Below are 57,671 nucleotides of genomic sequence, written 5' to 3' on the forward strand. Positions count from 1 at the left end.
TGAGTTTAATCATGGCCGTTTTCTGGTTAATGTTGTATATCGCGGTTAATTTGACTTCGATTTTATATTTAGGAGCCCTGGCGATCACAACCATATCAGGTGTTGACTTCACGGTTTGTATGATTGGAATGTCTGTTTTTGCAGTGATTATCACTTTAGGTGGAATGAAAGTAATCGGTTATACTGACGTTATTCAAGTATTCTTTTTGATATTAGGAGGTTTAGCAACGACTTATTTGGCTTTAAACAAAGTTTCAGATCATTTTGGAGGAGAGGGCATGATGAGTGGTTTAAATCATTTATTGACCAAAGCTCCGGAACATTTCCATATGATATTGGATACAAATAATAAGAATTATCCCTCTCTTCCAGGCCTTACCGTATTAATCGGTGGGATGTGGATTATCAACTTGAATTATTGGGGATGTAACCAATACATCACGCAACGTGCCTTGGGAGCAGATCTTCCAACCGCCCGTAATGGTATCTTGTTCGCTGCTTTCTTAAAGATGTTGATGCCTATCATCGTGGTATTACCAGGTATCGCTGCTTATCTATTGCACAAAGACCACATGTTCCAGCAAGAAATGATGAAGAATGGAGTTGAAAATCCAGATAATGCTTATCCGGTTTTAATGAATCTATTGGCTCCTGGTTTAAAAGGCCTTTCATTTGCTGCCTTGACAGCGGCAGTTGTAGCGTCTATGGCAGGTAAAGCGAATTCAATTTCTACGATTTTTACCTTAGATATTTACAAAAAATACATCAATACGAATGCTTCTGAGAAACAATTGGTTTCGATTGGTCGTATCGCGGTAGTAGTTTCCATGATATTAGCTATTGTTATTGCGCCATTCATGGGTATTGATAAAAAAGGTGGTTTTGAATTTATTCAAGAATATACGGGATATGTGTCTCCAGGTATTTTTGCCTTGTTTATCTTAGGTTTCTTCTGGAAAAGAACGACTTCGAATGCAGCCTTGTTTGCGTTAATCGGAGGTGTAACGTTTTCAATTATCTCTAAATACATTCCTGCTTGGACTGGTGTAAATGAGTGCATGTTCTACACAGCATTCAAAGATGGTGATGTGTTTATGATTCCATTTATGGACCGTATGGGTTGGGTGTTCCTCTTCTGTGTGGTTTCAATGGTGATTATCTCTTTAGCTGATCCAGCAAGCAAGAACAATCCGAAAGGCTTAGAGATCGACGCCAAAATGTTCAAGCTTGAGCCGTCGTTTATCCTTGGCGCCGTAATTGTGGTGATGGGGATTATAGCGCTGTATACGTATTTTTGGTAATTTTCGATGGTAAGCGTTTTAAAATTTTGTTGCACAAATAATTTTGTAAACGCTTACCCTTGAAAATTCTGTTGACTTTTTGACTAAGCTGCGCGGCAGCGACTTTAACAAAAAAAGGGATCGAATTTCGATCCCTTTTTTTATTGACCTTACTAGTCAGTCAAACCACTGCTGAATTCATCGCTGAAAGCGATTCTAACTTTATGCTTTGTGCTCTATTCTTTATGCTTTAAATCTATACTCTCTACTCTATAATCTATACTCTACATTGGAGCATTATAAAGGAGCTGAGCTCCTTTATAATGCTCCAATGTTTTATAAGGCTCCGCTGATAATCGAATCCACCACACCCGGATCTAACAACGTAGACGTATCTCCTAAGTTAGATGTATCGCCTTCCGCCACTTTGCGTAGAATACGGCGCATGATTTTGCCGGAACGCGTTTTAGGTAAGCCAGTCACGAATTGAATCTTGTCAGGTTTGGCAATAGGCCCAATCACACGAGTCACCGTCGCTAAGATATCTTTGCGGGTTAAATCATCATTGATGGTCGGGTGTTCACAGATGACATAGGCATAGATTCCTTGTCCTTTGATATCGTGCGGATAGCCTACGACAGCGGATTCAATCACACCCGTGTGCATATTGATGGCATTTTCTACTTCTGCCGTTCCGATTCGGTGTCCAGAGATGTTCATTACATCATCCACACGGCCGGTGATACGGTAGTATCCATCTTCATCACGCATACATCCATCTCCAGTGAAGTATAAACCTGGGTAGGTAGAGAAGTATGTCGATTTGCAACGCTCGTGATCACCATACGTGGTACGAATAATCGATGGCCATGGGTATTTGATACATAAATTACCATTTACGCCATTTCCGGTAATTTCTTTTCCATTCTCATCTACTAAGATGGGTTGAACCCCTGGTAGAGGTAATGTCGCGAAAGCCGGTTTTAATGGGGTGATTCCAGCGATTGGCGAGATCATCAATCCGCCCGTTTCGGTTTGCCACCAGGTATCGACGATAGGGCAATTTCCATGTCCTACTTGATCATTATACCAATGCCATGCTTCTTCATTCAATGGTTCACCTACGGATCCTAAAACTCGTAACGAGCTAAGGTCTTTCCCTTCAATGTGTTCATCTCCAAAACCCATTAATGAACGAATCGCTGTAGGGGCTGTGTAGAAGATATTAACGGAATGTCTTTTGATAATATCCCAGAAGCGTCCAGCATCTGGGTAGGTAGGAATTCCTTCGAAAAGAACGGATTTCGCTCCATTTAATAAGGGACCATAAACTAAATAAGAGTGACCGGTAATCCAGCCAATGTCTGCCGTACAGAAGAAGACTTCTCCAGGATTGTATTGGAATACATTAGCGAAGGTATAGGCGGTGTAGACCATATAGCCACCACAGGTATGAACAACGCCTTTAGGTTTTCCGGTTGATCCTGAAGTGTATAAAATAAACAAAGGATCTTCTGCATTCATCGCTTCAGCCGGGCAATCTGCAGCCGCCTCGTTTTCTTCTTGTTCCCACCAAAGGTCACGTCCACCTATCATGGAAACGGGCGTTTTAGTGCGTGTTTTAACAATAACCTTTTCTACGGATGGACAAGTTACTAAAGCATCGTCCACCGTTTCTTTCATTGGAATGGTTTTGTTACCCCGAACAGCTCCGTCCGTAGTGACTACCACTTTACATTCCGAATCATTGATGCGATCTGCAATGGATTGGGCTGAAAATCCGCCAAAAACCACCGAGTGGATAGCTCCGATTCGGGCACAAGCTAAAACAGCGATAGCTAGTTCAGGAATCATCGGCATATAAATGCAAACACGATCTCCTTTCCCCACGCCTAGGTTTTTTAGCACATTACTGAACTTGCACACTCTCGCGTGTAATTCGCGGTAAGTTAAGGTAATGGCCTCATCTCCAGGTTCGTTAGGTTCGTAGATGATGGCTGCTTGATCTGGAATCGTTTTTAAGTGGCGATCTAGTGCATTGGCTGTGATGTTCATTTGGCCATCCTCAAACCATTTGACCGAATAATCATCAAAATTCCAGTCTAACACTTTCGTGAATGGTTTGATCCAATCAAATTGATTTGCGATGCCTGCCCAGAACTTCTCTGGTTGCTGTACGCTTAATTCATACGTTTTTTGGTAATCTTCTAGGCTTGTGATTCTCATAATTAAATTTCATTAAATTCTCCCTGAAGGGAATAGTAGCCAAAAAGACTCATTCCAATCGATATAAGGGGAGCTAAAACAAAGGTGTAAATAATGGCAGGTACGAGGTCATTCCCGCCTTTGGTCCATAATGGAACCGCTTGAAAATAAATCAAATAGATGCCTGCACCGATTCCTAGACCGATCCAAACAATTCCCAAAATGCGTTTAATCAGGTTCATTAGGCTGCTTTTTTATCTGATTTAATATAAATAATTCCTATAACTACACACACACTGATTAAGGCGATGGGGTAGTTTAATCCTTCCAAATAGGGTTTTTGAACGACTCCTGCGGTTTGTGCATTCGAAACCAGGAATGTCGCGATCGCTGGCATTAATCCACCAAAAACGCCATTCCCAATGTGGTAGGGCAAAGACATTGAGGTATATCGAATCTTAGTGGGAAACATTTCTACTAAGAAGGCGGCGATAGGACCATAGGCCATAGTTACAAACGAGATGAGAAAAAAGACATAGCCCACTAAGGTCCATTGATCTTTCTCGTTTATTTTAATGCTAATCTTAGATTCCGTTTTATCTGGAGAAACTTCCGTAATGACATTTTTATACGAACTCCCATCCGTAAATTCTTTCGTAATCGTGGTTGTTTTACCCTTTAAAGTCCTCTTTTCTGAACCAGGAACCACTGTTTTATTCGTCACATCCACTGTTTTGTACATTTGGTCAAAAATGGGACGATAGGAGAAAATGGCTATAATCATACCTGCCATCATTATCCCTTTACGTCCTATTTTATCTGATAAGGCACCAAAAATTACAAATAAAGGGGTCCCCAATAAAAGTCCTATGACTAAAATCATATTTGTTTGAATATCATCTAGATTACAAATTTTTAAGAGGAAAGTTTGGGCATAAAACTGGCCAGTATACCACACCAAACCTTGTCCCATGGTAGCCCCGAAAAGCGCTAAAAGCACATATTTTAGGTTTAGTTTATTGCCAAAAGATTCTTTCAAGGGGTTCTTGCTAATATTTCCTTCTGCTTTGGCCTTAGCAAACATGGGTGATTCCTCCATGTTTTTACGGATTAAAAGAGAGACGAGCACCATCAAAATAGAAACCAGAAAGGGAATTCTCCAGCCATATTCATCGAATGCTTCTTTGCTCATAGATGACCTGGTTGCCATAATTACGGCCAAGGAGATGACAAGACCTAAAGTAGCAGTTGTTTGAATCCAAGAGGTGAAAAATCCACGTCTTTCTGTGGGCGCGTGTTCCGCCACATAAGTTGCGGCTCCACCATATTCTCCTCCTAAAGCAAGTCCTTGTAAAAGACGTAATGTTAACACTAAAATAGGGGCCCAAGCTCCGATAGTGGCATATGAGGGGATTAAACCAATGGCAAAAGTGGCGCCTCCCATTAACATCAGGGTGACCATAAAGGTATATTTACGACCTATCAAATCGCCCAATCGTCCGAATACTAAGGCTCCAAATGGTCTCACCACGAAACCAGCGGCAAAAGTCGCTAAGGTATTTAGAAAGGCGGCGGTGGGATTATCAGTTGGAAAGAATTTGGTCGATAAAACCGTAGCTAGGCTGCCAAAAATATAGAAATCATACCACTCAATTAAGGTACCCACAGACGACGCACTAATGATATAGGCGAGGCTTTGTTTTTTGGTTGTCATTATTATTAAATAGGTTGTAGCAAATCTATCATTTTCTGCCTAATTCTGCTAAATTTGAGTTAAAATTCTTGCTTATGTATACCGAAACACAACGCTTCACCCAATGGTGGTTATGGCTGATATTAATAGGCTCTTGGATTACTATGATGTACTCCATTGCCACTGTATCACCTCCTACAACCATCTCATTTTTGATTTCATTTGTTATAGGGATGTTATTGCCTGTTTTGTGTTGGCAAATGAAATTAACGACTCGCATTTCTGCAGAGGGTATCTTCGTTCGCTTTTTTCCATTCCACTTTAAAGAGAAATTCTTTGCTTGGGATACTCTTTCCGCTTCTTATGTAAGAACGTATAGCCCTTTGATGGAATACGGTGGCTGGGGAATCAAATACAGCTTTAAGGGAAATGGTTTAGTCTATAACACGTCAGGAAACGTGGGTTTACAGCTCTATTTTAAAGAGGGTGACCCCATCTTAATTGGTACCCAAAAAGGGGAGGAGATCAAGCAGGTTTTAGTGGCATTAGGTCATTTAAACGAATCTGTGAAATAAAAGGCGTACCTTTGCGCCACATTATGAGGATGTTTGTTATTATTTCATTGCTCATAACACATCTTTATACCGTTATATGTCATTCGAATCATTGCACCTCATTGAGCCTATTTTAAAGGCGCTCAAAGAAGAGGGTTATACCAATCCTACACCTATTCAAGCCCAATCAATCCCTATTGTCCTTCGTGGCACGGATTTATTAGGTTGCGCCCAAACGGGTACGGGTAAAACAGCAGCGTTTACGTTGCCCATCATTCAACTTTTAGAAGAGAACAAATCGTTCCAAAAAAATAAGAAAATCCGCGCCTTGATCGTGACTCCTACACGGGAGTTAGCGATTCAAATCGGTGAAAGTTTCAGAGCCTATGCGCGTCATACGGACTTGAAATATGCGGTTATTTTTGGTGGAGTAGGCCAAAGTCCCCAAGTCTCAGCCATCCGCAGCGGAGCTGATGTGGTGATTGCGACGCCTGGACGTCTTTTGGACCTTATGAACCAACGCCTTTTATCTATCGCAGACGTAGAATATTTCGTCTTAGATGAGGCGGATCGCATGCTCGACATGGGTTTCATTCACGACGTGAAGAAATTATTAGCCGCCTTGCCACACAAACGCCAGTCGCTTTTCTTTTCGGCTACGATGCCACCAGAAATTGTGAAACTAGCGGGAAGTATTTTGAAAAACCCAGCTTCTGTTTCCGTAACACCGGTTTCCTCTACCGTTGAGATCATTAATCAGTCAGTCTATTTCGTAGACAAAGGCAATAAGAACGATCTTTTGCTTGATATCTTACAAGATACGTCGATCAAAACAGCCCTAGTCTTCACCCGTACTAAACACGGCGCGGACAAAGTGGTTAAAATGCTTTTAAAGGCTAGCATCAAGGCTGAAGCGATTCACGGGAATAAGTCCCAAAACGCCCGCCAAACAGCACTTAAAAACTTCAAAGCACAAACAACACGCGTATTGGTCGCTACCGACATCGCCGCTCGTGGTATAGATATCGACGAATTAGAATACGTAGTCAACTTTGAATTATCGAACATCGCTGAAACCTACGTTCACCGTATCGGTCGTACCGGTCGTGCAGGAGCAAAAGGGGCTGCGATTTCGTTCTGCGATATCGAGGAGAAAGCGTATTTGAAAGACATTGAGAAATTAATTGGGAAGAAGATTCCAGTAGTGGAAGCGCACAAATACCCAATGAAAGTGTTGCACGTGGAGAAAGCAGCTAAAAAACCGCAAGGCCAATCACGTAATGGTGGTGGCGGATCACGTCCGGGTGCTCCAGCGGCTGCTGCTAAAGATGCTAAACCAGCTCGATCTTTCGATAAGGCGAGTTCTGGACGTAAATGGTACGGAAAGAAAAACACCTATTAATCATTGAAAAAATCATCTAAAATACTGCTCGTCATCGTAGGTCCCACGGCAGTGGGTAAAACTGCACTTTGTGTGGATTTAGCGAAGCACTTACAGACGGACATTATTTCGGCGGATTCCCGTCAATTTTACCGTGAACTTTCCATCGGAACGGCAAAGCCATCGGCTGAAGAGCAGGGTGGGGTAACCCACCATTTTGTTGATTCTCATTCGGTGGAGGATTATTTCTCTCCAGGCGATTTCGAGCGGGAGTCGATGAAGTTATTGACAAAACTCTTCAAAAAGCACGATGTTGTAGTTGCTACTGGCGGCTCTGGATTGTATTTGAAAGCTTTGATGGAGGGTTTGGATGTGATGCCAGAAGCTGATTTAGCCTTGCGCGAAACACTGAATGGCCGTTTGGAAAAAGAGGGTCTTTGGGCCTTGTTTACGGAATTGAAGCAATTAGATCCCATTTATGCAGCTCAGGTGGATGCCAAAAATCCACAGCGTGTCGTTCGTGCCCTCGAAGTCTGCCTTTCCACTGGGAAACCCTATTCTGAATTTCGATTAGCTCAAAAACCTGCTCGCCCTTTTCAAGTGATTAAGATCTGTTTAGAGCGTCCAAGGGAAGAATTATATACGCGAATCGATCAACGGATGGACCAAATGCTCACGGCTGGTTTAGTGGAAGAAGCACGTGCCTTTGAGGATAAACAGCATTTATACGCCTTGAAAACTCTAGGCTACAAAGAAGTATATGCTTTTCTTCGGGGTGAATACGATGAAGAGGAGATGGTTCGCTTATTAAAGCGTAATAACCGTCATTATGCGAAAAAACAGATGACTTGGTTCAGAAATCAGGATGAGTTTTCCTATTTGCATCCTTCAAAGGCTTTTGTAGAAATATTGAAACGATTAGAGGCTTAAGTAGGCTTCGATACCTCCTTCAAGGTGATCGATATTCGTGAAGCCTTTGGCATTCAACAAACGCAAAGCAATCAAACTCTGCGTCCCATTATAGCAGATAATTACCCAGTTTTTCTCTTTAGAAATTTCATCGATGCGCCCTAAAAGTGTATCCAATGAAACGTGAAAACCTCCTAGATTGAAGTCATCCCATTCTCTGGGTGTCCGTATATCTAGGAGGTTTACGTGGGTTAATTCTGCTTTGAAATCTGAAGCAGTCATGTTAATATCCAGCTGCTTGCCAGGCCATCATTCCGCCTAACACGTTGCGTACATTCGCGTAGCCTTCCGCTGTTAAATAAGCTGCAGCACGTCCAGAACGAGCTCCAGAACGGCAATGGATTAAAATTTCTTCGTTTTTAAGATGAGCAATTTCCTCTAAGCGATCCGGTAATTCACCCAAAGGGATCAAAGTCGCCCCAATGTTGAACTCATCAAATTCATATTCTTCGCGCACATCGAACAAGTTCAATTTTTCTCCTTTATCTAGGCGTTCTTTTAATTCTTCAATTGTAATATCCATCTTATTCGTTATTTCCGTCACCTACTACCCAAACATCAATCGTATCTCCTGGATGAATACTAGTACCATCGCAAGTGGAGCATGTTTGTTTGAATACGGTTCCTGCTTCTAAATCACTATTTGCCTCGTAGGTTACGTGGCCTAATTTTAAATTCATACCTGCCAAAATAATTGTCACCTCATCCAACGGTTTTCCAATCAAATCCGGCAATTCAATTTCGGAATCTGATGTTCCGTTTCCAATATACAAATCGACTTCTGTTCCTTTCGGAATGCTGCTTCCTGCTGTAATCTTACGTCCCAAAGCTTGCATATCGATCACCTCTTTTAATCGAGGATCATTCACCTGATGTACAACGCCTTTCTTCAATCCAGCTATAATTAATTGTTGCTCCGCACTTCTAACCGACAGCCCAATTAAATTAGGCATACTGATGGTCGGTGGCGTTTCTGAATTAATCGTAATGTAGATTTTGCGCCCAGATTTGACCAACGAATTTGGTAATGGATATTGAGATAATATGGTCAAAGGTGGCTTGTCAGCCACAAAAGTGCAGTCCGCAATTTCGAACTCTAGGTTATTCTCGTCAACGGATTCTTCCATCTTATCCATTGACATCCCTTTTAAATTAGGCACCTTAATTGTTTCCCCGTGGTGGGTGCTCCAAGGCAAATAGACAAAAAAGAAACCAAAAAACAACACTAAAAATAACGTCACTAAGATCGCGACGTGCAAATAGAGGTCTTTTTTTGATTTAGTTGAAATGATAGCCATAGAGGGGGAAATCTATTATAGTGCAATTTACAAAATCTTATTAAAGCATAAAGCATAAAGCACAAAGAATAAAGTCAGTAATACAATAGTATGATCTAATAGTAACTATAATCATCAAAAAGGAGCTTTTGCTTCCTTTTTGATTCCATCTTTATTCTTTGTGCTTTATGCTCTATTCTTTTCAGATCATTCTCTACTCTGAATAACAAAAAAGGGGCTTTTGCCCCCATTTTGAAAAATCTCTACTCTTTACTCTATAATCTCTACTCTAAATATCCTCCGGACTCATTCCCTTCGGACTTGCGACTAGTACTTAAACACCTTATCGCCCGCCATAACCTCTTGCGTTTTCTCGTCAAAAGTAACACGTTGTCCCGTGCGGTAAGCGGCATTGGACATGATAGTTGCGATCGAGTGTTGGTAACCTGCTTCGATAGGAGCATTAGGCGTTTTGCGAGAACGAACACATTCCATCCAGTTTTTCACGTGGTTGAATGTTAAAATGTCTCCACCAGTATCTGCATCCGTAGCTACTTTTGCCCCTTCGATTTTCATCGTTGGTAGTAAGTTAGCCTGCAAGCCCATCGCTTTGGCTTCGCGCTCCCGAAGTCCCCCGTTAGGAGAGATGGTATTCGTGTCTAGGTTTAATTCACCACCGTTAGAGTAGTAAATTTCTTTCGTTCCACCGGCTGCATTAGAGAAGCGAGAGGTGAATTGAACTTGGAACCCTTTACTTCCTTGACCATAATCAAATACTACGGTCATGGTATCCGCATTGACACGGCCATCGTTCCATTGGTAAATTCCACCATTGGCTACAACCGAATTCGGGTGAGATAAGCCGGAGAACCAGTGTACGGTGTCGATTTGGTGTGACATCCACTGTCCTGGGATTCCTGATGAATAAGGCCAGAATAGGCGGTATTCTAAGTATTTACGTGGATCGAATTTGTCTGCTGGACGGTTCATTAAGAAGCGTTTCCAATCGATATCTGATTCTTTTAAAATGCTCGTTAATTCTGGGCGTCTCCAGCGACCTGGTTGATTGACGTTCCACATCAATTCTACCATTTTAATATCGCCAAATTTACCTGACTTAATGAATTCATCTGCTGCCCAGTAGTTCTCGCCTGAACGACGTTGTGAACCGATTTGGACGATTTTATTAGAATCTTTAACAGCCTTTAAAACCGCACGGTTATCCTCCATTGTTTCAGCTAATGGCTTCTCCGTGTAGGCATCACAACCCGCTTTTACCGCTTCGATAGTGTGTAATGCGTGTTGGAAGTCCGCTGTGGAGATGAAAACGGCATCGATTCCTTTGGCAGAATACAATTCCTCATTATTTCTATAGGTCTGAATAGATCCGCCTAATTCTTTTTCTAAAAAGGCTTTTCCTTCATCTCTACGGCGATTCCATAAATCTGACAATGCGACCATTTCGAAGTTCATTCCTTTAGCTAAAGCCTTAAAAGGAGGCACATGCGATGCACGGTGACGATCAGAGAAACCTACGCAAGCCACTCGAACGCGGTCGTTTGCGCCAAGAATCTTGCTGTATGATTTTGGGCTAAATGCTAAAGTACCTAGAGAAGCTAGGGCACCTTTGTGTAAAAATTCTCTTCTTTCCATTAGATAGGTTATTTAATTTCTCTGATTTTGATGTTTTTGTAGAATACGGAATCTCCGTGCTCTTGGAAAAGGATTGGACCTGAATCTTGTGCTCCAAAACCATCCCACACTTTATGCTTGCTATGCGCAACTAACACTTTGAAGATATTGCTCTTGCGCTCATATTCGATCACTTTGAAGCCATTCAACCAATGTTGAACGATGTTATTTGGATATACAATGATGCGTCCTTGATTCCATTCGCCTATTTTCTTTTGGAAGCGGCCATCAATTTTGTTCGATGGAATGATGTCATATAAACTCGCTAATGTGCGGTTTCCAACGGTTCCTAGTTTAGCATCTGGGTGTTTTGCATCGTCTAAAACTTGGTATTCCAAGCCGATCGCTGACATGCCTGAATTGTATGACTCGTTCACGAAATATTTCACTCCAGAATTCGCTCCCTCTGTCAGTTTGAAATCGAACGTTAATTCGAATGCGGAGAACTTGTCATTCGTTAAGATATCACCGCCATTGCCTGATTCCTTACCACCAGAGCTATTCACGTGAAGTGTACCGTCTTCTACTGTCCAAACCGATGGAGGAGCCGTCGTCTTAAACGCTGAACGGAAGCCTGTTAAGTCTTTTCCATTGAATAATAAGCGGAAACCTTGGGCTTGCTCTAATGGTGATACATTGTTTAAGGTATAATTCTCAACGACTACTCTGTTGTCCAAAGGACGAGGTTGCATCTCTTTTCCCGTTTGGATACGGATGTTTTTCCACATCACTTGCATACCCGGCGTCATATCTGCATAGATCGCGTGCACTTGGAAAGCGATAAAACCTTTCGCCGTCATGTCATCCACTAAATAGGTCACAGGATAATCGTTAATCCAGGTACGGATTGTGCTTCCGATGGCTTCGATGCGGTAATGGTTCCAAACATCCCCTAATTTAAAGGCCTTCTTCGCCTCTGGTTTCAGTTCGTTTTGGGCTAACCAACCACGGCGTGATTCGTCATAAATACCACCTGACCAGCCTCTAGTAGAGGGATCGATTTCAGCTTGGTAACCGTGAACGCGGCCATTTTGGTATTCTGGGATGGATAAACTTCTGAATTGAACTCCAGAATTCATTTTGTTGTCTACTTTGACATCGAACTCCAAAATAAAATCCCCGTATTCTTGTTCGGTAGCCATGAAGGAGTTAGGTGTGTTGGCTACTGTGGTGCCCACCATCACGCCATCCTTTACTTCATATTTAGCTTGTCCATTGAGTTGCTTGAAACCTTTAAAGGTTTTTCCGTCGAATAGGTTGGTCCATTTTTGAGCTTTTATTTGAAACGATCCAATCGCTAAAAACAAGCTTAAAAAGGGTATAATCAATTTTTTCATAAGTTAAATTAGTTTTCTTTACAAGGCTTTAATCTTCGAAATTTACTCATTTATCTCAAAATAATTTAGTTTCCTTAGGGGGTAAAATCAGGGCAGGAAAATAGTCCGAAACGGAAGCCGTATTTATTAAGTATTCTATTATTTTTGTAGATTAATAATTGATGACTATGCAAAAACAGACCAAAGCCATTCGTATTCAAGCCGAAAGATCTCAAAACAGAGAGCATTCGGTACCATTATACTTGACTTCTAGCTTCACTTTTGAAGATGCAGAGCAGGGGAGAGCAATATTTGCGGACGAAATGGCGGGCAATATCTATTCACGTTACATGAATCCCAATGTGGATGAATTCGTGGAAAAGATGAATATGTTGGAGAATGCGGAAGATGGGATTGCCTTTTCTACAGGAATGGCAGCGATTTTTGCTTCGATGGCTGGTCTTTTAAAAGCGGGCGATCACGTGGTCGCGTCTAATGCTTTGTTTGGCTCTTGTATTCAGATTTTGACGAAGATTACCTCGAAATGGGGTATCGAATGCACCTTTGTTCCGGGGGCAGATATTAATGCGTGGAAAGCGGCTATTAAGCCTAATACGAAATTTTTATTCTGCGAATCTCCGTCTAATCCGGGTTTAGAGCTAATTGATTTGAAAGAATTGGCGGCTTTGAAAGAGGGGAAAGACTTGATTTTAGCGGTAGATAACTGTTTTGCGACGCCTATCTTACAAACTCCGTTGGATTTAGGAGCAGATTTAGTGATTCACTCAGCCACGAAATACATTGACGGCCAAGGCCGCGTTTTAGGTGGTGTCATCTGTGGAAAGAAAGTATATATCGATGAGATTCGCTTCTTTGCGCGCCACACAGGCCCATCCATGTCTCCATTCAATGCTTGGGTGTTGTCTAAGAGTTTGGAATTGTTGGATCTAAGATTGCAGAAGCATTCGGAGAATGCGATGGCCTTGGCAGAAGCTTTGGAAGGCCATAAAGCCTTAAATAACGTCAAATATCCTTATTTAAAATCACATCCGCAATATGAATTAGCGAAACGCCAAATGAAGTATGGCGGAGGAATTCTAACGATTGATGTAAAAGGGGGATTTGAAAAGGTAGTGGCTTTAAGTAAGCTATTAAAAATCGCTTCCATCTCCCCTAATTTAGGAGATACACGTACGATTATCACACACCCGGCTTCTACGACTCATTCGAAATTACCTGCGGAAGAAAAAGCAGCCTTAGGCATTACGGATGGTTTAGTTCGCGTGGCTGTCGGTTTAGAGTCTATAGAGGACCTAAAATCAGATTTCTTACAAGCCTTAAATCAGATTAGCTAATGTGGATCGCTCTGATCGTTTGTTTGCTTTTGTTGACCGTAAATGTCGTAATAGGCGTTTATGTGGAGCGGAAGCTGTCTGCTTTTATGCAGGATCGATTAGGGCCCATGGAGGTGGGGAAATGGGGTTTGTTGCAGGTTTTTGCGGATCTATTGAAGTTATTCCAAAAGGAAGACATCGTTCCTGAAAATGCCCAAAAACGCTTGTTTCTTTTTGCCCCTTGGATTATATTTCTATCCGTATTCGGTGCATTTGCTGTTATCCCCTTAAGTTCTGGCACTTTCTTGCAAGGAAGCCAAACGGAGATGGGAATAATGCTTTTGATGGGGATTGTTTCACTAGATAGTTTGGGGATTTTATTGGCGGGCTGGACTTCGAATAATAAGTATTCCTTGTTAGGTGCGATTCGCTCTGCGGCTCAATTGGTTTCCTATGAGATTCCTTTAGGATTGACGCTTTTGTGTGTGGTTCTCATTTCGGGATCCTTGAATTTGCAGGAGATTTCAGTGCAGCAAGGAATATTCTCTGCTGAACCTCAATACCTGTTCGGATTAAAAGGATTGGGTATTGATGTGACACAAGCTGGCGGTTTCTTAAGCTGGAATGTGGTGCGGATGCCTTTGTTTTTCTTCTTATTCATCATTTATTTTATCGCATCCTTAGCAGAAGCGAATCGGGCGCCATTTGATATTCCAGAGGCTGAGTCTGAATTAGTAGGTGGTTTTCACACGGAATATGCCGGAATGCGCTGGGCCTTGTTATTCTTGTCAGAGTATGGAATGATGCTTTTGGTAAGCGTATTGGGCGTTATTTTATTCTGGGGATCATGGTATTCTCCTTTGCCTAATATCGGATCTGTTCGCTTAGCAGATTGGACGAATGGTGAGCCTGGAACAATTTATGCAACCCTGATTGGTTTTGTTTGGCTGATGTTGAAAGCCTATATCTTAATTGCCCTTCAAATGTGGATTCGTTGGACGCTACCGCGTCTTCGGGTAGATCAGTTAATGTATTTGTGCTGGAAAGTCCTGACCCCCTTTGCCCTGATTTTCGTCGCTATTTCTGCGCTTTGGTCGCTACTCATGTAAGGAATCTCCTTTATTTTTTGTTTATTTACAGAATTGCGTCTGTTAACCTATATTCTATGATCAAACTCTTACCCAGAGTCTTTTGCCTTGGACTTCTATTTGTCCTTTCGCATCAAAGCATTGCACAAACAACCTCTCTTCCGGCCATTTTTGGTAAAGTGATCGATGCCTCTACAGGCGAGCCCTTAAAAGGAGCTGATATCTCTGTCGATTTCAAAAAATCAGGCGTTACCACGGATACGTCTGGTAACTATAAAGTGCACGTACCCTACGGTGAGTGGGTGATCAAAGTGAGTTATGTGGGTTATAATCCCTACCGTACGAAAATCTATATTAAGGCGAATACTGAATTAAACGTTGAGTTAAATAATGTAACGAAGCAATTAGAAGAGGTAATTGTCTCTTCTGCAGCCACAAAGCGTGATATTCAAACACCCTCTTTAGGTGTAACCGTACTTAGTTTAAAAGGGATCAAGAAATTGCCTACGATGATGGGAGAAGTCGACGTGATTCGCAGTTTACAATCTCTTCCTGGCGTTTCTTCCGTAGGTGAGGGCGCGAATGGCCTGAATATTCGGGGTTCGAATGTGGACCAAAACTTAATCTATATTGATGATACTCCCATCTTTAACCCAACGCACATGTTTGGTTTGTTCTCGGTTTTCGCTTCTGATGCGATTCGGGATTTAGAATTATATAAAGGGGGTGTTCCATCGCGTTTTGGTGGACGTGCTGCCTCCGTTTTAGATATCAAAATGATCGAACCTAACACGGACAAATTTAAAATGCAAGGAGGCATTGGTTTGATTTCTAACCGCGTGATGGCAGAGATACCGATTATAAAAGAGAAATTATCTGTTTTAGTTGCAGGTCGTTTATCTGTCAATGACTTTATGTTCAAATGGTTTGCACCGGATTATTTAAAGAACTTACGGGCAAATTTTTCTGATGTGGCGACGAAGATTTATTACCGTCCTAATACGAAGAATACCATCTCTTTATCCTCTTATTTGAGCCACGATTATTACCGGGTCGATTCTTTATTTAGTATCGAAAATGTCGTGGCGAAGCAGACGTCCTTTAATTATGGACACACGAATTTAGCGGCACATTGGAATCACTATTTTTCCCCTAAGTTAAATATGATGGTCAGCGGGTCTTTAACGGATTATTCCACTAAGACCTTTGCACCTGATTCCGTTAATACGATTGACTTGAAAAGTTCCATCTTATACAGAAACTTAACGACTAGTTTTGATTACCAGCCGAAAGAAAACCATAAAATGAACTTTGGAATTACGGCGACCCGATATGATATTAATCCGGGTACTTTAAATGAAGGCGTCATTTCACGCGTTTCCAATGTCAAGATACCGGACGAGCAATCTTATGAATTAGCTTTATTTGCAGATGATGAATGGACGCTAAGTCCTAAATTCACCTTGCAGGCCGGTTTACGTTATTCACATTACTACCGAATGGGGGCAGGATCTGAAAATGTCTATGCGCCAGGGCAGATGCCATCCTTAAATACCGTGTTGCGTAAAAATACCTATGCGGACGGAGAAGTAATGGCCTCTTACGGTGGTTTTGAGCCTAGAATTACTATGAAATATTCTTTGGCAGAAAATACTACTATGAAATTTGGATATAACCGTCAGCAACAGTTTTTCCAATTATTATCTAATAACACGACGCCATTACCTACTTCAAGATGGAAAACGGCAGATAATTTCATTAAGCCTCAACAGAGCGATTTTCTATCATTAGGCTTATTTAAGACCTTTAATGAAAACGTATTTGAAGCTTCTTTGGAAACCTACTATCGTGATGTAGCGAATACATTAGATTTCGTATCTGGGGCTAATTTACAATTAAATCCGAACATTGAAACGCAGTTGATTTCTGGTAAAAGTAAAGCCTACGGAATGGAATTGATGGTTCAAAAGAAGAAAGGTGAAGTGTCAGGTTGGGTATCTTACACTTATGCGCGCGCATTTAACCAAATGATAGGAGAGTTTCCTGAGGTTCAAGCCATAAATGGGGGAGATTGGTTTGCAACGAATTATGATAAGCCTCATACGCTTAACATGATGTTAAATATTCAACCTACGACTCACCATAGTTTCTCTTTCACTTTTGCCTATAATACAGGGCGACCATTTTCATCACCATCAGGATCTTATGAGATTGGGGGGAAGAAGTTTCCAGTGTTTGCTGAGCGCAATAATGACCGAGTACGTGATTACCACCGCTTAGATTTTTCTTGGACGATCAATAATCCATCTATGAAAAAGCAACGTTGGGAAGGTAGCTGGGTATTTACCATTTATAATTTATATGGACGTCAAAATCCGTATTCAGTCTTTTTTAAATCAACAAAAGCGGGTTTGAGAGCGTATGAGCTAAGTGTATTTGCCTCTCCATTTATCTCGTTAACTTATAATTTTAAATTCTTATAGTCATGCCTAAATTATATAAAAATACTTTTTTTTATACCTTGTTAATGGGCTTAGTTGCTTGGGCATGTATTAATCCAATTAAGGATTTTGTTCAGGTCGATGCTACTTCATTTACTACCATAGAAGCAGATATTTCAGACGACGCAGCCTTAAGTAAAGTGCGTTTAACGAGTTCATCTAATCGACTTACTTCGCAATTCTCTCTGCCTATTTCAAAAGCGACGGTTTATGTGACGGACCAAAATGGAGTTAAAACTACGTTTACCGAAGGAACTCCCACAGGGACCTATTATCCTAGCGCAGGTTTTAAGGGTGTAGTGGGTTCATCCTATAAATTGAATGTTCAATTATTAACGGGTAAGTCATATGAGAGTGCTGTTGAAACAATGAAGGCGGTACCTGAAATTGAAAACTTAATTACTCGATTTGAGACGTTAGAGCAATATTCGAAAGTTGATATCAGAAGAGCAGGTTTCTCTGTTTATCTTGATTTTAAAGATTTTCAAAATGAGGGTGATTTTTACTTGTGGAATTGGAAACACTTTGAAAAAATTCGTCTATGTGCCACCTGTACGGATGGGGGACGTTATGATTTCAAGAAATTAGACTGTGTGCAACCTCGTTTTCCGAATGATGCGATATTAAATTATATGTGTGATGGAAATTGTTGGGATATTTCGACAAACAATGATTTGAACGTATTCTCTGATGTACTAACCAATGGCCAAAGAGTCGTGGGTCGTCAAGTAGCTAGAATTCCTTTCGATAATTGGACGCCCTATTATTTCCGTTTAGAACAACGTTCCATTACTAGGAGTGCGTATGCTTTCTATCAATCACTTATTTCTCAGATTCAATCATCAGGTTCTTTGTTTGATGTACCGGCAGAAACAAGATTTAGTTTAAATATTAAATCAACAACGAATCCAGCAGAAAAAGTAATTGGTATCTTCAATGTATTCTCTGTTAAAAAGAAAATTTTCATCATTGATCGCTCTAAGGATATTCCAGTAGGGGAATTGCCCATTATCCCTACCGTACTAGGAGAGACCTATACTTGTCCTCCTGGATCAGTGGGTTGTCAAGAAAAAGTGCCTTGTATGGAATCAAATACCCGAACAAAAATTACACCCGAAGGTTGGGTATTCTAGTTTTTTAGAGACAAATTTGTGCTTTAATTAGAACTATGATCGGTGTTTTATTAGTGAATCTGGGAACTCCAGATGATCCGGGTACCCCTAGCGTACGTAAGTACTTACGGGAGTTTTTGATGGATGGTCGCGTGATCGACATTCCCTATCCATTCCGCTACTTGTTAGTGAATGGGATCATTGCTCCTTTTAGAGCTCCTCAATCTGCTAAAATCTATAAAGAATTATGGGAAGAGCGCGGTTCTCCCTTGAAGTTTTATGGGGAAGACGTTTGTGCGTCTTTAACTGAGAGGTTAGGCGATGGTTACATGGTTCGGTTAGCCATGCGTTACCAAAGTCCGGATTTAAAGTCGGTCATGTCAGAAATGCATCAGGCAAATCTGAAGAAATTAATCGTTATCCCTTTCTTTCCACAATACGCTTCAGCTACCACGGGATCTGTGTATGAGCGCGTGATGGAAATTATGTCCGATTGGCAAATTATGCCATCACTTTCAATAGTGAGCTATTTTTACCAGCATCCAATTTTTGCCAAATACTTTGCTGATAAAGCCGCGAACTACCAAAAAGACGTCGACTTCGACTACTATTTATTCTCCTACCACGGTGTGCCTGAACGTCATATTCGCAAAGGTGATATTACGAAGAATACCTGTGTTTTCGGGACTTGTTGCGAAACCATCACGGAGAAGAACCATACTTGCTACCGGGCGCAATGCCATGAGACCACTCGCTTAATTGCGGCAGAAATGGGTTTGAAGCCTGGAACTTATGGTACAGCATTCCAAAGCCGCTTAGGCCGAGACCCATGGTTACAACCCTACACCGATGAAACCATCAAAAAGTTAGTAAGTGAGGGTAAGAAGAAAATTTTAGCCTTTTCGCCAGCTTTCGTAGCGGATTGTCTAGAAACCACGATTGAAGTAGGTGAGGAGTATAAGGAATTATTTGAAGAAGCAGGTGGTGAGCACTGGCAATTAGTCGAAAGTTTAAATAATTCGCCTGAGTATGTGGCTCTTTTAGAAGACTTAGTAAAGAACTCGTAAAATGGTAGCCTTAATTCTGACCATTGTTTTTTCTGTATTGCTATTAGTGAATTTTCGGGCTCATGCGAAATTTAATATAGATACACGCATTGCTATTTTATTAAACTATCCCGTTTGTTTTCTAACTGGGTATTTTCATCAAATGGATGCTATTCCATTTCATTGGCCATCTACGGGTTTTTCTTTGGGTATCCTAGGCATTGGAGTCGGCTTCGTGATTACATTCTTATTATCAGGTTATTCGACAATTAAGAATGGTATGGCTCCTACCTCTTTGGCCAATAATATCTCTTTAGTCATTCCAGTTCTGGTTAATCTCTTTATTTGGAAGACTGGAGATTTGAATGTTTTTGTCATCTCAGGTTTGGCTTTATCTTTTGCTGCTATTTATTTCTGTAGTCCAACAGGTGCTGGAACGGTTCAAAAGCCCGTTGTTTGGGCACTGGTAGCTGTTTTTGTGGCGTATGGCGTAACTAATACAGCCTTAAACTATTTGAATGCTGCGCAAGTTCAGCAAGATGGTAAGATATTTGGGTTAGTTCAGTTACTTGGTGGGAAAATTCCCTTTACGCTAATGCTTTTAGTGGGATCGATGACTATATCCGCTGTAGTTTTGGTTTATTGGACGATAACGGGTGGAGTTAAATGGTCATTAAGATCCGTTTTGGCCGCAATCCCTTTGGGAATACCGAATTTCTTCTCCTTCTATTTCTTACTAAAAGCCCTAGATGCTTACCAGCAAAACGGTGCGGTGGTGTTAACCATTTATAACTTGGGAGTAATTCTCTTAAGTGCAGTGACTGCCTTGATTTTCTTCAAAGAAAGATTGACGATGAAGCAGTGGATCGGGATTGGGTTGGGGTGTCTAGGTATTGCTTTAATCATTCTAAGAATAAAGCACAAAGCATAAAGAATAAAGTTGGTATTAAAAAAGGGAGCGAAGCTCCCTTTTTTAATGTGCTTATGAAAAGTTTTTTGCATCGTTGCGAAGCAACATCCACTTTTATTCTTTGTGCTTTATGCTCTATGCTTTGTTTTTATAATTGCTCCACAATTATAAAACGTTAGCCGTTTGCTCCTTAATCTTCTCCAGCTCATCTTTCATATTCACGACTAATCGCTGAATAGTGGAATCATTTGCTTTTGAGCCAATGGTATTGATTTCTCGGCCGATTTCCTGCGCCATAAAGTTGAGTTTTTTTCCGTTTCCTTCTTCTAGAATTTCAATGAAGTAATCAAGGTGAGTCGCTAGGCGTACTTTTTCTTCAGAGATGTCGAATTTTTCTATGTAATAAACGACCTCTTGTTCGAAGCGGTTTTTATCGAAATCTTCTTTTAAACCTAATTCTAACAGAGCATTGCGCATCCGCTCGCGGATTCCTGGCATACGGATTTTATCTTGCTCAAGTACTTGGGCTAATCCAGATTTGATAGCAGCGATGTATTCGCGGAATTTCTCTTCTACGACTTTTCCTTCCCGAGCACGGAACTCCTTACATTCTTTTACCGCCTCTTGTACTGCTTCGAATACGACTTTCCAAAGTGCTTCAATTTCTTCTTCGTTGTCTTGCGAATGATCTGATGCATTTAAACTAGGCATCGACATAGCTTGCAAATACAAAGCATTTTCGTCAATAGTAGAAATACCTAACTCAGAGGCAAAACGTTTTAATTCTGTGAAATAAGTAGCTATTTGGCCTTGTGGTAGGATACTTTGCTCTACGTTCTCATTGTTTTTTTGAAGGTGTAGATTCAACTCCATTTTACCTCGCTCTAATTGCTGGGTTAAGTAATTTCGGATATCAATTTCTTTTGCAGATAAAGACTTTGGAACACGGCAGAAAATATCGGTAAACTTCGAGTTTAAGCTTTTAACTTCGACACGAATTTGTAGGTCTTGGATTTCTTTTTGGGATTTTCCAAAACCCGTCATGGAGTAGATCATATGGTTTCTTTTTTGGCCTTAGTTGCTTGGAAGAATGCAAATGCAATAAATAAAAGCATCGCAATGGAAGCCCCTAAGTCAATTTTATTTCCCGTAATCACTGAAACGGGAGCAAACTTAAATTCAATCGTATGTTTTCCCGCCGGAATCGCTAAACCACGTAGGATATAATCTGCCTGCACGTGATTGGTTTCTTTTCCATCTATATAGGCTTTCCAGTCCTTGTTACCGCGGTAGTAGATTTCGGAGAACACGGCAAAGGCCGCTTGCTTAGAGTCAGATGAATAGGTCAAATGATTCGGCTTGTATTCCGTTAATTGAATGCTGCCATCTGTCTTGAAGTCCTTTGCTGGGACAAAGGAAGCGTCTTTTTGTTCGACCAAAGCTACAGAGCGTGGATCGATTTTTCCAATTCCATTTAATGCGTCATCAGCGTTAGGAACAACGTTTACCGTCGAAACAAACCAAGCGTTGCCTAGAGCGCTAGGATTTGGTTGTGGCGCTAATTGGCCGGTAGAGTCAGGACTTAAAATATATTTGGTATTCAGCATATTCAGGATATTCATTTGTCCTGGATTACCTGTGAATTGTTTCTCCATCAATTCTTGGTAACGACGCAATTTAGCGGCATGATAACCACCTACTGATTGATGGTAATAAGAGACCGTTGCATCGCTCATGAAGTTGGTTGTCACATTAATTACCCTGTAATGAGTTGAATCTTGTAAGATCTTTTGATCAGCTGGACTAGGTAGGATTTGCTCATCCAAGGTAGCTTTGGAAACAAAGAAATCTTTACCAAAATAACGTTTTGCTACTGGAGTCAAATCAAATATTCCGAGTAATACTAGTGCTATTAACCAAATTGATTTTTTAATTTTCCCAGTACTGGCTAGCGCAATTATGCCAGCACCCAGTAGTACGATAAAAAAGCTACGGAATGCATCTGATTGAAATAACTCGATGCGGTCAAGCTGGATACTACGCCAGATTTGGTTATTTAAGGCTGTGTCTTGAATCAATGCTCCACCAAAATTAGGACCTTTGAAGTCAAGAAATAAATCAGGAGCTAGTCCAAAAAATAAGGCTAGACCTCCACTACATCCGGCGGCATACAATAAAGGTTTTTTGATTTCAGCCCAGGTTGATTTTTGTTGAATAAAACGAATCAAACCTAAAATGCCTAAGCTAACGAAGCCAAGCTGTACAAAGGACAGCACCATGGTGATCGCTCTAAACTTATTAAACAAGGGGAAATACTGAAATAAAATACCATTGAAGAAGAAATATTTACCCCAAGCGAATGTGATGAAAAGGGTAGTAAATCCGATGATCCACCATTTTTCGGCTGATTTGATAAAGAAAGCTCCAAACAAAAACAAGAAGATCACCAAGGCTCCCGCATAGGCTGGGCCCGCCGTATAGCTTTGATCACCCCAATAAGCGGGGCCTTTCTCCACAAATCCTAAGGCTTGTTCGTCTGGAATACCTGCGTTAGACATTGTTTGGTAGGTATTAGAGGATGTGCCTCCTAAATCCCCAGCGGAAGCTCCTCCCATGAAATTAGGGATCAATAAAGTACCTGTTTCGGCAATACCATAGGACCAATCAAAGGCATAGGTTTGGTCTAAACCATCTCCACGCGATTTGTTGGCGCTTAGTTCGGAGGCGCCACGCGTCGTTTCTTTGGCATATTCGTAATTATTCCAAAGACGCATCGAGTGTGTTCCTAGTGCCAATATAAGCCCCAAGCCTAGTAATAATCCGCGCTTCAGCCATTCTCCTACAGTTTTGTGAATGATGGCTTGTGATAAGGTGTAGATTTTGTAGAATCCAATGATGAAGAAGAGGTAATACGTAATTTGAACGTGGTTAGCATATAGCTCCAATGCCATGCCTAGCGTAAATAGCGCAGCACCAAGCCATTTTCGATTGCCCCATCCTAGTTTAACTCCCGCTAAAACGAGGGGAGCATAAGCTAATGCAAGGACTTTTGAGGTATGCCCTGCGGGAATGATGACCATATTATAGGTCGCAAAGGCGTAGAAAACGGCCCCAGCAAAGCCTAGAATAGGGGAGGCTCCCATCGCCCAAAGCAATATATACATACCCACCATCATGAGGACAAGCATGTTTACCGGGCTAGGAAGTAGATTGGTAATGAATGAGCCTATTTTGGCCGAAATAGAATACGGATAAGAACCAGAGATCTGGTAGGTAGGCATTCCGCCAAACATCGAATTTGTCCACCAGGCATCTTCGCCTGTTTTCTCCTTAAAATGTATGCTCTCCTGTGCCGCCGCTTGGGCTTGTTGAATATCGTGTTGAATCAGTACTTTTCCTTGTAGAACGGGTCCGCAATAGATAAAAGCGATCAATAAGAAACCCAAAAGGACAATCCCATGGGGGGCAAAGGAGCGCAACAAGTTTTTCATAGTTTATGAAATCGAAACTAATTCTAATTCAAATGTTAAATCACGACCGGCTAATGGGTGATTGGCGTCTAAAGTGACGTGCGTTTCTGTTAAATCAGTGATTACCACTTCTACCACTTGACCACCATCTTGGTGCATAGATAAGGAAGCTCCTAGTTCTAATTCGATGTGTGGTGGGATTTGAGCACGTTCTAGGGTCACCGTATTTTCAGGTGAATGCTCTCCATAAGCCTCAGCAGCCGGAATAACAATGGTTTTTTTCTCGCCAATGGTCATGCCCGTTACGCCATCATCAAAACCTTTGATGACCATACCTGAACCTAATTGAAATTCAAGAGGTGTTCTTCCTACAGAAGAGTCAAAAATAGAACCGTCTGTGTGTTTACCAGTGTAGTGTACGGCAACCTTGTCGCCGGTTTTTGCAATAGACATAATGAATCGTTAAAATTTAAAAATAAGCTACAAATAACACGAATTTTCGGAGGCTTTCAAAGCAAATAGAGCTACCATTTACCATTTACCATTCACCATTTTATTTACATAATGATCTTTGGTATTTGAGGGACAGTGTATCTCCTAACTCAATCGCTGTCTTAAAGTCAAGGCAAGCATCATCGATCAAACCCAAATGCATCAGATTAATACCCCGATTATAATACGTTTCTCCATAATAAGGGTAGCGAATGATTGATTTAGAGAAGTCTTTGATGGCTCCTTTATCGTTCCCTAGTTTGGATTTGAAATATCCCCGGTAGAAATAATAATCTGCATTGGTGGAATCGAGGCGAATGGCCTTAGTTAAATCGGAGATAGCACCTGAATATTCTTCCATCGAACCACGTGAAAAGGCTCTTGCGAAGTATATTTCGGGGTTTTTAGGGTCTTTTGTTAAAGCCACTGAAAAGTTATACGTCGCTTCTTTGTATTTCTCTTGTTGGATTTGCGTGAGGCCAGCGGCATATTGTAACATGCAGCTGCTCAAGAAAAAGAGGGCAAAAAGGGAGGCAAATAAACGGATCATTTAAAGGTAACGATGGTGATTCCCGCACCGCCACGGTCTGCGTGTTCGTCAGTAATGTTTTTAATTTCTCGGTATCGCTTTAATTGTTCGCGAATTAAAGTTCGTAAAATTCCGTCTCCTTTTCCATGTAATATTTGAACTTCTGGAACGCCTAATAGGAGGCAATCGTTGATGTATTGGTCTAAAAAGACATAAACCTCCTCTCCGCGCTTCCCACGGATATCCAGTTTAAGCTGGAATTGCGCCATTCGATCATTAATATCGATGCCGCGAAGAGGGGCTGTACTTTTCTTTTGTTGTTTAGGAGCGACGATTTTTTGCAGGCGATTCAGTTTGATTGTACTGCGAATGGCTCCTAGAGAAATGACCGCGTCTTTCCCTTTGAGTTCCATGATTTGTCCCAAAGTAGGTTCGTCGCCACTCCCTTTAATCACTACCCAATCACCCACCGCGATAGGGGAGTTGGCATAAACGATACCGGGCGTTTCGGAAACGACTTTGGCTGGCGCTGGAGCCACCGTTTTTAATTCCTTTTGTACAAAATCCGCTAAATCCGCGCGTAATTCCTTCGTCTTTTCTTTATCGGCCTCTTTCTCACGGATCTGCCTGATGGTCTGCTCAATACGTTGATTTGCTTCTTGGATGATCTTTTTCGCTTCGGCTTTCGCCGCATTCAACATCGCCTTTTGTTCTTCCTGCACGTGATTTTTCAGACGTTCGTAGTTTTCCTTGATGGATAGAGCTTGCTCATTCGCTAAGGCTAAACTGGCATTCTTACTCTCCCAAATCTGCTTCTCCGTCTCAGTTTCCAACAATAATTTGTCAAAATCCACCTGTTTTTTGCCCAATTTCTTGCGTGCATTTTCGATGATAGCCTTAGGTAAACCAATCTTTTGCGCAATTTCGAAGGCAAACGAACTACCCGGTTTTCCCATATCCAAGATGAATTGAGGTTCTAAGTGCTCGGTGTCGTAGCGCATTGCGGCGTTGAAGAGTCCTTTTTGGCGATCTGCTAGGCTTTTTAAGTTACCAAAGTGCGTATTTATCGCACCGTAACATCCTTTGTCCGCGAGTTTCTCTAAGATGGATTCTGCAATGGCTCCACCTAAAGAGGGCTCCGTACCGGTACCAAATTCATCGACTAAAATCAATGTTTTCTCGTTTACGTGCTGCAAGAAGTGCCGCATATTACTTAAGTGAGACGAATAGGTACTTAATTCGTTTTCTAGATTTTGCTCATCCCCCATATCTAAAAAGAGTTGGGAGAAGAAGCCCATCGTGCTACCTTCGGCTAATGGCACTAAACAGCCTGATTGGAATAAGAATTGCAATAAGCCTACCGTACTTAGTGTCACTGATTTTCCTCCTGCGTTAGGGCCTGAAACGACCATAATGCGGCGATCGTCTTCTAATCGAATGGTCAACGGCTTAATCTTTTTGCCAATTTTTTCAAGCGATTTCTCTAGGAGTGGATGGCGCGCATCCGTCCAGTTAACCATCGGTTTATCTTGAATAAACGTGGGCTTGATGGCTTTGTGAGCACTTCCCCAGAGGGCTTTGGCCCGAATAAAATCAATTAACCCTAGCCACGAAAAGGCGTGAGCTAAAAAGGGTGTTAATGGACGAATGCGATCTGATAGTTTCGATAAAATTTGGATGATTTCTCTACGCTCAGCCGATTCCAAGGATTTGATCTCATTGTTCATCGCCAGCGCATCTGCGGGCTCTAAAAAGACCGTTTTTCCGGTATCTGATTCATCTTGAACAAAACCTTTTATCTTTCGCTTGTGTTCCGCGGCTAATGGAATCACCATCCGGCCGTTACGTAAGGTCAAAGAAAAATCCTTGCTCACCCAGCCTTCTTTGTAGGCCTGGCTTAAATAGGAGTCGAGTTTCTTACGAAGTCCTTGCTCTTCAGCAATTCGCTTACGTCGTAAATCGCCTAAAGCAGGGGAGGCTGTTTCCTTGATTTGGCCGTTTACATCAAATACACGGTCTAAATCTTGAATAATCGGAATGATTTGTCTGAAATCTCCCTCGCTCTCCGCACCTTTGGCGAGAAAATGCTGGGTAATTTTGTGTATTTCGGGGTATTCTGCTGAATCGATAGCTGCAAAGAAACGGATGGTTTCATACAAAACTGTTAACGCCCGTTGCCAATCTCTCCATTCATCTGCTGACAAATAATGGCCCTCCAGCTGCAGAGGACTTAGATAAGAACGTAAATCGTAGTAATCAGTCTGCGGAAATTCGCCACCATGCTCACCTAAAATGCGGCTCATCTCATCGACTTGTTCTACCCATTGTTTGACCAAAGGGAAACGGTCCGAAAAGCGCATTTTATCTGCATATTCCAGCCCCATCGGACTTAGGCAAAGCTGCTTAATTTCCTCTTTTACCTGGTTGAAACCCAGTTTTTCGGCAAGATTTACAGGGTAATTCATAGAGAAAAATGCAACTTTATTTTTTCGAGTAATACCTCGTTGATTTTATAATAACTTTCCGTCGTCCAACCCGCTACGTGTGGACTAAATATGGTCGCAGGATAAGCGGCGATTTCGGCGAAAAGCTCTTTTTCTACCGGGGACCAAGTGGACAATTTTTCATTTGGTAGCACATCAAGTGCTAATCCTTTGATTTGGCCTGAGCGTAATCCGTGTAACAATGGTTCCAGTGGTGCAATGGGCCCACGGGAACTGTTGATCAGTATAATGGGCTTCTTGAAAGAGTCTAAAAACTCTATGGAAACCAATCCGACCGTCTCAGAAGTCAAGGGAATGTGTAAACTTAAGATGTCAGCCTGTTTAAAAAGCTGCTCCATAGTGGCCGGATAATCAGCCGATGGGGCGTATTTGTCATATGCCAAAATGGTCATTCCAAAGCTAGAAAGGCGCGAAGCGACGGCTTTCCCCATATTTCCATATCCGAAGAGACCGATGGTCTTCCCTTTTAATTCAAAACCCCTATTTCCTTCTCTTTCCCACAATCCGTGACGAACTTCGGTGTCCGAAGTATGTAGTTTGTGCGCAAGGGATAATAACTGTCCGATGACGTGTTCCGCTACTGCGTCAGAATTACCCTCGTTTGCAGAGAAAACTGCGATTCCTCTAGATAGGCAGGCTTCGACATCCAGTAAATCAAGTCCAGCGCCCGCTCGAGCGATAAAAGTTAAGGTGGTATCGGTCAGAATTTCTGCCGTTATTTTGAATTTACTTCGAACGACTAATCCGTCAAAAGCCGGTAAAATCGATACAAACTCTGATAGGGTTAAATCTGTACGTGTCTCTACCTCGAATCCCAAATTCGTTAGCCCTTCTGCCATCGAAGGATGAACCTCGTCGACAATCAACACTTTACGCATTCATTCGGTTTTTTACGAGATCCAACGCTAAAAATAAGGCCTGCAAAAATGAACCTGGATCGGCTACGTTTTGTCCAGCAATATCATAAGCTGTGCCATGATCAGGAGAGGTGCGAATGACTGGCAGACCGGCTGTGAAATTCACACCAGAGTCGAATGCAATGTATTTGAAAGGAATCAATCCTTGATCGTGGTACATACCTAGAACGCCGTCAAACTCTTTGAATTGCGCTTTTCCGAAGAAACCATCCGCCGGATAAGGCCCAAAAACTAGGTTCCCTTTCGTTCTAAATTCATCCACCACGGGTTGAATAATTTCTAATTCTTCTTGGCCTAATAGCCCAGATTCTCCTGCGTGTGGATTTAAACCCAATACGGCTAAACGAGGTTTGTCGATCGAGAAATCCTCTTGCAAACTCTTTAAGAATAAAGTGATTTTTGTTCGCAATAAATCAGTACTTAAAGCCTTAGAAACCTCTAATAGAGGAATATGCCCAGTAGCAACGCCCATTCTAAAACCATCCGAAACCAGCATCATAAGAGATGATTTTGCTTCGAAACGATCCGTTAAATATTCGGTATGTCCTGGGAATTTAAATTCCTCGGATTGGATGTTGTGTTTATTAATCGGAGCTGTTACCAATGCGGAAATTAGTCCACGATCTAGGTCGTTTGCAGCTCTTTCTAAACAATCAAAAGCCGCTTTTCCAGCTTCCTTAGTCTCTTTTCCGGGTTCTACTACGGTTGAGGAGTCGTCCCAGCAGTTGATGACAAAGCTTTCACCCGATTTGGCCTCGGAAGCTTCCTGGATCACGGCGATGGACCACTCTTTTAATTCGAATTTTTGGCGGTAAAAATCCAATACTTTCGCTGAACCATAAATCACAGGAGTACACCACTTTAGCAAGCGCGGGCTGGCTAAGGATTTCAAGATTACTTCGGGTCCGATTCCGTTGTAATCTCCTAACGTGATGCCGATGATAGGTTTCATAAAAACTAATTTTTGTTCGACCTGCAAGTTAAGAAAAATCGCTCGAAGGCGGTAGAATTATTTTTCTTGGTAACGAACCCAATAAATATGGTATTTTTTTAAGTTTTCCCAAATAAAATGCGGTATTCGATGCGATTTTCACAATATATTTAGCATTTTTGTTAGAATCTCCTACTTTATTGATTATGCCAAAATCATACGTTAAGAAAATCTCCAGTTTATTGATCGCTAACCGCGGCGAGATTGCTATCCGCATTATGCGTGCTGCTTCCGAATTAGGTATTCGGACCGTTGCAGTTTATACGTTCGAAGATCGCTATTCGTTGCACCGCTATAAAGCAGATGAAGCTTACCAAATCGGTAAAGACGACGAACCCTTAAAACCATATTTGGATATCGAGGGCTTGATTTCTTTGTGTAAATCGAAGAAAATCGACGCTATCCATCCAGGCTATGGTTTCTTGTCGGAAAACGTAGTGTTGGCGACACGTTGTAGAGAAGAGGGAATCGTTTTTGTGGGTCCATCTCCAGAGGCGATGAATGCATTAGGAGATAAAGTAGCGGCGAAAGTGGCAGCCTTGAAGGCCAGTGTGCCTATGATTGAGGACTCGAAAGGGGATTTGTCGGATTATTCTTTGGCCTTATCTGAAGCGAAACGTATTAAATTCCCCGTGATGGTGAAAGCGGCTGCCGGTGGTGGAGGACGTGGAATGCGCGTTGTGAGAACGGAAGAAGAATTAGAAAAGGCGTATCAAGAGGCGAAGAACGAGGCGAAAAATGCCTTTGGAGATGATACCTTGTTCATCGAGAAATTCATTGATGATCCGAAGCACATCGAAGTACAATTATTAGGAGATCAGCACGGAAATTTGGTGCATTTGTATGAGCGCGATTGTTCGGTACAAAGACGTTTCCAAAAAGTGGTCGAAATTGCCCCCTCTTTTGGTCTAAAAGAAGAAACGAAACAAAAATTATACGCTTACGCGCTTTCCATCGGTAAAGCCGTAAACTATTATAACGCAGGAACGGTGGAGTTTTTGGTCGATAAAGACGAAAATATCTATTTCATCGAGGTAAATCCGCGTATACAAGTAGAACATACGATTACGGAAGAAGTGACGGGCATCGACATCGTCCGGACACAGATCCTAATCGCCCAAAACTATAAGTTATCCGATCCTGGTATTTTCATCCAAAACCAAGCGGACATTCCACTAAAAGGTTTTGCCATCCAATGCCGTATCACGACAGAAGATCCAGCGAATGGATTTAAACCGGATTTTGGAACCATCATCGCCTACCGCAACGCAGCGGGTTTCGGTATTCGTCTAGACGAAGGATCTTCGTATCCAGGAGTGAAAATTTCGCCTTATTTCGATTCGATGTTAGTGAAAGTGTCTGCCAAAGGCCGTACGCTTCGCGGTGCGTCCGAGCGTTTAAACCGCGCGCTGACCGAATTCCGTATCCGTGGCGTAAAAACGAACATCCCGTTCTTGCGCAATGTCATCACGCATCCGGTCTTCCAAGAAGGCCACTGCACGGTTCCATTCATAGCAAACCACCCGGAATTATTTAACTTCAAACCCACTCGCGACCGCTCCACCAAGGCGATTCGCTACCTGGGAGAAGTTATCGTTAACGGAAATCCAGATGTGAAAGTGAAGCCAACGGCTCCATTCCGCATCCCGATCATCCCCTATGTGGATCCGATGGCGGAATACCCGAAAGGAAATAAACAATTGTTGACGGAAATGGGTCCAGAGAAATTTGCGAAGCACATCCGTGATGCGAAGCAAATTTATTTCACCGATACAACATTCCGTGACGGACACCAATCGCTGTTAGCCACCCGCGTACGTACCCAAGATATGTTAGCTGTAGCTGACGGATTTGCGAAATCTTTCCCTCAATTGTTCTCGATGGAGGTTTGGGGTGGTGCGACTTTCGACGTGGCCATGCGTTTCTTGCAAGAATCCCCTTGGAAACGTCTGCAAGATTTCCGCGAAGCCATGCCCAACATGCTGTTGCAAATGCTTTTCCGCGGCTCAAACGCGGTAGGCTATTCTGCTTACCCAGACAATTTGATTGAAAAATTCGTGGAGAAATCCTCGGAAGCCGGAGTTGATGTCTTCCGTATTTTCGATTCCTTGAACTGGATTGACGCGATGAAAGTGTCAATTAAAGCCGTTCGCGAACGTACGCCGGGTATCGCAGAAGCTGCGATTTGCTACACGGGCGACGTCTTCACAAACGAAAAATACAATCTGCAATATTACGTGGATATGGCGCGTCAGCTCGAAGATGCCGGCGCTCATATGTTATGTATAAAAGATATGGCGGGACTTTTACGTCCTTTCCAAGCGGAGAAATTAGTAACCGAATTAAAGAAAGCGGTTGATTTACCTGTTCATTTGCATACGCACGATACGGCTTCTGTTCAATCAGCTACCTATTTAAAGGCCATTGAAGCCGGTGTGGATATCGTAGATGGGGCTTTAGGAGCGATGTCGGGATTGACGTCTCAGCCTAATTTGAACTCTTTAGTAGCGATGATGCAAGGGCATGAGAAAGCATCAGACCTGGATTTAGACTTATTAAACGAATACTCGAATTATTGGGAGGCGGTGCGTACGATGTATACGCCATTTGAATCAGAATTGAAAGCGGGAACGGCTGAGGTGTACAATAATGAGATTCCGGGTGGACAATACACGAACTTGCGTGGTCAGGCGATTGCGCTGGGCGTGGGCGACAAGTTCGAGCAATTGAAACGTAATTATACGGAGGCTAACACGCTTTTCGGCGATATTGTGAAAGTAACTCCCTCCTCGAAAGTGGTAGGGGATATGGCGATCTTTATGACTGCGAATTCGTTAACGGCGGAAGATGTGTATGCCAAAGGCGCTACTTTATCCTTCCCTGAATCCGTCAAAGACTTCTTCAAAGGCGGCTTAGGCCAGCCTTACCAAGGATTCCCGAAACAATTACAGGAGATCATTTTAAAAGGAGCACATGCCATCGAAGGTCGTCCAAACGACCATCTAGCACCGATTGACTTCGACGCTGACTTCAAGTCCTTTACGAAGAAATTCCCAGAGGCTGAAGACGGATTCTTCGACTACTTATCGTACAAAATGTACCCGAAAGTCTACGAAGACTATTACAAGAATTCGACCTTATTCGGTGAATTATCTGCCCTTCCTACGCCAGCCTTTTTCTATGGCTTGAAGCAGGATGAGGAGATTATGATCACGATTGAGCCAGGCAAGACGATTATCGTAAAGTTCCTATATATGTCTGAGCCAGACGAATCTGGTCTGCGCAATGTAACATTTGAATTGAATGGCCAGGCACGCCGCATTAAGATTTTGGACAAAAACGTCAAAGTCGAACGCGCACAACATGCGAAAGCGAAAGTAAAAGGCGATATCGGTGCTCCATTGCAGGGTCGTTTATCCCGTATCTTGGTAAAACCAGGCGACGAGGTGAAATTAAATGCCCCACTATATGTGATTGAGGCGATGAAAATGGAATCGATCGTTTCTGCTCCATTTGAAGGGATTGTGGGTAATGTTTTATTAACCGAGGGAACGGTGGTAGAGCAAGAGGATTTGGTATTGACTTTGGAAGAAGCGAAACTGCCAGAACCTGACGTGGAAGAATACTTATTCGTGTACGGAACCTTGCGCCGCGACTGTGGAAACGATTTACATCGCCTAATCGCGCGTAATTCGGATTACATCGGGATGGCGACTTATCAAGGTCAAATGTACCAAGTAGCTGATTACCCGGGTATTATCCCGTCAGAAAACGCGAAAGATCAAGTAAAAGGCGAATTGTATTTATTGTCCAACACGATCAAATTGTTGAACGTTTTAGATGAATACGAAGAATTCAATACGGACAAACCAGCCGAAAGTCTATTCGTTCGCGAGCAGGTGAAAGTAAACTTGAAAGGCAAGGAAATAGAAACCTATGCGTATTTATACAACAAGAAAATCGATCCGAAAACGCGCATCGCGTCCGGGGATTATGTGAAAGGCTAATGAAAAAAATCGTCCTTTTTTGTTTGTTGTCATTCGCTTTACAAGCGCAGAGTCCATTGTCAAAAGCGCACGCTCACAATGATTACGAACACGAAAGGCCTTTTTTTGAGGCTTTCCAGCTAGGTTTTGGCTCCATTGAGGCGGATGTGTATGCGGTGAATGGACAATTGTTAGTGGGGCACGAACGGAATCAACTGAGTTTGAATCGCAATTTGAAAGATCTGTATATCGATCCTATCATTCGAGTTCTAAAAGCCAATAAAGAAGGCAATTTTCATCAATTATTAATTGATTCGAAGACCTCTGCAGATTCCACTTTGCCTCTGATCATTGCCGCGCTGAAGCCTCACGCCGGAATTATCCAACAAAAAGGATTCCGAATAGTGATCTCCGGTAACCGACCAAAACCTTCCCAATACATCGAATCCCCAGCTTGGATCACCTTTGATGGCCGTTCGGATGAGCGTTTTCCCACGAATAAAGTGGTATTAGAGAGTGAATCAATGTTGAAGTTTGGCTTTTGGGGTGGCCAAGGACCTATTCCTGCGGCCTTGAAGGAAAAACTCAAAAACTACGTGGATCAAGTCCATGCAAACGGCCGAAAAGTCCGACTTTGGGCTACGCCAGATTCCCTTTTAGGGTATCAAGCGTTGATCGATATCGGAGTAGATTACATCGGTACGGATAAGCTGAGTCTGTTGGCGGATTATTTGAAATTCAGCGACAGTAAATAAGCTGTGGGAGAGGCTTTTATAATAAAACCTCCTCCTATGACAACTAGACGCGAATTTCTCGTTAAATCCTCTTTGTTTTCAGTAGCCCTTACGCTGCCGTCTTTTGTGCAAGCGAAAAAATCCTATTCTTTAGGTTATTCAGCCATTACTTGGAATGGGCAAGATGAGCAGGCCATTCAAGAAATTTCAGCCCTTGGTTTCAAGGGAATCCAGTTACGCGCTAATTCTTTCGCAAAATACAAGGATAATCCAGCCGCTTTAAAGGCCTTATTAGATTCATCAGGCTTGCAATTATGTATGTTTTCGAGTGGAAATGTGGAGATTGATCCGGCCAAAGTAGAGGCATCCATCGCCCAGCACGTCAAGCACGCTTCTTTCGTAAAAGCCTTAGGTGGAACGTCTATTCAATTAACGAATTCCTTGCGTAAGAAAGGAGTGAAGCCTGAAGAGAAAGACCTAATTCGTTTAGCAGAAGTCATGAACGAAATCGGTGCCAAAACCAAAGAAATAGGTATTCAATCTACTTACCATAATCATATGGACCAGTTTGGAGAAACGCAAGAGGAAGTAGAATTGTTAGTTAATCACATGGATCCAGCTAAAATCAAATTACTCTTAGACGTAGCTCATTATTTTCAAGGTGGAGGGAATCCGGCGGATGCGGTTTTTAAATACCGTAAAGTGCTACATTCGCTACACGTAAAAGATGTGCGCCAAACCGAGCCTCGCTACCGTTTCGTAGAATTAGGGCAAGGAAAAGTGAACCTAGAGGAGGTATTCGCTAATTTAGACAAAATCAACTTCAAAGGCTTCGCCATAGTCGAATTAGATGCCGTTCCAGATGCCGGTAAAACACCCTTATCTTGTGCAGAAACGAGTAAGGAATTTTTAAAAGCTAAAATTCAGTATCCTTTTTCTTAAATTGCAGCCTAATCTACATTCAAATGGCGAGTAAAAAGGATCCTGCAATTGGATTTATCTTTATCACACTTTTAATTGACGTTCTCGGAATCGGCTTAATTATCCCCGTTTTACCGAACCTTATCAAAGGTTTTGTGGGAGGAGATATTTCTGTTGCCTCTCAATACGCAGGTTGGTTAATGGCTTCTTATGCCATTATGCAATTCTTGTTTTCGCCTGTTTTAGGTGGATTGTCGGATCAAGTAGGACGACGTCCGGTGATTTTGGCCTCTCTATTCGGCTTTACGATTGATTATTTAGTGTTAGCATTTGCCCCGAATATCGTTTGGTTATTTATTGGACGTATCATGTCAGGGATTACAGGCGCTAGTTTTACGACAGCGCAAGCCTATATTGCAGATGTTTCTAAGCCAGAAGACCGAGCAAAGAATTTTGGTGTAGTGGGTGCTGCCTTTGGTGTAGGATTTATTATTGGACCTGCTGTAGGTGGGATGTTAGCCGCTTATGGAGACCGTATTCCCTTTTTTGCAGCAGCTTTTTTAACCTTGATTAATGGTATATATGGCTATTTTGTTTTACCAGAATCGCTAGCTAAATCGAATAGAAGACCTTTTGATATCAAACGGGCTAATCCGTTAGGATCCTTAAAAAATTTGACGAAATACCCGGTAATCGCTGGTTTAGTCGGAGGTTTTTTCTGTTTGCAATTAGCTGGTCAAGTGCATCCTAGCACTTGGTCTTATTTTACGATGAAGGTATTTGAATGGACACCTGATCAAGTAGGGTATTCATTAGCTTTTGTGGGTTTAATCGTGGCCATTGTGCAAGGAGGTTTGGCGCGTATTATAATGCCAAAACTGGGAGAAATTCGGGCCATTTCTTATGGTTTGCTTTTGTATAGTATCGGATTTTTTATGTTCGCCTACGCGACGAAGTCTTGGATGATGTATGCTTTTATGATTCCTTTCGGCTTAGGGGGAATTGCTGGGCCAGCACTTCAAAGCTTAATTACACAGCAAGTAGGACCGGATGAGCAAGGTGAATTGCAAGGTGGATTAACTAGTTTGCAGTCGATCACCACCATTTTTGGTCCCTTATTAGCCTCTAATTTATTTGCTTATTTTTCTTCCAAGCAGGCACCTATCTTATTCCCAGGTGCTGCGTTTTTTATGGCGGCCATTTTAGTTTTGATTGGCTGGTTTATCGTCATGCGTTCCATTCCAAAAAAAAGCTCAATAATTTAACTATCTTTCGAAAAATAAACCCCCTTATAATGAAAACAATGATCAAATTAATCTGCCTAGTGGCAGGAATTTTAGTGGCGTCCATGGCGTCTGCGCAATCAACTGAAGAGATTTTAGCTAAGCACGAAGCTGCCATGGGTGGCGCTGATAACTGGGCTGCTGTGAAAACGGCAATCGTAAAAAATAAATTCAATGTTCAGGGTATGGATATTGAAAGTAAAACATCGTTAGTAATTGGAAAATCATTTCGTACAGAAGTTGAAGTGATGGGTAATAAGATTATTACTGTGGTGGACGGCTCTAAGGGCTGGATGAATCGTCCAGCGATGATGGGTGGTACGGGTCAGCCTGAGGATATGCCGGCTGATCAGGTTAAAATGGCAGCTTCTCAAACATCTTTAGGATCTATCTTAACTATGGCGAAAAAAGATGGCTATAAGATTGAGTTGGTGTCTAAAGAGAAATTGGATGGAGCTGATGTATATCTTTTAACTGTTACGAAGCCATCAGGTGAAGATAGTAAGGTATATGTTTCTACTGCAACTAATTTTGTAGTGAAGACTCAGTCGAAAGTTCAGGCAAATGGCCAAGAGGTTGATTCTGAAGTTAGTTTCTCTAACTATAAAATGGTGAATGGCTTAGCTTTCCCTCATACAGTAGAGACGCCTGGCCCTATGGGTGGAACGATGACAGTAGAAACTGTATCAGTGGAAATTAATCCAACAATCGATGCGGCCATCTTCGCAAAACCGAGTAAGTAATCAAGCGATTTTCGCTGCATTAAAAAAGGGCTTCAGAAATGAAGCCCTTTTTTTTAGGGTAAAAATTGTTGAATGTGATTCCTCGCGCTTCGGATCGCTTTGTCGATATCCTCTTCTGAACCTTCGTATGCCTTATCCTCTACTTCAATTACGATTGGACCTCGGTAACGGACGTCGTTTAAAGCAGAAATGAACTTACCCCAATGTATATCGCCTAGTCCTGGAATTTTTGGGGAATGGTATTCGAGTGGATTTGCTAAAATTCCTACGCGGTTCAATTTTTCCGGGTACACTTTGATATCCTTTAAATGTACGTGGTGAATCCGTTCCGCATAGTGATAGATAGGGTAGGTGTAGTCCATCATTTGGAAAACCATATGAGAGGGATCATAATTTAGGCCAAAATTTGCGGACGGGATAATCGTAAATAATTCATCCCAAATCTTAGGCGTCGTCATCAAATTCTTGCCACCTGGCCATTCGTCATCTGTGAAGAACATGGGACAGTTCTCGATTCCTATTTTGATATGTAACGAATCTGCTAACGCAATAATTTCTGGCCAAACCTCCGTAAATCGACCGATATTATAAGCCACATTTTTCGTGTAATCACGACCTACAAACGTATTTACACGTGAAATACCCAAAACTGCTGCCGCTTTAATGATTTTCTTGATATGTTCGCGGTAAAAAGTGGCTTGTGTTTCATCTGGGTCCAATGGATTTGGATAATAACCAAGTGCAGATATTTTGACTGGATGTTGGGCTAATTTCGATTTCAAGATTAGTAGATCTTCCGTCGATAATTGGTCTACTGAAATATGTGAAACACCCGCATATCTGCGCGAATCCGAAGAGGTAGACGGCCAGCACATAACTTCTACACAAGAAAAATGTTGTTGCTGTGCGTAATCTAATACCTCAAAAAGGCTTTTATTAGGCAGAATGGCAGAGACAAAACCTAGATCCAACATATTATTTTAGTTTAGCTAATCCATAAAAAAGCGCAAAAGAACCTGTGGCAATCCAAAGGCCCACAGCCTCTCTGGCTAATTCTTGATTGTAAGTCTTCATACTCAATCCATCGGTCAAGAAACCTTCCCAAGCCGTCATTTCCATCCACAATTGCAATCCCGCAAAAAACGAAAGACAAAATAAGACAATCAAAAGCTCTGAATTTGTTTTCCCCCGCATAGCCTGCAACGATGTATATACTGCTGTCGCATAGACAGGTACCCATAAAATGGGATCGGGGTCGTTTAATTGCCAATAAGTAAATAATAAAAAGAGTAGCGCGAAAATGCCACCAAGTATGAATTGTAGGTTTTTCATCTTAATTACATAGGTTTTTGACTGCTTCAGCAGCACCAGGATAGTTTAATTTTTGAGCTTGCTGAAAAGCTAGGCACGCTTTATCGTTTTGCTTTGATTTAATATAGCTAAGACCTAACGCATAATAGGCTTTGCCAAATTGAGGGTTAATCTCAGCTGCCTTGGCAAAATCAGCCATGGCTCCGGCATAATCTTCCTCTTGAAATAGAATATTCCCTCGGTTATAATAGGCGTTAATGTCTTTTGGTGCGCGTTTAATGGCCTCGCTAAAATCATTCTTGGCTTTTTCTGGTTGTGCTAGCGCAGCCTGAATTATCCCCCTTTGTAAATATCCAGCACTCGAATCGGGCTGTGCTACAATGGCTTTTTCTGTGGGAGCTAAAGCTTTGTCCCAAACCCCTTGTTCCATTAGAACGGCCCCTAAATTCAATTGAGCAGTATACAAGGAGGGTTTTAATTCAATAGCCTTTCGATAAGCCGCTTCTGCCTCTGGGTAGTTTTTTTCTTGGAAAAGAATAACGCCCTGTAAATTATAGGCCTCAGCTAGGCCGGGGTTCTTCTCGATGGCTTTTAGGAGCGCTTCTTTCGCAGATACGGTTTCTCCTTTCTGTAAGCGAACTTTCGCTTCGTCTAACCAGGATTCACCTGATGTAGAACATGCCCAAGTAAACAAAAGGCATAAAAATAGAATCGATTTTTTCATTACTTAAAGTTAAGGGGGCTATTCTAAAAAAACGATATTTATTTTGAAAAAAGCTCCTTTTTTGCCATCTTTGTCATGGCAAATTACCAGCTCCCGCTGAATCCCCCAGGTCTTGATCGAAGCAAGGGTAGGTCGGTTGTAGCGGTGAATTTGCCATTTTTTTGTTATTTAAAATCTGACCTATGAAATTTTTTATCGATACAGCGAATTTAGCTCAAATCAAGGAAGCACAAGATTTAGGTGTTTTGGACGGTGTTACTACGAACCCCTCCTTAATGGCTAAAGAAGGAATCACTGGCAAAGACAATGTTTTACGTCATTACAAAGCGATTTGTGATATCGTAGAGGGAGATGTTTCTGCAGAGGTTATTGCGACAGATTATGAAGGTATGATTCGCGAGGGCGAAGAATTGGCTGAGCTGGACGATAAAATTGTAGTAAAGATTCCTATGATCAAGGACGGTATCAAGGCCTTGAAATATTTTTCTGAAAGAGGGATTAAAACGAATTGTACGTTAGTTTTTTCTGCTGGGCAAGCTTTGTTAGCTGCCAAAGCAGGTGCAACCTACGTTTCTCCTTTCATCGGTCGCTTAGATGATATCTCATTCGATGGTATTGAATTAATTGAGCAAATTCGATTGATCTACGATAACTATGAATTTGATACACAAATCTTAGCTGCATCTGTTCGTCACCCAATGCACATTATTAAGTGTGCAGAAGCAGCAGCTGATGTGATGACTGGCCCATTATCTGCTATGTTAGCGCTTTTGAAGCACCCATTAACAGATTCTGGTTTAGCACAATTTTTGGCGGATCACGCTAAAGCAAACTCCTAATTAACCAAGGCGATTCTTATGTCTGTATTATCTTTTGAACAAGTAACAATTTCACAAGAGGGCGTTAATACCTTAGAAGACATTAATTTAACAATTAATGAGGGGGATTTTTATTATTTAATTGGAAAGACAGGAAGTGGTAAAAGTACCTTATTTCGCAGTATTTATGCTGAAATTGGTATTCAAACGGGTACAGCCTCAGTAGCAGGTTATTCATTGAATTCGATTAAGCGCTCAGAAGTACCTTTTCTACGTCGTAAATTAGGATTTGTTTTTCAAGACTTTCAATTGCTAACTGATCGCAATGTAGAAAAGAATTTGTCCTTTGTACTAGAAGCTACGGGTCATAAAAACAAGGACGAGAATCGCTTGAAAATTGAAGAGGTTTTAGCGCGCGTAGGCATGAGTACGGCTATTACTAAGCGCATTCACCGTCTTTCAGGTGGTGAACAACAACGTATCAGTATTGCACGGGCTATTTTGAATAATCCTACCTTATTACTTGCTGATGAGCCCACGGGTCATTTAGATCCAGAGGTTTCTTTAGAAATCATGCAATTGTTTAAGGAATTGAATCAAAGTGGTATGGCTATCATCATGGCTAGTCACGACTACAACACCATGGCTAAAGTTTCTGGCCAAATCTTGAAATGTGAGGGAGGTAAAATATTCCCTGTTTCTAGTCTGTAATTATTTCCCTGTATAGTAAATGACTGGTATAATGCATTCCTCTAAGGAGATTCCTCCATGTTGGAACGTATTTCTATAGTGATTTACGTATTGGTTATAATTGTTCGGATAGGCGAATAAATTATCCTCTTTTGCAAAGACATACGTGGTGGATACATTTGGCTTAGGCAAGAAAATGTTCTCTGGCTTGCGACAAACCATCATTTTGTTCGCCACATCCCAATTCAAATTTTTTCCCTGTTTATACCGTAAATTCGTGTTTGTATGCCGATCACCTACGATTTTAATCGGGTTCTGCACGCGTATCATACCGTGATCGGTGGTGATAATGACGCGGCCTTTTTTCTCTGCAATCTTTTTTAATAAATCAAATAGGGGAGAATGCTGGAACCAACTGGCCGTTAAACTACGGTAAGCTGATTCATCTGGGGCTAACTCCTTAATCATCGCCATGTCTGTACGTGCATGCGATAACATATCTACGAAATTGTAGACGATGACATTCAGGTCATTTGTCGCTAATCGGTTGAAATTATCGACTAATTGTTTTCCCTGGTACTGGTGAATAATTTTGTGATAAGAACTTTTAGCATTTATTTTCAATCGCTTTAATTGCTCCTGCAAGTAAAACTCTTCGTGTTTATTAAAGCCCTCTTCGTCTTCCGAATCCCCCAAATCATACACCCATTTATCAGGGTAGTTCTTTGCGATCTCAGATGGCATCATCCCCGCAAAAATGGAATTGCGGGCGTAAGCCGTGGTAGTAGGTAGGATAGAATAATACTTGTTTTCGGACTCTAATTGGAAGTATTCCTGGATGTATTTGTCTAGCGTTTTCCATTGATCAAACCGTAAATTGTCAATCAATATGAAATAGAGTGGACTCTTATCATTAATCTTCGGGAAGACGTGTTTACGTAGCATTAAATGCGATAAAATGGGTGTTTCAGCATCAGGTCTTTGCAACCAATCTTCGTAATTGTTCTCAATGAATTTGCTAAAATGAGCATTTGCCTCATTTTTTTGGTTGTTTAAAACCTCCGCCATTGATTTATTCTCCGTTGTGTCGATTTCTAGTTCCCAATACACGAGTTTTTCGTAGATGTCTGACCACTCTTTGGCATTCAATTGATCTTGGTATTGCATCGATAAGGCCAAAAACTCTTGCTGGTAGGTAATGTTTGTTTTGCCCTCTTCTAGTCTTTTCTTATCGAAAATACGTTTAACAGAAAGTAATAATTGATTAGGATTCAGTGGTTTGATAAGGTAATCTGCGATCTTGGATCCGATCGCATCTTCCATTAATTCCTCCTCTTCAGACTTAGTAATCATGATGACGGGAAGATTTGGACGAATCTTTTTGATCTGTAATAAGACCTCTAAGCCAGACATTCCAGGCATGTTTTCATCCAAGAATAAGATGTCGAATTTTTGCGTTTCTACTAATTCGAGTGCATCAGCCCCGGAATTAACCGTATAAACTTCATATCCTTTGCCCTCTAAAAACAAGATATAGGGTTTCAATAAATCGATTTCATCGTCTGCCCAAAGTATTTTATACGTCATCGCTCTTTTATTTACCTTTCAAGTCTAAAATTAGCTAATTTTACATCGACATCCACGTTAATACATGTTAATCAATCCACCTGTTTATTTAACGGAATCCGCAGTTGAAAATCTGCGATTAATCTCTTTTCCAGAACCATTTCTTCGCGTAGGAATGCGGGGTGGTGCCTGTGGAGGAACTTTTGTATTAGGATTTGATACTAAAACTGAAAACGACGAAGAGTATTTAATTGAAAATATTCCAGTTATTATTGATCGAAGAGAATTGTTATTCGTGCTGGGTACAGAGATTTCTTACGAAGCCCAGGGCAATGGATTTTATCTTCATAAACCTGCCAAATCATGAAATTTGCTGCCATAGATATCGGTTCGAATGCCGCTCGTCTTCAAATATCTAGTGTATTAGAAAATGAGGGAGTCATCAGTTTTAAGCGAATTGAATATGTCCGCTTTGCGCTAAGGTTAGGTCATGACGTATTTAGTGATGGTGCTATTTCTCCAGAATCAGAAGTTCGGATATTTAAATTATTGCATGCCTACAAGTTGTTGATGGATTTGCATGAAGTAAAGGATTATGCTATTTGTGCCACTTCTGCCATGCGGGAGGCTTCTAATTCAGCGGAGATTATTACGCGGATTCACAAGATTTTGGATATGAAGATTCAATTGATTGATGGAAGCCGGGAGGCAGAATTGATCAATGATGTGGTCGTACAATCCTTGCATCCGAAGAAAAACTATTTGCACATAGATGTAGGTGGAGGAAGTACGGAATTGAATATCTACCGTAACCGGGAGAAATTAGCTTCTAAATCCTTTAAGATCGGGTCGGTTCGCCTATTGGAGGGGACTGAAAAAGAGGGCGATTGGGAGAAGATGAAGAGTTGGATTTCGCAGCAAAAAGGATTGATTTCAGGTGAAATTGAGGCGATTGGAACAGGAGGAAACATAGCCAAATTGTTTAATTTGTCGAAACCTGCCACAGAAGACAAATCGATGACTTTTGATGCCTTATTTGAGATGGCGGCTTATGTGGGGTCTTTTTCGTTTGAAGATAGAGTAAACAAATTGCGCTTAAATACGGACCGGGCTGATGTCATTGTGCCGGCTGCTTCTATCTATTTGACTGCGATGGAGTTAGGCGGCTGTAAGACGATTTTAGTACCTGATTTAGGGTTGAAAGATGGGATATTACAAATGTTGTATGACCGGTATTTGAATCGGAAGAAATAAAGATTTATTTCTCTATACGGTAGACCAATCCCATGGATAGTACTTGGGAGAATTGCCAATTAGGGTCTTGGTCATAATCTCGAAAAAGAACAATCTGAAGATTCGTACTGACGTATTTATTTACTTTCATGGTTACATTGGCATCTAAGCGATGGACAATACTATTTGATAGAGTTAATCTAAAATAGTCTATCAGGGCTGAATAACGTGCTTTTACGTTGATGTTTTCCCAGACATCCTTATCTATGTTCACTAGGTATTGAAATACGAATTGATTACGTATATTATCCCCTGGTTTTTCTAAACCGTATAAACCCGCTCTAGATATAGCTTGATCGAATACAAAGGTTTGGCGTAAACTACCGATACCAATTCGGGTATAGAACGACTTGTCTGGGTGGTATTCAAGACCCATGGAAGAGGTTAAATAGGCCGGTGCGAATAGACTAGAAATTAACGAATCGACAGGGATGCCCGCTTTATTTTTCTTCCCATAATCGTAGCCATTGAAAAATTGTGTCTGGAAGTTCGTAGATCCATAAAAGTCCCATTTGGGGCTAATGCGATAACCAGCCTTAAACTCATAGGCGATCCGGTCTATATTCTTCCGAAGACTTTGGGTGCGGTTTTGGAGAAATCCTACTTGTAAATTTAGATCCGAATTTAAGCGCCATGATTCATTTGAAACGTTCGCATTGTGATTCAAAAACCAGCCTATAGCCAGCGTGTTTGTTCCCCCACCTTTCCAGTTATCACTGAAACTAGATTGATTTAAGTTAATCCCAGATGTCATCACTTGTTTCCATTTATTTGCAGTTGAATCAGCCATAGAATCCCCTAATGCGGGGCTCAGCACAGATATCAGAAGCAAAATAAAAAGTGGGTAACACCTCATGTGACAAAGGTACAAAAAAGCTGAATGAATGGTTTATTTTCCTATGGATAAACGGATCTGTCCTGAAAAGGCTTCAGATGGGGCTAATTCGATCAGCCCATCACCTGTATTGAATGCATCCGTATTAGCGGTCATGGGCTCGATGGCCACCGAGTTATAACCCTCCGGTTGGAAAACTACCAGGAATGGAAATTGAATAGAGGACTGCTCTAAAAATAACGACCGCTGGTGTTTTTTGTCGACAAACTCGGTGATATGATTTGCCATAGGCTCTAATCGAAATACGTGATCTACTTTTTCTTGACTGAAAATAAATTCCGTTTTTCCTTGAAGATTTTCCTCCTTTAAAGGAATCATCTGAGAATCAGAAATAAACCGACTTGTCGGATGGAATTTGATGGATAAATCCGCTACGGTTGTATCCGGGAATTGGAAATAGGGGTGCCACCCACAGGCGAATGGCAGGGGTGTTAACCCCGTGTTTTGGGCTTCAAAAGTGATTACTAATGCCCCATCGTCTGTTAATGTGTATAAGTATCGGAATGTAAAGGGGAAAGGATAGTTCGGTTCTTCTCCATTGTAGGCATGTTCCAGTGTAATGGAATTTTCTAATTTTTCAACAATGGTGAATGGCGCTCTAGCTAATAAACCATGAATGGCGTTGCCTAGTGCCGGTTCGGTAATAGGTAATTGGTAATTTTTTCCTTTAAATGAATAATTTCCATTGCGTACTCGATTTACCCAAGGTGTTAATAAGGCGCTGGGATGGTAAGGGTTACTGGACAAAGCATGAGTCGAGTTTCCTGGTAAATCGATCAGGGATATTCCGTCTAAATTTAGCTCGGTTAAACTGGCTCCTACTTTTAGGTCAATGACTAAGGAGTTTCCCGTTTTTGTGTTTCTTATTTCCATAGCGTTTTGTCTTCGATGCCCATTCCATACAGGGCAAAATCATATTTTACTGGATCAGCAGGGTCTAACTGGCGTAAAGTTTCTGTTAGTGCCAAAGCCGTCTTCCAATTCGCTTTCTCCTCCTGCATTAGTCCTAATTGAGCAGCTGTCCGCATGGAATGTACATCCAACGGACAGACTAATTGATCGGGTTTAATGGTCGTCCACAGTCCAAAATCAACTCCTGCCTGATCTTTTCTCACCATCCAGCGCAAAAACATGTTAATGCGCTTGCAGGCTGAATTTTTCTGAGGAGAGGCAATGTGTTTCTTCGTTCTTTCTGGCGCCCATTCTGAATTGAAAAAATAATCATGAAACCCATTTAATCCGTTTTCGACGGTTAAGTCATTCGGCTGTAAACCTCTGTTGAACGCAGTTTCTAGGGAATTATTACGTTGGTAATGTCGTTGAAATAAATCAATAAAGTAGAGGGTGTCTGGGTACTGAAAGGTGCGGTGCTTAAACGTTTCAAAGCGTTTTAAATCAGACGCTTGGTGCTCCAAAATAAACTGGTAAGGTGCTCCATCCATCAGTTCGATGAGTGTTCGCGCATTTTGAAGTATAGTTTTACGTTGGCCCCAAGCTAGTATGGCCACCCAAAAACCCATGATTTCTTTGTCTTGTAAGGAGCTAAAGGAATGTGGAATTTGAATAGGATCGTGTTCAATGAAGCGCGGATGATTGAAAAAAGCGAATTTCTCTTCTAAGATGGCCGCTATTTTTTCGTTGATCATTTTCGACTAAAAAAGGCAACAACCCGAGACGGGATGGAGAATATCCAAACTAATACGGTTACCACCGTCGAGAAAACCGCTAAAAATGGGTAGGATAAAATAAAAAATATCTCAAAAACTACGTGCCCTGCTGTAATGGGCCTTTTTCTCTTCGTCATTCTACTGTAGTAAATATGATATTTCTGCTCTAACTCGCTTATCCACAGCATTCAATTTCTCAAATGCCTTAGGGGATAATTTTATGATGACTTTATTGTCCCCATTCGGTAAACGACCGATGACCTTTACCCAAATACTTTGGTTATTTGTCAAGTTTTTAACCAAGACTAAAGTTCCAATGGGCGCTGTGCGGTGCAAGGCCAAAAATTTACCTGAATTATCTGGTACATCGATTAATTCTGCGATACCTGTTTCAATTTTCTTTTTGATATCCTCAGGACCTTTTTCTTTCGCTGGAGCCTCTGTAACCGGAGCGGGTGCTGTTTCTGATTTCACTTCATTCTTTGCAGGCAATAGATTTGTTTTATCGACGGCTATTGTTGATTTGGATTCTGCTGGATCCGAAACGACTAATCGCTGCCCCTCTTGAAGACGGTCAGTGGTTAAATTATTCCATTTGCGTAACTCCGCCATGGTAACTTTATACAAATTTGCTACCGATAATAAGCCTTGTTTAGGGCCTACAACGTGCATTTTTGCTTCTTTAGGTACATCTGCCACTTTTTCACTTGTCGCTTTCTCGTCTGCTACTTTAGGGACAGTGGTACTTTCGTCCAAATAGTGTAGGGGAATGTAGACAATCTCTCCTGTTTTCACTGGAATTTCTACTGCTGTATTGGCTGATTTGAACTCAGCTAAAGATAGGTTGTAGCGTTTTAGAATGGAGAATAATGATTGCTTATTGCCTACTTTGAATAGTAAGAAAGTCTTATTGTTTTCCTTTTTTAATCCCAAAGAATCAAGTGTAGTAGCCTTTGTCGCTATATTTAATCCAAACAGAAAAGCGATTAGTAGGGTTAGTTTATAATTTTTCATAAATCTTCAATTTCAGTTTATCCTGCACGAAAATCAATTGTTCATTGAGTAGCGTAAAGGTTTGGTATCCGATGGAGTCTCCTTCTGCGATCTTTTCTAATAGGATCGTGTCAAAGGCTAAATTGCATACCCTAAGGTAGTTTTTCCAGCCGTTATCGTAAAGATAATAAGAAAATAATAGCTTATCCTCCCCTTCAAAATAATCTATTCCTTTCGCAATGCTTTCATTGAATTGCTGTTGAAAGAATGTTTGAAAGTCTTTGAAATACGACTGGCTCTCCTCGTAATGTTGTGGTACTTGAAAAGAAAAGGTATTCTCTGTATTTATAGGGCGCGTTTTTTCTTCATTAAGTAATTTTAGCGGTGTTAAAGAATAGGTTTGTATGGACTCTATTCCTGGGTTTTTCGAGCGCTGTAATTTGATAAAGATAGCCTCGTTTTCAGCCCCTTGCTGAAAGTTTAATTGGGCATAATCGTCTGGGGCTTTTCCCAGCAAAAACACTTCTTTCGTATCTAAATCAACGGAATGCCAAAACGCTTCGTGCTGGCCCCTTGTCTCTACCCACAATTTAGGCTTTTCCGGCTTTCCCCAAAAGCGGATACTCCAGATCGGTTCAGTAAAGGAATGTTCGAAAAATGATGACAAAGGGTCGAATGTTTGGAAATAATGTGCAAATTTGGCAAAATTCTATCGAAAATACGTAATTAATATGATGCATGGCAAAAAGGTGGTCGCCATTATTCCGGCTCGTTTCGCATCCACTCGCTTTCCCGGAAAACCGCTAGTCGATTTAGGTGGCAAACCGATGATTCAACGTACCTATGAGCGTGTAAATGCGGTGGAGGGTTTTGACCGAATCGTGATTGCGACAGATGATCAACGAATTTTTGATGTGGCCGTAGGCTTCGGGGCTGAGGTGATGATGACTGCTGAAACGCATTTAACAGGAACCGATCGCTGTGCCGAAGTACTAGGTAGATTAGGTGAAGCGGTCGATTATGTGGTGAATATTCAAGGGGATGAGCCTTTTATTGAACCGGAACAACTCATAGAAGTGGCTGCTGGATTTACATCTAATGCACCTATTTTAACCCTCATAAAAAAAATAACCGACGTAGAAACCTTATTTAATACCAATACACCTAAGGTAATACGCGACGAAGAGGGAAACGCGCTTTATTTTTCGCGTCAAACCATTCCCTTTTTAAGAGGGGTGGAGCCATCGGATTGGTTAAACAAACATACTTTTTTTAAACACATCGGATTATATGCCTATCGAGCAGATATTCTTCCGAGTTTAAGTTCCCTGAAACCTACTTCATTAGAGCTGGCTGAATCTCTAGAACAATTGCGTTGGGTGCAAAATGGTATTCAAATTAAAGCTATTGAAACCCAATTTGAAACAGTGGGAATTGATTCTCCTGCTGATCTAGAAAAAATTCAAAAAATGGGCCTCATTTAGGCTGAAAAGCGGTATATTTGCTGGATTTTTGGCATAAACATCTGTCCAAAAATACGATTAAAACATGCAGAGACCGAATATAAAAGACGTATTGCGCGAAAAGATTTTAGTGCTTGATGGCGCAATGGGTTCTTTGATCCAACAATACAATTTAACGGATGCGGATTACCGAGGCGAACGATTTAAGAATTTTCCGCACGAGGTAAAGGGAAACAATGATTTATTATCGATCACGCGTCCCGATGTAATCAAGGAAATTCACGCGAAATACTTTACTGCAGGTGCTGATATCGCAGAAACGAATACGTTTTCCGGAACTTCCATTGCGATGGCGGATTACCACATGGAGGATTTGGTTTACGAATTAAATTTCGAGTCAGCGAAGATTGCGCGGGAAGTGGCAGATGAATTTACAGCCCAGAATCCATCTAAACCGCGTTATGTAGCTGGATCCATTGGACCGACGAACCGAACCCTTTCCTTATCTCCAGATGTAAATGATCCAGGTTTTAGAGCGGTAACATTTGATGAATTAGTTTTTGCTTATACCGAACAAATTCAAGGTTTAGTAGATGGTGGAGCAGATTTACTCTTGGTTGAAACCATTTTCGATACCTTAAATGCGAAGGCAGCTTTGTTTGCCATCGATCAATATTTCAAGCAAAATCCATCTAAGCCTTATTTGCCGGTGATGGTTTCTGGAACGATTACAGATGCCTCAGGGCGTACCTTATCAGGCCAAACAACGGAAGCATTCTTGACTTCGGTATCCCACATGCCTTTGCTTTCAGTCGGGTTAAACTGCGCTTTAGGTGCGGATCTAATGCGTCCTTATGTGAAGACTTTGAACGATAAATCCCCTTTCTTAGTTTCTGCTCACCCGAATGCGGGCTTGCCGAACGAAATGGGTGAATACGATCAATCTCCAGCTGAAATGGCGGTGATCATCGATGATTTCTTAGCAAATGGCTTCTTGAACATCATTGGAGGATGTTGCGGAACTACCCCAGCCCACATTCAAGCGATTGCGGAAGTAGCTGCGAAACACAAACCTCATGTGATTCCAGAAGAAAATGTCAACCAAAAATTATCGGGTCTTGAGCCTTTAGAGATTACGGAATTAACCAATTTCGTGAACGTAGGGGAGCGTTGCAATGTGACGGGTTCGAAGAAATTTGCCCGTTTAATTCGCGAGGAGAAATTCGAGGAAGCCATTGCGGTTGCCCGTGAGCAGGTAGATGGTGGTGCGCAGATTTTGGACATCAACATGGATGAGGGGATGATTGACGGCGTGAAAATGATGCCTCAATTCCTGAATTTATTGATGGCAGAGCCAGATATCGCTCGTTTACCGATTATGATTGACTCCTCGAAATGGGAAGTAATTGAAGCCGGTTTGAAATGCGTGCAAGGAAAGTCAGTGGTTAACTCGATCTCGTTGAAAGAGGGGGAGGAGAAATTCATTGAATCCGCAAACAAAGTAAAAATGTACGGAGCCTCGGTGGTCGTGATGGCCTTTGATGAAACGGGTCAAGCAGATTCGTACGAGCGTCGTATCGAGATTTGTCAACGTGCTTACGATATTTTAGTTGATAAAGTAGGTTTCCCGGCTCAGGATATCATTTTTGACCCGAATATTTTAACGGTTGCGACGGGAATCGAGGAGCATAATAATTATGCAGTTGATTTCATCAAAGCAACCAAATGGATTAAAGAAAACTTGCCACACGCGAAAGTTTCGGGTGGGGTTTCAAATATTTCCTTCTCTTTCCGAGGAAACGAATTAGTGCGGGAGGCAATGCATACCGTGTTCTTGTACCACGCGATTAAGGCGGGTATGGATATGGGTATCGTTAATGCCAGTCAATTAGGCGTTTATGATGACATTGATAAAACGTTACGCGATTTGTGCGAGGATGTTTTATTGAATCGCAATCCGGAATCGACAGAGAAATTAGTGGCTTATGCCGAAACGGTTAAATCAGCCGGGAAAGAATTAGTAGTCGATGATGCCTGGAGAAAAGAGCCCGTAAACAAGCGTTTAGAACACGCCTTGATTAAAGGTTTGACGGAATTCATCGATGAAGATGTAGAAGAAGCGCGTCAATTAGTGGAGCGTCCGATTCAGGTAATCGAAGGTCCGCTGATGGATGGAATGAATGTGGTGGGGGACTTGTTTGGTGAAGGAAAAATGTTCTTGCCGCAGGTCGTGAAGTCGGCGCGTGTGATGAAAAAGGCGGTGGCCTATTTATTGCCTTATATCGAAGCGGAGAAAGATGGCGGGGAGAGTTCGTCCGCAGGAAAGATCTTGATGGCGACGGTGAAAGGTGATGTGCATGATATTGGAAAGAATATTGTGGGCGTGGTTTTGGCTTGTAATAATTACGAGGTAATCGACATTGGTGTGATGGTTCCTTGCGATAAGATCCTGGCTGCGGCGAAGGAGCATAACGTGGATATCATCGGTTTATCCGGTTTGATTACGCCGTCTCTTGATGAGATGGTGTATGTGGCCAAAGAAATGGAGCGTCTTGGTTTCAAAGTGCCTTTATTGATCGGTGGAGCCACCACATCCCGTATTCATACGGCGGTTAAAATTGACCCTCACTATTCAGGACCCGTGATTCACGTATTAGATGCCTCCCGTTCTGTACCGGTGGCAGGTCGTTTATTGCAAAGTGAATTGACTTCTCAAGAAATCTTCAACGAGATTAAAACGGAATACGCTGAATTGAGAACGGCTCACGCCGCTCGTCAGCAAGAGAAAAATTACTTATCCATCGATCAAGCTCGCGCAAAATCAAGTGGTATTGATTGGACTGGATTTAAGTCTAAACAACCGTCTTTCTTAGGCGTGAAGTATTTCGAGGATTATTCCTTAGAAGAAATTGCGAAATACATTGACTGGACGCCGTTCTTCTCGACTTGGCAATTATCGGGTAAATACCCACGCATTTTCGATAACGAAGTGGTAGGGAAAGAGGCGAAGAAATTATTCGATGATGCCCAGGCTTTATTGAAAGAGATTATAGCTAATAAATCGCTTCAGGCGAAAGCCGCTTTAGGTTTTTTCCCGGCCAACTCGCTTGGAGATGACATTATCTTACACGATTACGTGGAGAAGGCGCTAGAGGTGGCTTGCGAGAAGCACGGATTGCACAAACAAGTTTCGTACGAGATTCAACACAAAGACGAATCCTCAGATAAGAGCCAGTGGTTGCACCATTTGCGTCAGCAAGGCCAAAAAGCAAGCACGCTTCCTAACCGTTGTTTAAGTGACTTTATTGCTCCTTTAAACTCGGGCGAGACAGATTATATCGGTGCCTTTGCAGTGACGACGGGTCTGGGTATCGAAGCGCTTTTAGATAAGTACGAAAAAGAGCACGATGACTATAACTCAATTATGGTCAAGGCTTTAGCAGATCGTTTGGCGGAAGCTTTTGCTGAATTATTACACGAACGTGTGCGTAAAGAATATTGGGGCTATGCGGCTGATGAGACTCTTAGCAACGAAGACTTGATTTCGGAGAAATACGACGGTATTCGTCCGGCACCTGGTTATCCGGCTTGTCCAGATCACACGGAGAAGAAACGTTTGTTTGAATTGTTGGATGCGGAGAAGCAAATCGGGATTCAATTAACAGAGAGTTATGCGATGTACCCGGCCTCTGCGGTGTCTGGATTCTATTTCTCTCATCCAGAGAGTACGTATTTTGGTTTAGGTAAGATTGCCAAAGATCAAGTAACAGATTATGCGAAGCGCAAAGGAATGTCTCTAGACGACGTAGAAAGATGGTTAAGCCCTGTATTGAATTATGACTAAGATTACTAAATACTTTGAGGAAGCGGCGGGAAAAACACTTTTCTCCATCGAGATCATTCCACCGATGAAAGGCCAACATTTGGGCGAATTGATGTCGCACATTGAGCCTTTGATGGAATTTAAGCCGCCCTTTATTGAGGTGACGTACCACCGCGAGGAATATGTCGATAAAGTCGTGGATGGGGTTTCTAAGCATATTCCTATCCGCAAGCGTCCAGGTACCTTAGGTATCTGCGCCTCCCTTATGCAACGCTTTCAAATCGAAGCGGTTCCTCATGTGATTTGTGGCGGATTTACCAAAGAAGAAACGGAGGATTTCCTCATTGACTTACACTATTTAGGGATTGAGAATACACTTCTATTGCGGGGAGATCAAGAAAAAGGAGAAACTCATTTCGTTCCTAAGCCTGGTGGTCACGCCTTTGCGAACGAATTAGTGGAGCAAGTAGTGGCGATGAACCAGGGTATTTTACTTTATGAAGAAACAGAATCGTTACCCACGAATTTTTGTATCGGTGTTGCCGGTTATCCTGAGAAGCACATTGATGCGGTTTCTTTTGAAGAGGATATGCGCTATTTAAAGCAAAAAGTAGATGCGGGTGCGGATTACATCGTCACACAGATGTTTTTTGATAATGCTAAGTATTTTGATTTTGTTCAAAAATGCCGTGAAATGGGTATTCATGTACCCATTATTCCAGGTTTGAAGCCTTTAGCAACAGAACGTCAATTAGATATCTTGCCCGAGATTTTCCATTTAGAGATTCCTGCAGAATTTGTTTCTGAGGCACGTAAATGCACGAATAATGCAGCAATCAAGCAATTAGGGATTGAGTGGGCAGTTCAACAAGGAAAAGAATTAATCCAAGCCGGTGTTCCTGCCTTGCATTTCTATACCATGAGTAAATCAGATAGCGTGCGCGCTATCGCAGAAAAGTTATTCTAATGAAAGTCTTAGTCTATGGTGCGAGTACGAATCCAAGTCGATATGCCTATATCGCGACGGAATTGCTTTTGCAGCATGGACACGAGGTTTCTCTAGTAGGGATTAAGAAAGGGGAAGTATTGGGATTGACTATTCTGCAAGATCAACCTGAGCTATCAGAAATTGATACGGTTACACTTTATGTAGGTCCTGCGAATCAGGAGGGTCTTTTGAACTATCTTTCCGCCCTATCACCTAGACGGGTGATATTTAATCCAGGCACTGAAAATCAGGTGTTAGAGAAAGCCTTACAGAATAAGGGAATAGAAGTAGAAAAGGCCTGCACGCTAGTTTTATTGCATACAGGCCAGTTTTAGGCTCTTATTGAGCTGTCAACGTAAACTCAAATTCCTCCATAATCAAGTTTGCTAGCAATTTCTTACAAGCGTTAGTCACCACTTCATTTGCCTCAGCTTCAGAAGCTGCATCCACCGTTAATGTGATGTGCTTGCCGATACGAACGCCTTCCACTTGGTTAATGCCTAAGTTTTGTAAGCCAATAAGTACCGCTTTTCCCTGAGGATCAAGGATTTCTTTTTGAGGCATTACGTTGATTTCAGCTAAGAATTTCATTATTTGTTTGGATTTAAAAGGAAAATAAGGCCGGAAAGGAGGATGTATGCGATCACTAAAACCGGAATTGCTGCAAATTTAAGCATAACAAGGGCAGCAATGCAAAAAATAAGGAAAATGAATTTTATTTGATTGCTTTTCCAATCCCAGGTCTTGAATTTAAATGCGAGTAAAGGCAATTCACAGACCAAAAGATAACTCATCACCACCGCATAAATTAACAGGCCTTTGAAGTGAAGAATATAGGCGCTGTATTCCGGCTGAAAATGTAGAATTAAGGGTAAAGACGCAATTAATAGACCATTTGCTGGTGTAGGGACTCCGATAAATTGGTCACTTTGGCGAGTATCAATATTGAATTTAGCCAAACGATAAGCAGACATCAAAGCCAATGCAAACACCATAAAGGGCTTATAGAACCCGAATAGACCCACAGTGCATTGAGCCCCACAGCTTTGCTCCACTAAAGAAAACAAGATAAAGGCAGGTAAAACCCCAAAAGAGACCATGTCCGCCAAGGAATCCAGTTCTTTTCCCAAATCAGAATAAGCTTGTAAGGCGCGTGCTAAAAATCCATCGAAGAAATCGCATACTAAGGAGATGAATATACAATAGGAGGCGCTCACTAAATCGCCCTGCATTACGAACCAAAGTCCGATGCAACCCGCTAATAAATTACCCAGCGTTAATAGGTTAGGGATTTCTTTTTTCATGCTTTTACGTAAGGATTGGATACTTTCTCCTCTCCGATGGTGGTGCTTCCTCCATGTCCGGGATACACAATCGTCGAATCAGGTAAAGTATATAATTGAGTTTGAATACTATGTACTAAATCAGCGTGATTGCAAAGTGGGAAGTCCGTTCTGCCCACACTGCGTCTAAACAACACATCCCCATCAAATAAAAGTCCCTCTTTTTCAAAATACAAGGCCACATGACCTGGAGCGTGCCCTGGTACAAACAAGATTTTGATTTCCATTTCACCAATGTTTAATACTTGGTTGTCCTCATACCAAACATCGACTTCAGAGGGTTGGTAGTGCGGGAATCCATACACTTGTGCTCGATTTGCCGCATCTTTCAATAGAGGTTCATCTTTCGGGTGTAGGTAAAAAGGAATCTTAAATTCTTGTCTAAAATATTCCACCCCTAGCACGTGATCGATGTGTGCGTGTGTATTTAAGATGTGGGTTATCGTGATGCCTTTTTCTTCAATGAAAGCTTTCAATGTTTGGCGCTCTTCGTAGGTATAACAGCCTGGGTCCACGATGATACCTGTCCCATTTTCATCCCAAATGATATAGGTGTTTTCTTGAAATGGATTTAACGTAAAGGCTTGATGAAAGATCATATATATTTACCTAAAAGGAAGATACAAGGTTTTTTATGTAAGTCAGGTTGCGCTTTGGCCCAATCACCTGCTTTTTTTGTTTGGACAAAACCTGTGGGCGCGGTTATGTCACAGGCAATGCAAATTAGGGAATCTGGTGCACATTGTGCAATTAGATCTTCCAAAAGCGCATTATTACGATACGGTGTTTCAATGAAAATTTGTGTTTGACCCCATTTGGCAACATCTCTATCTAATTGTTCGATTTTGCGAATACGGGCTGCTTTATCGATGGGTAAGTAGCCGATGAAGGCGAAGCTTTGGCCAGAAAATCCAGACCCCATTAAACCTAATAGGATAGAAGAGGGGCCTACTAATGGAATTACTTCGATGTTTTGTTGCTGTGCAATCGAAACGGCCAAGGCCCCCGGATCTGCCACCCCAGGGCAACCTGCTTCTGAAATAACACCGATATATTCGACTGACCTATGTTTTGTATAAAAATCAGTGACTGTTTTAGCTTGCGTGTCTTTATCCAAAACCTCAAAAACCAAACGGTCTATCTGAATTCCCAGTTTCAATTCGCTGATAAATCTCCTGGCCGTTCGCACATTTTCGACTAAATAATGTCTCGTCTGCTGAAGAGCCGCTAAGATTTGAGGGGGTAGGACTTCGGAGGAAGTATTTTCAGCAATCGGGCAGGGGATGAGAAAAATTTTCATAAATACGATTGAAGCGCCTGTAGAAATTGTTCCGGTTGATCCGCTTGCACCCAATGGCCCGCCCCAGGAATCTCTACTAATTCAAAATTAGGAAAAATTTCCGCAATGTATCGTTCGTCTTCCGGTTGAATGTAATGGGAATCAGCTCCCTTAATGAATAACGTTTCGGTATTCGAGGCAGCAGGAACGAATAATTCGTGTCCTACCACATCAATATTTTTGGTGATTACTTTCAGATTAATTCTCCACGCAAATTGCTGCTCTGCGTTTCTGTACAGATTCTTTAAAAGGAATTGACGAACGCCTTCTTTTTCTTCAAAGCGTTTCAAATGTTCATTCGCAGCTTGGCGACTCTCTAATGTAGATAAGTCAAGGCTGTTTAATCCTTCCAAAATGTGCGTATGGTGTACCGGATAGAATTTAGGCGCGATATCGACAATCACGATTCGGCTAGCAATTCCTGGATGCAAAAGGTCGAATTGCATGACCACCTTGCCTCCCATACTGTGACCGATGAGGATGGGGTTTTCTAAGTGATGCTCCTTTATGAATTCCAACAGATCAGCCGCCATCACCTCGTAGTTGAATTCGTCTCCCCAGGGCGATTGTCCGTGGTTTCTTTGGTCCACTAAAAATACACGGTGATTTTCAGAGATCGCTTTTCCAAAACCTAACCAATTATCCGAGGTCCCAAAAATGCCATGTAGAATAATAACCGGCGTTCCCGATTCACCAAGTGCGCGATAGAATAGTTTCATTAGGCTAAGTAAATGGCTTTTTCTTTGCGTTCCGTTAATTCCCCAATAGGACTTAATTCAAATCCATTCTCCAGTGCGAATGCTTCAAATGCAGCCGTATGTTCCGCTTCTACAGCGATTAATAGTCCTCCAGAAGTCTGAGGATCCGCTCCTATATAGCGTTGGCGTTCTGAAATCTCCTCGCTTAAACGCTCGCCATAGCTAGCTAAATTACGCGCTGTTCCACCTGGGAAGCACTTTTGGTCTAAATAATGATCTATATTAGGGAGCAAAGGCAAGTTCTCGAACGCAATTTTAGCGCTCAAGCCTGATCCATCTGCCATTTCGACTAAATGTCCGAACAAGCCAAAACCAGTCACATCCGTTAGGGATTTTACATATGGTAAAGGTCCTAGTTTTTCACCGAAGCTATTCAATGTGCTCATTTGCTTTACAGCACGAGCCAAATCTCCAGGACTAACGATGCCTCGTTTTTGGCCTGTAGATAAAATACCCACGCCCAATGGCTTCGTTAAGTATAACATACAGCCTTTCGTGGCTGTATCATTCTGTTTCAAATTTTCTTTGCGCACTTTTCCAGTGACCGCAAGCCCAAAAATAGGTTCAGGCGAATCAATCGAATGACCTCCTGCTAACGGAATTCCTGCTTCGGCACAAGCTGCGCGTCCACCTTCAAGTACTTGTGCCGCAATTTGTGGGGCTAATTTATCAATCGGCCAGCCTAAAATGGCGATGGCCATCAGAGGACTTCCGCCCATGGCATAGATATCAGAGATCGCATTTGTTGCCGCGATTTTTCCAAAATCAAAGGGATCATCCACAATCGGCATAAAGAAATCCGTCGTCGAAATAACAGCCTCTCCATTCTGCCAATCAAATACCGCCGCATCATCACGGCTCTCATTACCGACTAATAAGTGGGGATGGGTGGCCTTCGGCTTGTCTGATTTAAGGATTTGGTCCAAAATCTGCGGAGATATTTTACATCCGCAACCTGCGCCATGACTAAAGGAAGTTAATTTGATTTGTTCTGACATCTGAAATAGTTAGGCTACAAAATTATTCTTTAAATAATTAAAAATTAAGTTTCTGTTAAATAATTGCGATTTAT

At 41.8% G+C, this 57,671-nt stretch carries 53 protein-coding genes (1 of these 53 cut by a window edge); 23 read left to right on the forward strand and 30 right to left on the reverse strand.

What is annotated here, in order from left to right:
• Positions 1-1,301, forward strand: the 3' portion of a protein-coding gene (locus SKC37_RS02090; protein ID WP_377979875.1) for a sodium/sugar symporter. It extends 370 nt beyond the left edge of the window; 1,301 of the gene's 1,671 nt are visible here — the last part of the coding sequence; its start codon lies beyond the left edge, outside the window; its stop codon occupies positions 1,299-1,301.
• A 315-nt stretch (positions 1,302-1,616) separates the two neighbouring features.
• Here the strand turns inward: SKC37_RS02090 and acs are convergent, their stop codons facing one another.
• The 3 genes from acs to SKC37_RS02105 are packed head-to-tail and all read right to left on the reverse strand — an operon-like array spanning position 1,617 to position 5,199.
• Positions 1,617-3,506: an acetate--CoA ligase gene (gene acs / locus SKC37_RS02095; RefSeq protein WP_377979876.1), complete on the reverse strand. Its 1,890-nt coding sequence runs from the start codon at positions 3,504-3,506 to the stop codon at positions 1,617-1,619.
• Positions 3,507-3,508: 2 nt separating this feature from the next.
• Positions 3,509-3,727, reverse strand: coding sequence for a DUF6814 family protein (locus SKC37_RS02100; protein ID WP_377979877.1), 219 nt, complete (start codon positions 3,725-3,727; stop codon positions 3,509-3,511).
• Entirely contained in the window at positions 3,727-5,199 is a 1,473-nt protein-coding gene (locus SKC37_RS02105) for an MFS transporter (protein WP_377979878.1), read from the reverse strand. Before SKC37_RS02105 ends, SKC37_RS02100 begins: the two co-directional genes overlap by 1 nt.
• 74 nt (positions 5,200-5,273) lie before the next feature.
• Here SKC37_RS02105 and SKC37_RS02110 point away from each other — a divergent pair, with 74 nt between their 5' ends.
• The 3 genes from SKC37_RS02110 to miaA all read left to right on the forward strand — a co-directional run bounded on the left by SKC37_RS02110 (position 5,274) and on the right by miaA (position 8,043).
• On the forward strand, positions 5,274-5,753 hold the full coding sequence (locus SKC37_RS02110) for a hypothetical protein (RefSeq protein ID WP_377979879.1): 480 nt from the start codon (positions 5,274-5,276) through the stop codon (positions 5,751-5,753).
• Positions 5,754-5,829: 76 nt separating this feature from the next.
• On the forward strand, positions 5,830-7,134 hold the full coding sequence (locus tag SKC37_RS02115; protein ID WP_377979880.1) for a DEAD/DEAH box helicase: 1,305 nt from the start codon (positions 5,830-5,832) through the stop codon (positions 7,132-7,134).
• Between the two features lie 3 nt (positions 7,135-7,137).
• Positions 7,138-8,043, forward strand: coding sequence for a tRNA (adenosine(37)-N6)-dimethylallyltransferase MiaA (miaA, locus tag SKC37_RS02120; RefSeq protein WP_377979881.1), 906 nt, complete (start codon positions 7,138-7,140; stop codon positions 8,041-8,043).
• Here miaA and SKC37_RS02125 read toward each other — a convergent pair.
• The 5 genes from SKC37_RS02125 to SKC37_RS02145 form a co-directional block, all read right to left on the reverse strand.
• On the reverse strand, positions 8,032-8,304 hold the full coding sequence (locus SKC37_RS02125; RefSeq protein WP_377979882.1) for a rhodanese-like domain-containing protein: 273 nt from the start codon (positions 8,302-8,304) through the stop codon (positions 8,032-8,034). The genes miaA and SKC37_RS02125 overlap by 12 nt on opposite strands.
• A 1-nt stretch (position 8,305) precedes the next feature.
• Positions 8,306-8,605 (reverse strand): rhodanese-like domain-containing protein, encoded by a 300-nt coding sequence (locus SKC37_RS02130; protein WP_377979883.1) that lies wholly within the window; start codon positions 8,603-8,605, stop codon positions 8,306-8,308.
• Between the two features lies 1 nt (position 8,606).
• Positions 8,607-9,380: a PASTA domain-containing protein gene (locus SKC37_RS02135; protein ID WP_377979884.1), complete on the reverse strand. Its 774-nt coding sequence runs from the start codon at positions 9,378-9,380 to the stop codon at positions 8,607-8,609.
• 306 nt (positions 9,381-9,686) lie between these two features.
• The gene (locus tag SKC37_RS02140) at positions 9,687-11,012 is read right to left on the reverse strand and encodes a Gfo/Idh/MocA family protein (protein WP_377979885.1); all 1,326 of its coding nucleotides are present in this window, start codon (positions 11,010-11,012) and stop codon (positions 9,687-9,689) included.
• An 8-nt stretch (positions 11,013-11,020) separates the two neighbouring features.
• Positions 11,021-12,388 carry a 3-keto-disaccharide hydrolase gene (locus SKC37_RS02145; RefSeq protein WP_377979886.1) on the reverse strand — a complete coding sequence of 456 codons (1,368 nt, stop codon included), beginning with the start codon at positions 12,386-12,388 and terminating at the stop codon, positions 11,021-11,023.
• Between the two features lie 167 nt (positions 12,389-12,555).
• On the opposite strand from SKC37_RS02145, the gene SKC37_RS02150 reads away from it, so the two are divergent.
• The 6 genes from SKC37_RS02150 (at position 12,556) to SKC37_RS02175 (ending at position 20,379) form a co-directional block, all read left to right on the forward strand.
• Positions 12,556-13,722: a trans-sulfuration enzyme family protein gene (locus SKC37_RS02150; protein ID WP_377979887.1), complete on the forward strand. Its 1,167-nt coding sequence runs from the start codon at positions 12,556-12,558 to the stop codon at positions 13,720-13,722.
• Positions 13,722-14,810, forward strand: a complete 1,089-nt coding sequence (locus SKC37_RS02155) for a complex I subunit 1/NuoH family protein (RefSeq protein ID WP_377979888.1) — start codon at positions 13,722-13,724, stop codon at positions 14,808-14,810. Before SKC37_RS02150 ends, SKC37_RS02155 begins: the two co-directional genes overlap by 1 nt.
• Positions 14,811-14,866: 56 nt before the next feature.
• Entirely contained in the window at positions 14,867-17,272 is a 2,406-nt protein-coding gene (locus SKC37_RS02160; protein ID WP_377979889.1) for a TonB-dependent receptor, read from the forward strand.
• Positions 17,273-17,274: 2 nt separating this feature from the next.
• Positions 17,275-18,423, forward strand: coding sequence for a DUF4249 domain-containing protein (locus tag SKC37_RS02165; RefSeq protein WP_377979890.1), 1,149 nt, complete (start codon positions 17,275-17,277; stop codon positions 18,421-18,423).
• A gap of 35 nt (positions 18,424-18,458) precedes the next feature.
• Positions 18,459-19,469 (forward strand): ferrochelatase, encoded by a 1,011-nt coding sequence (gene hemH, locus SKC37_RS02170; RefSeq protein ID WP_377979891.1) that lies wholly within the window; start codon positions 18,459-18,461, stop codon positions 19,467-19,469.
• A 142-nt stretch (positions 19,470-19,611) separates the two neighbouring features.
• Positions 19,612-20,379, forward strand: a complete 768-nt coding sequence (locus tag SKC37_RS02175; protein WP_377979892.1) for an EamA family transporter — start codon at positions 19,612-19,614, stop codon at positions 20,377-20,379.
• A 144-nt stretch (positions 20,380-20,523) separates the two neighbouring features.
• On the opposite strand, the gene SKC37_RS02180 is transcribed toward SKC37_RS02175, so the two are convergent.
• The 7 genes from SKC37_RS02180 to pdxA all read right to left on the reverse strand — a co-directional run bounded on the left by SKC37_RS02180 (position 20,524) and on the right by pdxA (position 29,222).
• Positions 20,524-21,414, reverse strand: a complete 891-nt coding sequence (locus SKC37_RS02180) for a YicC/YloC family endoribonuclease (RefSeq protein ID WP_377979893.1) — start codon at positions 21,412-21,414, stop codon at positions 20,524-20,526.
• Positions 21,411-23,849, reverse strand: coding sequence for a YfhO family protein (locus SKC37_RS02185; protein WP_377979894.1), 2,439 nt, complete (start codon positions 23,847-23,849; stop codon positions 21,411-21,413). Before SKC37_RS02185 ends, SKC37_RS02180 begins: the two co-directional genes overlap by 4 nt.
• A gap of 3 nt (positions 23,850-23,852) precedes the next feature.
• Complete coding sequence (locus SKC37_RS02190; RefSeq protein ID WP_377979895.1) at positions 23,853-24,281, reverse strand: FKBP-type peptidyl-prolyl cis-trans isomerase; 429 nt, start codon at positions 24,279-24,281, stop codon at positions 23,853-23,855.
• Positions 24,282-24,381: 100 nt separating this feature from the next.
• On the reverse strand, positions 24,382-24,819 hold the full coding sequence (locus tag SKC37_RS02195; RefSeq protein WP_377979896.1) for a tetratricopeptide repeat protein: 438 nt from the start codon (positions 24,817-24,819) through the stop codon (positions 24,382-24,384).
• A gap of 47 nt (positions 24,820-24,866) precedes the next feature.
• On the reverse strand, positions 24,867-27,314 hold the full coding sequence (locus SKC37_RS02200; protein WP_377979897.1) for an endonuclease MutS2: 2,448 nt from the start codon (positions 27,312-27,314) through the stop codon (positions 24,867-24,869).
• Complete coding sequence (locus SKC37_RS02205; protein WP_377979898.1) at positions 27,311-28,231, reverse strand: NAD(P)-dependent oxidoreductase; 921 nt, start codon at positions 28,229-28,231, stop codon at positions 27,311-27,313. The genes SKC37_RS02200 and SKC37_RS02205 overlap by 4 nt, the downstream gene beginning before the upstream one ends.
• A complete protein-coding gene (gene pdxA / locus SKC37_RS02210; RefSeq protein WP_377979899.1) occupies positions 28,224-29,222 on the reverse strand; it encodes a 4-hydroxythreonine-4-phosphate dehydrogenase PdxA in 999 nt (332 codons plus the stop codon). Before pdxA ends, SKC37_RS02205 begins: the two co-directional genes overlap by 8 nt.
• A 185-nt stretch (positions 29,223-29,407) precedes the next feature.
• On the opposite strand from pdxA, the gene SKC37_RS02215 reads away from it, so the two are divergent.
• Genes SKC37_RS02215 through SKC37_RS02235 form a run of 5 tightly spaced genes read left to right on the forward strand, consistent with a single transcriptional unit; the run spans position 29,408 to position 36,928 of the window.
• On the forward strand, positions 29,408-33,268 hold the full coding sequence (locus SKC37_RS02215) for a pyruvate carboxylase (RefSeq protein ID WP_377979900.1): 3,861 nt from the start codon (positions 29,408-29,410) through the stop codon (positions 33,266-33,268).
• The gene (locus SKC37_RS02220; protein ID WP_377979901.1) at positions 33,268-34,002 is read left to right on the forward strand and encodes a PI-PLC domain-containing protein; all 735 of its coding nucleotides are present in this window, start codon (positions 33,268-33,270) and stop codon (positions 34,000-34,002) included. Before SKC37_RS02215 ends, SKC37_RS02220 begins: the two co-directional genes overlap by 1 nt.
• A 36-nt stretch (positions 34,003-34,038) precedes the next feature.
• Positions 34,039-34,923, forward strand: coding sequence for a sugar phosphate isomerase/epimerase family protein (locus tag SKC37_RS02225; protein WP_377979902.1), 885 nt, complete (start codon positions 34,039-34,041; stop codon positions 34,921-34,923).
• A gap of 23 nt (positions 34,924-34,946) precedes the next feature.
• Positions 34,947-36,167, forward strand: a complete 1,221-nt coding sequence (locus SKC37_RS02230; protein ID WP_377979903.1) for a TCR/Tet family MFS transporter — start codon at positions 34,947-34,949, stop codon at positions 36,165-36,167.
• 29 nt (positions 36,168-36,196) lie between these two features.
• Entirely contained in the window at positions 36,197-36,928 is a 732-nt protein-coding gene (locus tag SKC37_RS02235) for a LolA family protein (protein WP_377979904.1), read from the forward strand.
• 53 nt (positions 36,929-36,981) lie between these two features.
• Here SKC37_RS02235 and SKC37_RS02240 read toward each other — a convergent pair whose 3' ends face one another.
• The 3 genes from SKC37_RS02240 to SKC37_RS02250 are packed head-to-tail and all read right to left on the reverse strand — an operon-like array spanning position 36,982 to position 38,963.
• Entirely contained in the window at positions 36,982-37,902 is a 921-nt protein-coding gene (locus tag SKC37_RS02240; protein ID WP_377979905.1) for a sugar phosphate isomerase/epimerase family protein, read from the reverse strand.
• 1 nt (position 37,903) lies between these two features.
• Positions 37,904-38,260, reverse strand: coding sequence for a transmembrane 220 family protein (locus SKC37_RS02245; RefSeq protein ID WP_377979906.1), 357 nt, complete (start codon positions 38,258-38,260; stop codon positions 37,904-37,906).
• Between the two features lies 1 nt (position 38,261).
• A complete protein-coding gene (locus tag SKC37_RS02250) occupies positions 38,262-38,963 on the reverse strand; it encodes a tetratricopeptide repeat protein (protein ID WP_377979907.1) in 702 nt (233 codons plus the stop codon).
• Positions 38,964-39,145: 182 nt separating this feature from the next.
• On the opposite strand from SKC37_RS02250, the gene fsa reads away from it, so the two are divergent.
• A complete protein-coding gene (gene fsa / locus SKC37_RS02255; RefSeq protein WP_377979908.1) occupies positions 39,146-39,802 on the forward strand; it encodes a fructose-6-phosphate aldolase in 657 nt (218 codons plus the stop codon).
• A gap of 18 nt (positions 39,803-39,820) precedes the next feature.
• Complete coding sequence (locus SKC37_RS02260; protein ID WP_377979909.1) at positions 39,821-40,492, forward strand: cell division ATP-binding protein FtsE; 672 nt, start codon at positions 39,821-39,823, stop codon at positions 40,490-40,492.
• On the opposite strand, the gene porX is transcribed toward SKC37_RS02260, so the two are convergent.
• On the reverse strand, positions 40,493-42,058 hold the full coding sequence (gene porX / locus SKC37_RS02265; RefSeq protein WP_377979910.1) for a T9SS response regulator signal transducer PorX: 1,566 nt from the start codon (positions 42,056-42,058) through the stop codon (positions 40,493-40,495).
• Between the two features lie 64 nt (positions 42,059-42,122).
• On the opposite strand from porX, the gene SKC37_RS02270 reads away from it, so the two are divergent.
• Positions 42,123-42,404, forward strand: coding sequence for an iron-sulfur cluster assembly accessory protein (locus SKC37_RS02270; protein ID WP_377979911.1), 282 nt, complete (start codon positions 42,123-42,125; stop codon positions 42,402-42,404).
• Entirely contained in the window at positions 42,401-43,291 is an 891-nt protein-coding gene (locus SKC37_RS02275) for a Ppx/GppA phosphatase family protein (protein WP_377979912.1), read from the forward strand. Before SKC37_RS02270 ends, SKC37_RS02275 begins: the two co-directional genes overlap by 4 nt.
• A gap of 4 nt (positions 43,292-43,295) precedes the next feature.
• Here SKC37_RS02275 and SKC37_RS02280 read toward each other — a convergent pair whose 3' ends face one another.
• The 5 genes from SKC37_RS02280 to SKC37_RS02300 all read right to left on the reverse strand — a co-directional run bounded on the left by SKC37_RS02280 (position 43,296) and on the right by SKC37_RS02300 (position 47,552).
• The gene (locus SKC37_RS02280; protein WP_377979913.1) at positions 43,296-44,120 is read right to left on the reverse strand and encodes a DUF3078 domain-containing protein; all 825 of its coding nucleotides are present in this window, start codon (positions 44,118-44,120) and stop codon (positions 43,296-43,298) included.
• Positions 44,121-44,219: 99 nt separating this feature from the next.
• Entirely contained in the window at positions 44,220-45,098 is an 879-nt protein-coding gene (locus SKC37_RS02285) for an aldose 1-epimerase (protein ID WP_377979914.1), read from the reverse strand.
• Positions 45,089-45,871: a TIGR02757 family protein gene (locus SKC37_RS02290; RefSeq protein ID WP_377979915.1), complete on the reverse strand. Its 783-nt coding sequence runs from the start codon at positions 45,869-45,871 to the stop codon at positions 45,089-45,091. Before SKC37_RS02290 ends, SKC37_RS02285 begins: the two co-directional genes overlap by 10 nt.
• Before the next feature lie 159 nt (positions 45,872-46,030).
• On the reverse strand, positions 46,031-46,906 hold the full coding sequence (locus SKC37_RS02295) for a LysM peptidoglycan-binding domain-containing protein (protein WP_377979916.1): 876 nt from the start codon (positions 46,904-46,906) through the stop codon (positions 46,031-46,033).
• Positions 46,893-47,552, reverse strand: a complete 660-nt coding sequence (locus SKC37_RS02300) for a hypothetical protein (protein WP_377979917.1) — start codon at positions 47,550-47,552, stop codon at positions 46,893-46,895. The genes SKC37_RS02295 and SKC37_RS02300 overlap by 14 nt, the downstream gene beginning before the upstream one ends.
• Positions 47,553-47,616: 64 nt before the next feature.
• Here SKC37_RS02300 and kdsB point away from each other — a divergent pair, with 64 nt between their 5' ends.
• From kdsB to SKC37_RS02320, 4 genes are all read left to right on the forward strand, one after another.
• Complete coding sequence (kdsB, locus tag SKC37_RS02305) at positions 47,617-48,369, forward strand: 3-deoxy-manno-octulosonate cytidylyltransferase (protein ID WP_377979918.1); 753 nt, start codon at positions 47,617-47,619, stop codon at positions 48,367-48,369.
• A gap of 64 nt (positions 48,370-48,433) precedes the next feature.
• The gene (metH, locus tag SKC37_RS02310; RefSeq protein WP_377979919.1) at positions 48,434-52,192 is read left to right on the forward strand and encodes a methionine synthase; all 3,759 of its coding nucleotides are present in this window, start codon (positions 48,434-48,436) and stop codon (positions 52,190-52,192) included.
• Positions 52,185-53,138, forward strand: coding sequence for a methylenetetrahydrofolate reductase [NAD(P)H] (gene metF / locus SKC37_RS02315; protein ID WP_377979920.1), 954 nt, complete (start codon positions 52,185-52,187; stop codon positions 53,136-53,138). Before metH ends, metF begins: the two co-directional genes overlap by 8 nt.
• Complete coding sequence (locus tag SKC37_RS02320; protein ID WP_377979921.1) at positions 53,138-53,494, forward strand: CoA-binding protein; 357 nt, start codon at positions 53,138-53,140, stop codon at positions 53,492-53,494. Before metF ends, SKC37_RS02320 begins: the two co-directional genes overlap by 1 nt.
• A gap of 4 nt (positions 53,495-53,498) precedes the next feature.
• Here SKC37_RS02320 and purS read toward each other — a convergent pair whose 3' ends face one another.
• Genes purS through selD form a run of 6 tightly spaced genes read right to left on the reverse strand, consistent with a single transcriptional unit; the run spans position 53,499 to position 57,597 of the window.
• Positions 53,499-53,750, reverse strand: coding sequence for a phosphoribosylformylglycinamidine synthase subunit PurS (gene purS, locus SKC37_RS02325; RefSeq protein ID WP_377979922.1), 252 nt, complete (start codon positions 53,748-53,750; stop codon positions 53,499-53,501).
• Positions 53,750-54,463, reverse strand: coding sequence for a CDP-diacylglycerol--serine O-phosphatidyltransferase (gene pssA / locus SKC37_RS02330; RefSeq protein WP_377979923.1), 714 nt, complete (start codon positions 54,461-54,463; stop codon positions 53,750-53,752). Before pssA ends, purS begins: the two co-directional genes overlap by 1 nt.
• Positions 54,460-55,101 (reverse strand): MBL fold metallo-hydrolase, encoded by a 642-nt coding sequence (locus SKC37_RS02335; RefSeq protein WP_377979924.1) that lies wholly within the window; start codon positions 55,099-55,101, stop codon positions 54,460-54,462. Before SKC37_RS02335 ends, pssA begins: the two co-directional genes overlap by 4 nt.
• Positions 55,098-55,802 carry an SAM-dependent methyltransferase gene (locus tag SKC37_RS02340; protein WP_377979925.1) on the reverse strand — a complete coding sequence of 235 codons (705 nt, stop codon included), beginning with the start codon at positions 55,800-55,802 and terminating at the stop codon, positions 55,098-55,100. Before SKC37_RS02340 ends, SKC37_RS02335 begins: the two co-directional genes overlap by 4 nt.
• Positions 55,799-56,560, reverse strand: a complete 762-nt coding sequence (locus tag SKC37_RS02345; RefSeq protein ID WP_377979926.1) for an alpha/beta fold hydrolase — start codon at positions 56,558-56,560, stop codon at positions 55,799-55,801. The genes SKC37_RS02340 and SKC37_RS02345 overlap by 4 nt, the downstream gene beginning before the upstream one ends.
• Positions 56,560-57,597, reverse strand: coding sequence for a selenide, water dikinase SelD (gene selD / locus SKC37_RS02350; protein WP_377979927.1), 1,038 nt, complete (start codon positions 57,595-57,597; stop codon positions 56,560-56,562). The genes SKC37_RS02345 and selD overlap by 1 nt, the downstream gene beginning before the upstream one ends.
• Positions 57,598-57,671: the final 74 nt, after the last annotated feature.

The sequence above is a fragment of the Aquirufa esocilacus genome (assembly GCF_042715595.1).
Classification (GTDB): Bacteria; Bacteroidota; Bacteroidia; order Cytophagales; family Spirosomataceae; genus Aquirufa; species Aquirufa esocilacus.

Excerpts from the sequence above, each read along its gene's own strand:
- SKC37_RS02110 (WP_377979879.1), top strand. The coding sequence starts at position 5,274 with ATGTATACCGAAACACAACGCTTCACCCAATGGTGGTTATGGCTGATA.
- SKC37_RS02105 (WP_377979878.1), bottom strand. The coding sequence starts at position 5,199 with ATGACAACCAAAAAACAAAGCCTCGCCTATATCATTAGTGCGTCGTCT.
- SKC37_RS02340 (WP_377979925.1), bottom strand. The coding sequence starts at position 55,802 with ATGAAAATTTTTCTCATCCCCTGCCCGATTGCTGAAAATACTTCCTCC.
- pssA (WP_377979923.1), bottom strand. The coding sequence starts at position 54,463 with ATGAAAAAAGAAATCCCTAACCTATTAACGCTGGGTAATTTATTAGCG.
- SKC37_RS02155 (WP_377979888.1), top strand. The coding sequence starts at position 13,722 with ATGTGGATCGCTCTGATCGTTTGTTTGCTTTTGTTGACCGTAAATGTC.
- metH (WP_377979919.1), top strand. The coding sequence starts at position 48,434 with ATGCAGAGACCGAATATAAAAGACGTATTGCGCGAAAAGATTTTAGTG.
- SKC37_RS02320 (WP_377979921.1), top strand. The coding sequence starts at position 53,138 with ATGAAAGTCTTAGTCTATGGTGCGAGTACGAATCCAAGTCGATATGCC.
- SKC37_RS02240 (WP_377979905.1), bottom strand. The coding sequence starts at position 37,902 with ATGTTGGATCTAGGTTTTGTCTCTGCCATTCTGCCTAATAAAAGCCTT.
- fsa (WP_377979908.1), top strand. The coding sequence starts at position 39,146 with ATGAAATTTTTTATCGATACAGCGAATTTAGCTCAAATCAAGGAAGCA.
- SKC37_RS02145 (WP_377979886.1), bottom strand. The coding sequence starts at position 12,388 with ATGAAAAAATTGATTATACCCTTTTTAAGCTTGTTTTTAGCGATTGGA.
- SKC37_RS02250 (WP_377979907.1), bottom strand. The coding sequence starts at position 38,963 with ATGAAAAAATCGATTCTATTTTTATGCCTTTTGTTTACTTGGGCATGT.
- pdxA (WP_377979899.1), bottom strand. The coding sequence starts at position 29,222 with ATGAAACCTATCATCGGCATCACGTTAGGAGATTACAACGGAATCGGA.
- SKC37_RS02215 (WP_377979900.1), top strand. The coding sequence starts at position 29,408 with ATGCCAAAATCATACGTTAAGAAAATCTCCAGTTTATTGATCGCTAAC.
- SKC37_RS02230 (WP_377979903.1), top strand. The coding sequence starts at position 34,947 with ATGGCGAGTAAAAAGGATCCTGCAATTGGATTTATCTTTATCACACTT.
- SKC37_RS02225 (WP_377979902.1), top strand. The coding sequence starts at position 34,039 with ATGACAACTAGACGCGAATTTCTCGTTAAATCCTCTTTGTTTTCAGTA.
- SKC37_RS02185 (WP_377979894.1), bottom strand. The coding sequence starts at position 23,849 with ATGAAAAACTTGTTGCGCTCCTTTGCCCCCCATGGGATTGTCCTTTTG.
- SKC37_RS02245 (WP_377979906.1), bottom strand. The coding sequence starts at position 38,260 with ATGAAAAACCTACAATTCATACTTGGTGGCATTTTCGCGCTACTCTTT.
- selD (WP_377979927.1), bottom strand. The coding sequence starts at position 57,597 with ATGTCAGAACAAATCAAATTAACTTCCTTTAGTCATGGCGCAGGTTGC.
- SKC37_RS02200 (WP_377979897.1), bottom strand. The coding sequence starts at position 27,314 with ATGAATTACCCTGTAAATCTTGCCGAAAAACTGGGTTTCAACCAGGTA.
- SKC37_RS02285 (WP_377979914.1), bottom strand. The coding sequence starts at position 45,098 with ATGGAAATAAGAAACACAAAAACGGGAAACTCCTTAGTCATTGACCTA.
- metF (WP_377979920.1), top strand. The coding sequence starts at position 52,185 with ATGACTAAGATTACTAAATACTTTGAGGAAGCGGCGGGAAAAACACTT.
- SKC37_RS02235 (WP_377979904.1), top strand. The coding sequence starts at position 36,197 with ATGAAAACAATGATCAAATTAATCTGCCTAGTGGCAGGAATTTTAGTG.
- porX (WP_377979910.1), bottom strand. The coding sequence starts at position 42,058 with ATGACGTATAAAATACTTTGGGCAGACGATGAAATCGATTTATTGAAA.
- SKC37_RS02150 (WP_377979887.1), top strand. The coding sequence starts at position 12,556 with ATGCAAAAACAGACCAAAGCCATTCGTATTCAAGCCGAAAGATCTCAA.
- SKC37_RS02100 (WP_377979877.1), bottom strand. The coding sequence starts at position 3,727 with ATGAACCTGATTAAACGCATTTTGGGAATTGTTTGGATCGGTCTAGGA.
- SKC37_RS02220 (WP_377979901.1), top strand. The coding sequence starts at position 33,268 with ATGAAAAAAATCGTCCTTTTTTGTTTGTTGTCATTCGCTTTACAAGCG.
- SKC37_RS02270 (WP_377979911.1), top strand. The coding sequence starts at position 42,123 with ATGTTAATCAATCCACCTGTTTATTTAACGGAATCCGCAGTTGAAAAT.
- SKC37_RS02195 (WP_377979896.1), bottom strand. The coding sequence starts at position 24,819 with ATGTTACAATATGCCGCTGGCCTCACGCAAATCCAACAAGAGAAATAC.
- SKC37_RS02205 (WP_377979898.1), bottom strand. The coding sequence starts at position 28,231 with ATGCGTAAAGTGTTGATTGTCGACGAGGTTCATCCTTCGATGGCAGAA.
- SKC37_RS02140 (WP_377979885.1), bottom strand. The coding sequence starts at position 11,012 with ATGGAAAGAAGAGAATTTTTACACAAAGGTGCCCTAGCTTCTCTAGGT.
- SKC37_RS02160 (WP_377979889.1), top strand. The coding sequence starts at position 14,867 with ATGATCAAACTCTTACCCAGAGTCTTTTGCCTTGGACTTCTATTTGTC.
- acs (WP_377979876.1), bottom strand. The coding sequence starts at position 3,506 with ATGAGAATCACAAGCCTAGAAGATTACCAAAAAACGTATGAATTAAGC.
- SKC37_RS02335 (WP_377979924.1), bottom strand. The coding sequence starts at position 55,101 with ATGATCTTTCATCAAGCCTTTACGTTAAATCCATTTCAAGAAAACACC.
- SKC37_RS02190 (WP_377979895.1), bottom strand. The coding sequence starts at position 24,281 with ATGTCTATTGCAAAAACCGGCGACAAGGTTGCCGTACACTACACTGGT.
- SKC37_RS02165 (WP_377979890.1), top strand. The coding sequence starts at position 17,275 with ATGCCTAAATTATATAAAAATACTTTTTTTTATACCTTGTTAATGGGC.
- SKC37_RS02260 (WP_377979909.1), top strand. The coding sequence starts at position 39,821 with ATGTCTGTATTATCTTTTGAACAAGTAACAATTTCACAAGAGGGCGTT.
- SKC37_RS02345 (WP_377979926.1), bottom strand. The coding sequence starts at position 56,560 with ATGAAACTATTCTATCGCGCACTTGGTGAATCGGGAACGCCGGTTATT.
- kdsB (WP_377979918.1), top strand. The coding sequence starts at position 47,617 with ATGATGCATGGCAAAAAGGTGGTCGCCATTATTCCGGCTCGTTTCGCA.
- SKC37_RS02125 (WP_377979882.1), bottom strand. The coding sequence starts at position 8,304 with ATGACTGCTTCAGATTTCAAAGCAGAATTAACCCACGTAAACCTCCTA.
- SKC37_RS02135 (WP_377979884.1), bottom strand. The coding sequence starts at position 9,380 with ATGGCTATCATTTCAACTAAATCAAAAAAAGACCTCTATTTGCACGTC.
- hemH (WP_377979891.1), top strand. The coding sequence starts at position 18,459 with ATGATCGGTGTTTTATTAGTGAATCTGGGAACTCCAGATGATCCGGGT.
- SKC37_RS02280 (WP_377979913.1), bottom strand. The coding sequence starts at position 44,120 with ATGGCTGATTCAACTGCAAATAAATGGAAACAAGTGATGACATCTGGG.
- SKC37_RS02115 (WP_377979880.1), top strand. The coding sequence starts at position 5,830 with ATGTCATTCGAATCATTGCACCTCATTGAGCCTATTTTAAAGGCGCTC.
- SKC37_RS02180 (WP_377979893.1), bottom strand. The coding sequence starts at position 21,414 with ATGATCTACTCCATGACGGGTTTTGGAAAATCCCAAAAAGAAATCCAA.
- SKC37_RS02290 (WP_377979915.1), bottom strand. The coding sequence starts at position 45,871 with ATGATCAACGAAAAAATAGCGGCCATCTTAGAAGAGAAATTCGCTTTT.
- SKC37_RS02275 (WP_377979912.1), top strand. The coding sequence starts at position 42,401 with ATGAAATTTGCTGCCATAGATATCGGTTCGAATGCCGCTCGTCTTCAA.
- SKC37_RS02130 (WP_377979883.1), bottom strand. The coding sequence starts at position 8,605 with ATGGATATTACAATTGAAGAATTAAAAGAACGCCTAGATAAAGGAGAA.
- SKC37_RS02295 (WP_377979916.1), bottom strand. The coding sequence starts at position 46,906 with ATGAAAAATTATAAACTAACCCTACTAATCGCTTTTCTGTTTGGATTA.
- SKC37_RS02175 (WP_377979892.1), top strand. The coding sequence starts at position 19,612 with ATGGATGCTATTCCATTTCATTGGCCATCTACGGGTTTTTCTTTGGGT.
- purS (WP_377979922.1), bottom strand. The coding sequence starts at position 53,750 with ATGAAATTCTTAGCTGAAATCAACGTAATGCCTCAAAAAGAAATCCTT.